Source organism: Mesorhizobium sp. LNHC229A00 (assembly GCF_000502415.1).
Classification (GTDB): Bacteria; Pseudomonadota; Alphaproteobacteria; order Rhizobiales; family Rhizobiaceae; genus Mesorhizobium.
In genome coordinates, this window is the sequence record NZ_AYWQ01000031.1 from 1 (window position 1) to 47,637 (window position 47,637).

Sequence of the window (47,637 nt, forward strand, 5' to 3'; positions counted from 1 at the left end):
GCCGGTCCAGCCGAGGGCTGCCTGCGCCCGCCCTTCCTCGGCCTTCCTGTTGAACTGCTGGCTCGCCACATAGGTGTTTTCGACCACAAGGCCGGTCCAGCTTGTGTTGGCGAGCGTCGCCATCGTCAGATTGACCGCGATGACCACGCCGAAAAAGGCGGGGATGATGGCCAACATGTGCCTGCCGGTGAATTCGCGGGGTTTTCGCGTGGTGGTGCTCATCTGGCGATCTCCGGCGCGTTGAAGGTGGCGGTGTATTCGTTGGACTCGAAACTCGCCTTGTCCTCGACCCGGAGTGTGAAGGTCTGCGCTTCGCCATGGATCTGGTCAGCAGGCAGGCGCACGAAAACCTTCAACATCTTCAGCCGGTCGGGTTCGACCTGGATCGCAAAAGAGCGATCGGCGGGGAGGTCGACGCCAACGATGCTCATCTCTGCGCCGGGCAAGCCCCCAAGGGTGACAATGATCGTTCTTAGTTCGGGGATCATGTTCAGCAGCTTGACGGTGTAGCCATTGCGGATGGAGCCGTCGGACAGCGTCACGAATTGCGGATTGCGATCGTGCAGGACATTGATCTCGAGCCGGTCGCGCGTCAGCAGCGAATAGAGCAGGCCCATGCCGATCAGCGACCACATACCCATGTAGACGTAAGTGCGGGGCCGAAAGATCTTGCGGATATGGAAGTGAGCCACCTTGTCGGAGAACAGGCCATCAGCCGGCCTGACCAGCGACGGTTCGACTGAACTGGAGCCGCCGGCGGTCGCCAGCATGATGTTGGCGTTGTAGTCGGAGAGCGTGGCGTAGGAGATCAGTCCATGCTCCCTGCCTAGCTTGTCCATGACGCCGTCGCAGGCGTCGATGCAAAGCGCGCAGGTGATGCATTCGAGCTGTTGGCCGTCGCGAATGTCGATCCCCATCGGACAAACCGCAACGCAGGCATTGCAGTCGACGCAGTCGCCGACGGGCTGACCTGCGGCGAGTACCTTCTTGGCGTGACGCGATCGCGGTTCGCCGCGCCAGTCGTTGTAGGTGACGGTGAGCGAACTTTCGTCGAGCATGGCTGCCTGGATGCGCGGCCACGGGCACATATAGGTGCAAACCTGCTCGCGCATCAGCCCGCCGAACGTATAGGTCGTCGCCGTCAGCACGGCGACGGTAATGTAGGCGACAGGTGCCGCAGTACCGGTGAAGAGCTCGCCGATCAGGGTCGGCGCATCGGCGAAATAGAAGATCCAGGCGCCGCCGGTCGCTGCACCTATGATCAGCCAAATGGCGTGTTTCAATACCCGTAATGCGAGCTTGCGAGGGCTCCAGGAGGCGGCATCGAGCTTGATGCGCGCATTCCGATCGCCCTCGATGGCCCGCTCGACTACCAGAAACAGATCGACCCATACGGTCTGCGGGCATGTATAGCCGCACCAGGCACGGCCGACAGTCGACGTGATGAGGAAAAGACCGACGCCGGCCATCACCAGAAGGCCGGCGACATAGTAGAATTCCTGCGGCCATATCTCGATGAAGAAGAAATAGAAACGCCGGTTGGCGACATCGAGCAGCACGGCCTGGTTCGGGCTAAACGAGCCCCGATCCCAGCGCAGCCACGGCGTCAGATAGTAGATGCCGAGCGTGACCGCCATCACCAGCCATTTGAACTGGCGAAAGCTGCCCGAGGCCCGCTTCGGGAAGATCTTCTTGCGCGCGACGTACATTGGCTGACGCACCTTGGCGGAGTTGACCGGCGTGGGTTCGATCCTTTCTATTTGCGAGTTATCAAGCACGAGAAGCTCCAGTCACCAGCGACGATTTCGCCGGAAGCCGACTCATCGGTTCTGGATGATGCCGAGGCCCGGCTTGCGCCGGGCCTCGTCGCTTGGCGGGAGGGGGAGGACGAGAATAGGCTTCTGCTCCTATTCTCCGCCGCCAAGCGAATGGATGTAGACCGCCAGTTCCTTGACCTTGGTCTCGCCGAGGCGCGCGCCCCAGGCCGGCATCACGCCCTGTTTCGGCGCGGTGACCTGGGCGGCGATGGCCGCTTCGCCTGACCCGTAGAGCCAGATGGCGTCGGTCAGATCTGGAGCGCCGAGTTCCTTGTTGCCTTTTGCATTGTCGCCGTGACAGGCCACGCAATTTTCGGCGAAGACCTTGGCGCCGGGCGCGACCAACGATTGATCGCCGACAGTGCCGGACAGGCTGGCAACGTAGGTGCTGACCTGTTTGATCTGATCGGCGGTGATGATGTCGCCAAAGGCCGGCATTTCCGACAGGCGCGTAGCCGGGTCGGAGGCGAAGCGGATGCCATGAGCGATCGTCTGCTGGATCTGGTCCACCTCGCCGCCCCACAGCCAGTCGTCGTCATTTAGGTTCGGAAAGCCCTTGGACCCCTGGGCGCCGGAACCGTGGCACTGCACGCAATTGAGCTTGAACGCGGCGGCGCCGGCAGCGACGGCGAATTTGCGCAGCGTGTCATCCGCAGCAATCTCCGAAACACTTTTCGACTCTATTGCGGCGACATATTTGCCCTTTGCCGCTTCGGCCGCGGACAACTCGTTCTTGACTTCGTTGCGGCTGGAATAGCCAAGTACGCCCTTTGTCGCGGAGTGCGACAGCGGCCATGCCGGGTAGGCAATTGTGTAACCGATCGCCCAGACTATGGTCATGTAGAAGGTGATGACCCACCAGCGCGGGAGCGGGTTGTTGAGCTCGCGAATGCCGTCCCACTCATGACCGGTCGTCGAGATGCCGGAAACCTCGTCAATGTGATCGCTGCTCATGATCAGTCCTCCTTCAGAGGAATTTGAGCTGCTTCGCGGGCTTGCCTGCGGCTGCCGGGACGAAGTGCAAAGGCAACGGATCCGATGAAGAAAAGAGCCATGGCAAGCAGGCCCCAGCTGTCGGCAAACTCCCGCATGAAATTGTACGTCATCGCCATTGTCCTCAGCGGTAGCCCGCGGCCTCGTCGTAATTCTTGAAATCGACCAGCGTGCCGAGCATCTGCAGATAGGCGACTAGGGCGTCCATTTCTGTGACCTGTTGCGGGTTGCCGTCGAAGTCGCCGATCTTGGCCTTGGGGTAGCGGGCCTCGAGGCCGGATGTGTCGGCGTTGGGATCAGCCTGCGTCATCAAATCGGCATTGGCGTTAGCGATCATGTCATCGGTGTAAGGGGCACCGACACGCCTGTTTGCGACCAGATGCGTCGAGAAGTCCTTCACCGCGATCGGCGTATCCTTCAGAAAGCCATAGCTCGGCATGATCGATTCCGGCACCACGGAACGTGGGTCCGTGAGGTGCTCGACATGCCAAAGATTGGAGTAGCGATCGCCAACCCGGGCGAGGTCCGGGCCGGTACGCTTCGATCCCCACTGGAAGGGATGATCATACATCGACTCGGCCGCCAGGCTGTAGTGGCCGTAGCGCTCGACCTCGTCACGGAAAGGCCTGATCATCTGGCTGTGGCAGAGGTAGCAACCCTCGCGCACATAGATGTTGCGCCCGGCAAGTTCGAGCGGCGAGTAAGGCCGCATGCCTTCGACCTTCTCGATCGTGTTGTCGAGATAGAAGAGCGGCGCGATCTCGACGATGCCACCAACGGTGACCACGAGAAGCGATCCAACGAGCAGAAGTGTAGCGTTCTTCTCGATCAGCGCGTGTCTGTTCATCAACCTCATTTTCTGTCTCATCATCGCGCAAGCTGGAGGGCGGGAACGGAGCCTGGCATCGGATCCTCCTCGCGCCGGTAGCCAAGGATGGTCATGGCGACGTTCCAGGCCATGATCAGGGCGCCGGAGAGGTACATGGCCCCGCCGATGGCGCGCATTACATAGTAGGGGTGCATGGCGGCGACCGTTTCGGCGAAGGAGTAGACCAGGAAGCCTTGCTCGTCGTATTCGCGCCACATTAGGCCCTGCATGATGCCGGACACCCACATGACCGACGCGTAGACGACGATGCCAAGAGTCGCCAGCCAGAAGTGCCAGGTAACGAGGCGCAGCGAATAGAGTCGTTCACGGTCCCACAGCTTCGGCACCATAAAGTAGATCGCGCCGAACGAGATCATGCCGACCCAGCCGAGTGCGCCGGAATGGACGTGTCCTATGGTCCAGTCGGTGTAGTGCGACAGCGAGTTGACCGTCTTGATCGACATCATCGGACCCTCGAAGGTGGACATGCCGTAGAAGGCGATGGCCATCACCATCATGCGGATGATCGGATCGGTGCGGAGCTTGTCCCAGGCGCCCGACAGCGTCATCAGGCCATTGATCATGCCGCCCCAGGACGGCATCCACAGCATGATCGAGAACACCATGCCGAGCGTCTGCGCCCAATCGGGCAGGGCGGTGTAGTGCAAATGATGGGGTCCAGCCCAGATGTAGAGAAAGATGATTGCCCAGAAATGGACGATCGACAGCCGGTAGGAATAGACCGGCCGGTTCGCCTGCTTGGGTACGAAATAGTACATCATGCCGAGAAAGCCGGCGGTCAGAAAGAAGCCCACGGCGTTGTGGCCATACCACCATTGCGTCAGAGCGTCCTGGACCCCGGAGAAAGCCGAATAGCTCTTCGAGCCCAGGAAGGAGGCGGGCATGGAGAGGTTGTTGACCACATGCAGCATCGCGATGGTGACGATGAAGGACAGGTAGAACCAGTTGGCGACGTAGATGTGGGGTTCCTTGCGCTTCAGGATCGTGCCGAGGAACAGGATGAGATAGGCGACCCAGACAATGGTCAGCCAGATGTCCACATACCATTCCGGTTCCGCGTATTCGCGGCTCTCGGTTATGCCGAGCAGGTAGCCAGTCGCTGCCATGACGATGAAGAGCTGGTAGCCCCAGAACACGAACCAGCCGAGATCGCCGCCGAACAGCCGGGCGCGGCAGGTGCGTTGCACGACATAGAGAGACGTGCAAAGCAGCGCGTTGCCGCCGAAGGCGAAGACGACTCCCGACGTGTGCAACGGCCGCAAACGGCCAAAGTTGAACCAGGGCTGGATGTTGAGATCGGGATAGGCGAGCTGCAGCGCGATGACCACGCCGACAAGCATGCCGATGACACCCCAGAACATGGTGGCGATGGCGCCATAGCGGATTGGCCCGTCCATGTAAGCGGACGGGTCGATCGGCGCGGCAGGCTTGAACTCAGTGTTGCGCAACAGGATCGCAGTGAAGCCAGCCAAGGCGAAGAATAAGACCCACATATGCTGGCGAAAGGGTTCATCCACCCCAGCGCCAGCGGCCACCAAAGCCGCGAATGCGAACAGNAGGATCGCAGTGAAGCCAGCCAAGGCGAAGAACAAGACCCACATATGCTGGCGAAAGGGTTCATCCACCCCAGCGCCAGCGGCCACCAAAGCCGCGAATGCGAACAGGCTTAGAAGCACGATTTCTTTGCCGAATTTCATCGCAAGCCCCGATTTCCAATTCCGGCGGATGCCAAACCGCGGTGCCTTATCGCGCAGCCGTCGCCTGCTCGCCCTGATCCATGTCAGAGCCGCACCATTTTGCTTCGAGCAGCATCGAGTTCGGTGCGATCAGACTCGAATGTAAAAGTGCAGCAGCGGCCGCCGGTTTATGGACAGGCCCGGCGTCCCCAGTTGGGGCCCGGGTATGGAGGCGATCGCGGGCGTGTGGGCAAGCGCACCTTCTGTGACGCTGGTAAGCAGGCCGATGCCTTACCGAACGTCGATCGTTTCAATGCCTTGGAACAGCCAGCGCGAGCGTTGCGCTGCCTTCGTGACATTTATGGTTTGGACGGCGATTTTCGCCTGCGTATGAGGCATATTGACTTCGGCCAAGTGTGGATGCTTCGCCGACGAGCCCAACCGCAACTGGCGTATACGATCGGATGGAGAACGGGCTGTCGCTACGCGATGTCTCCTGAGCCCAACGCGAGCATGCCCTGCCCCGAATGAAGTAAGTGGCGTGGGCCATGCAGCTTCGTGTCATTCAAACGGCTATTGCGCCTCGGCCGCCGCAGCGCCGTTCCAGCCGGCTCATGCTGTCCACGGTGACGCGGCGGTTGTTCTCGATCCGAATCACGCCGTCCATTCTCAGGCTGGTCAGCTGACGGCTCACGGTCTCGTTTGTGATTCCAAGGAAATCAGAGATGTCGGCACGCGTCATCGGCAGCTCGAAGCACGCCGACCTGGCCGCCGGGTCAACATTGGAGTCGATGTTCCGGGCAATCATGAGGAGAAAGCTCGCCACCTTCTCTGGTGCGGTCTTGCGCCCCAGAGTCACCATCCATTCGCGGGCCTCGTCAAGTTCGTTCAGCGCCTGCTTGAGCAGGCGATGCACAAATTCGGGTGAATGCTTCATCATCCGTTCGATGGCCGCTCTCGGAAACGAGCATAGCGAGACAGCTGTTGCCGCTTCCGCATTGATCGCACTTTTCATCTCGAAGGGCCGTCCCAGAAAATCCGGCGCGAACTGGAGACCGACGATCTGCTGGCGGCCGTCCGAGAGGCTCTTCGTGAGCTTCACCACGCCTGAAAGCACGTTTGAATAACAGTCGACCGCCTCGGCGTCGCCGATCAGTTCGACCCCCGGCTCGATATTGTGCCGCGACGACGTCTTGGCGAGCTGAGCCAAATCGTCTGGCTCGAGCGCGCCACAGACACCGCGGCGCCGTGCCTCGCAAGGCAGGCAAAGAACGGGAATGCCGGAACTGTGAATATCCTGCCGTAATGTCATTCGATCGCTCTACCGGTCCAGTGCGGGCAGGATAGCAATCCACGGTAGAAAAATCCTTGCGGCAGTTTGTCCGTGCTGAAGGTTGATCGAAATCAGGGCTTAGGCTCATCCAAGCATCCACAGTTCGGGCGACGCAAACACGGTGGACCACGACATGCGACAAAAGCTAGCTGCCAGACTTGGCGAGAACGTCCCGCGCTATACCAGTTATCCGACTGCGCCCCATTTCCATGCGGGCGTCGATGCCGTCGTTTACCGAGGCTGGTTGGAGGCGCTCGAAGGTGGTGACGAGATATCGCTTTACCTGCATATTCCCTATTGCGACAGGCTCTGCTGGTTCTGCGCGTGCCATACCAAACAGACCCGCCACTACGAGCCGGTGGCCGCTTATCTGCGCTCGCTGTATGCGGAGATCGCCACGGTTGGCGGCCTTGTTACCGGCAAGGGCCGAGTTCGCGCGGTTCATTTCGGCGGCGGTTCCCCGACGATGCTGGAACCTGAGGATATAGTGGCGGTGGGAAGCGTCCTGCGCAACAGCTTCGCCTTTCTTCCCGGCGCCAAGATCAGCGTTGAAATCGAACCCAATGATATGGACGATGCCCGCCTCGATGCGCTTGCCGAAATCGGCACGACCCGTGCGAGCCTCGGCGTCCAGGACTTCGATCCGAAGGTTCAGAAGGCAATCAACCGCGAGCAGAGCTTTTTGCAGACCAAAGCGGTAGTCGACGGTGTTCGTTCGCGCGGCGTCGAATCGGTCAATCTAGACCTGCTCTACGGCTTGCCGCACCAGACGAGGGAGAGCGTCTCCTCCACCGTCGCGCAGGCGCTGACCTTGGAACCCGACAGGATAGCGCTTTTTGGCTACGCCCATGTGCCGTGGTTCAAGAAACATCAGACCATGATAGACGAGGCATGGCTGCCCGGTCCCGCGGAGAGATTTGCTCAATTGCAACTGGCGGCGCGGGCGATCGTGGACCAGGGGTACGAAGCAATCGGCCTCGACCATTTCGCCAAACCCGGCGATGCCCTGGCCCTTGCCGCCCGCGCCGGAACACTGCACCGGAACTTTCAGGGTTACACCGACGATTGCTGCGAAACCTTGATTGGGCTAGGCCCATCGTCCATCAGCCAGTTTCGGCAGGGCTATGCGCAGAACATGCCTTCGACCAGCGAATATCGATGCACGGTTGATGACGGCGGGCTGGCCGCTGTTCGGGGTATCGCACTTTCCAACGACGACCGCGTTCGCGGCTGGATCATCGAACGTTTGATGTGCGACTTCGCCTTCTCGGCCATCGATCTGGTGGAACGCTTCGGCGAGGCCGGCCAGAGGCTCCTCCTTCAGTCAAGTTCCATGGCCCTCCACGATCCGGTTCGATTGCTTGAACTTGATGGCGACAGATTCGTTGTGCCGGCTGAAAGTCGCCCTTTCGTCCGAAGCATCGCGGCCAGGTTCGACAAATATTTCGAAACTGGAACGGCCAGGCACTCGGCGGCAGTCTGAGCACCGCAGAGGAACGGTCATGGCTCTCACTCGATCGTGAACCGATTGCGATCGTTTTCCACTGTTGACCGGCGACCGTCGGCCGAGACGGTTCGAACCGGACCAGACGCGTCTTGGCATGGCGACGATATCGCCCGCTCATGCCCTGCCTGTCAGATCATGGTTGTCGGCGACACTCCCTTCGACCTTGCAAGGAGAATGCAAGGTGCCGTGCAAGCGGCTGACAACACTTGGGCCGGTGGCAGAAGTCCGCAAGCACCCCGGCAGCGAGGTCAACGTTGAACACCCGTTCACCCGAATATGCCGGTGCAGTTCCGGTGGAAAGGGCCTGGCCTAGACGGCTCTCTTGTTACCCCAGAGCATAACGTGCAGCTGCGGTAGCACGCGGGCTTCGAACCATTTGTCGCGGGTCACGCTGTCAACCAGCCACTCCATGCGCTTCAATATTCCGTCAAGGTCGACGGGCGCGTCATCATTTGCCGGGTGTGGCGGCGTGTGATTGCCGGGTTGCAGATAGATCGGAAGTTGCGGAAATTGCGCAGCGGCGTCTTTCGCGTAGGCGTAGTCCCTTTCGTCGAAAACAATGAGCTTGAGCACGATTTGGGGCTTGCCTTGTGCCGCCTGGAGGCACGCCTCGACAGCGGCCCAATCTGTCGTCATTTGGCTTGACGGCGGCTTTGGGCTGAGGATCAGCACGTCAAGGTGCGCAAACCAGTCCCTGGCAAGCGAACCTTGGGTTTCCAGCGCAAAACGGTAACCGTCACCATGGCCTCGGTCGATGAGCGCGCCGAGCGGCTGGATGGCCGGATTGCCGCCTGACAGCGACACCATAAGCGGGCGGCCACCGGAAAGCGCAAGCACATTTTTCCACACCACGCCGACGGACATCATCTCCCATTCATGGCGGAATTGATTGTCCACAGCATGCAGGCTGTCGCACCAGGAACAGCGAAAGTCACACCCGCCGGTTCTGACGAAGATCGTCGGCAAACCTATGAGCACGCCCTCGCCCTGGATCGTCGGCCCGAAAATCTCGCTAACGCGGATTGCGGGATGAGTATTGGTCATGGCCGGTATTCCGCCCAGGTTTTCGGCGTTTCGCTCACCCGCACGGCCGCGGTTTCGCTCAGGCGTGCCTTGCACCAGTCGTAGAAATGTCTGGCCAGATATTCGGCCGTGACTTGCTCGTGTCCCAGCACGTCGTTGAGATGTCGGTGGTCGAAGCTCTCGTCGATGTAGCGTTTGAATGGCGCCAAATCGTGGTAGTCGCGNACGAAGCCGTGATCGTCCAGTCCATCCGCTGAAAGCTCCACTTCGACGATGTAGTTATGTCCGTGCAGGCGCGCGCATTGGTGATCGGATGGCAATGAGGTGAGCTGATGCGAGGCTGAGAAGTGGAATTCCTTGGTGATGCGGAACATTACGCGGTGGTCCTTCGCAGCGCTCCGAGCCAGAAGTCGGAGTCCTCGTACTCGGTTGGGTCCGGGTGGCCAGCGATGTGAAACGCCTCACGCCGCTCGACGCAGGTCCCGCACCTCCCGCAATGACGCTCGGCGCCCTTGTAACAGGACCAGGTCTGCGCAAACGGCGTGCCGTATGTGGCTCCATCCCTAACAATGTCCGCCTTCGTCAGGTTCACATAGGGTGCATAAAGGCGAATCTGCGCGTAGCCGTCGAGCGCGTGGTCCTGCATCATCTGGAAAGCATCGATGAAGCCCGGACGGCAATCGGGATAGACAATATGATCCCCACCATGCACGGCCGTCGCCACCGCGTCAGCGTCTTGTGCTGCGGCGAGGCCGAAGGAAATCGCCAACATGATGGCGTTCCGGTTAGGCACCACCGTTACCTTCATCGTATCTTCGGCATAGTGCCCGTCGGGCACGTCCACATTGTCGGTCAGCGCGGAGCCGGAAAGGCCGCCGCCGATCTCGTGGATATCGATGATTCGCTGCGGGACGCTCAGGCGCTCCGCGCAAAGGGTGGCGAAGCCCAATTCCTTCCTATGCCGTTGGCCGTAATCGAACGATAGCAGGCCGGTAAGCTGGTGCTCCGCTGCCACCTTGTGAGCAAGAGTAACGGAATCCAATCCGCCGGAGCAGACGACGAGAGTCTTCATCGTGGGGTCCTTGTTTTAACCGGGTAGGCTGCGACCGGAGATTTCTCTGCGCTCCAGTACTTCAGGAAAACCATTTTGTGAAGTGAACGGAGACCAGTTTCGTGCGCTTGCGTGCGGTGCGCAAAACGCCCTCGCGGTGAGCTGCAAGGACACGGACTGGTGAGACGTCACGCTTCAGCGGAATGCTCAAGCAAACGCTGCTCGCGGACAAAGTTCTCGACGAGCAGAGCCTGGCGGTTCCGAGCGCCGAGGGACGCCACTGCAACGGTTGCAGGGTACAAGGAGCCCGGATGGCTTGCCGCAAAGATGACCGGCAAACCCTGAATAACCGGTGATGAGCCGACACCTGTGAACAAGCGGTGTGGTCGATTGCAATCACCCATGTCTTGCGCACAGGTACCTTATGTCAGTGGATGAACTGAACTTGATGGTTTTACAGATGGCAGTCGAAAGCGTCCGCTCGCTCTCGTTGAGCTTCGCTGAAAAAGCCGCCGAGATAGCCACCAGGAGCCGCGGCATCCTGCTTTTCGACGTGCGGATCGACCGTGACGCGCAGGTCCAGCGGGTCGCAGCCATCCGATATCACGGCGGCCAATTCGGCGTGCTGGCGTTGGATGTACACGGCCTAGTTACCCACTATTGCATCGTTAACGGTATGTTCTCACATTACATTGCGTCCTTGGAGAGCTGGCACAGGATGCCCCTGTCAATGCAGGCCAAGATGGATGCCAACGGCAATGCCCGTCTCTTCGTAGCCGCGTTGCGGGATGCCGGACATATGCTGGGCACCTAGCATTGGGCGAGAATGCATTTGTGAATTTTGCATGTGCGTCACTGCGATGGCGCCGGCATGATCGTCATGCTCCAAAACGGCTGCGGCCCCCGCGAAGCGGTCGCCGCGATGATGGTGATCAACGGCGTTGCATCGATGCGAGCGTTTAGACAGAGGTCTCCTCCTGGCATCGAGCGCATGCAAGGAGCTACGCAAGCGCAACTGCATCAAGTATTTTGAAGGGACGACCTCATGCATGGAGCTTGCGCTGCATACGGGCGGCGCGAGCCGCGTTGCCATCCAGCAGAGAGGGTGCTTGCGGTACTCTCAATGACCCGAGATCGCAAATGGACGTGGGTAAGCACCAGAAGTGGCACCACCCATGGTGGTCCGCTGGACTCGCTGGAGGAAGCACAAGGTGTCGGCGGGCAGAGCGCAGCGAGTGCCTACCTCGATCTTTCTAGAAGCGCGCCGGCAGCCTGGGCGGGGGGCTTGGGGTTAGACTGCCGGCGCACGCCACTCACGAAGAGCGGCCCCTTTTCGTGGTTCGAACACCCATAGTCAACCCGGAAACGTCAGGATGCCCGCCATGTTATTTTCAGAGCGGCGCGATGCCGGCCATGTTGGCCGATTCAGCCTAGGAGTAGCCACTCTCGTAGGCCGAGTTGATGCTCAAGCGCCAGCATCGCCTCGCCGAACTACCAAGAGTTCGCCGTTACAATCCTTCGTCGCGAGCCGATGCCCTCGTGCACGTTTCGTAGCACTTCGGGCGGCTATATCGCCTTGTTGTTCGCGAGCCCATGTGAAGGGTTCCTGCATCGGAAAGTTGACGAGATTCTCTTGGCGGTACTGCGCCAGAGGCATCCCAACGGAATCAGCGTCTACAATCAGCCGCAAGCTTCACATCACAAGAGCGGTAGTCCACCCATTGCGGATCATCCGACTGATCAGGCGGCGTCCGAAATGTGCGACTCTGCCTCAAGGATTCCCACAGGTATGGAAAGCGATCTCGCTATCCGATCCCGATATCCCTTGTTGTACCTCAGACCTCGCTCGATGTTTTGAATTTCCTCAGCGGCAAGCCCGCTCGCGACCGTCAGGTCCTCGATCGAATACCCAAGGTGCTCACGATAAGCGCGGACGATGTGGGTCCCCTGCGACATAGCCGTCAAGACTGGTTCGGGAATGCGCGAATCGTTCATAAACATCTCCAAGAACATGGGAGCTCCCTCGGGAGATACCCCCCGGCGGCGCAGACCAAGCAAATCAAAAAATGGACGTCCATTCAGCCGGACCGGCCTCATCCATGGAATGGGCCGCCTGAATTAGGAGCTGGGTCGGAATATGGCGGCTCACCTCCTTCTAATCAAGAAAGCCAACGGCGAGAATTATTCGCGAAGGATCGCAGGTCCGATGCGCTACAGCCGATCAGGCCATCTCAGGAGGGGGCCCTGGAACTCTGAACACCAACTCGAACTCCCGGTACGGACACTGCTTCCTTCGGCCAATCTCCACCGGCGGCGGAGCGAAAGACCCACCCTTGAAAGCCCCCGGCTGCGTGCTGACGTCGGCTCTAGGAAGCTCGATCGCCCTGTGCCCCGATCGACCGGCCGAAAAAAGGGATTCCAAATTCCAGCAAACACTGGTCATCTGGTTTTCATCCGGATCCAGACAAAGGGTAGCTTTCCATCGAGAGCTTCGCCATCTGTACAGGTTCACAATCATTCGACCGTGACCGATTTTGCGAGATTGCGCGGCTGGTCTACATCTGTCCCCATGAAGAGCGCCGTGTGGTAGGCAAGAAGCTGTATCGGCAGCGAGAAGATCATTGGCGCGATAATCTCGTCGACTACCGGCAGCACGAGCGTGTGCATGGTGTCGAGTTTCGATGCGGCTGCCCCATTTTTATCGGTGATGAGGATAATCCGCCCTCCACGGGCAGCCACTTCCTGCATGTTGGAGACGGTCTTGTCGAAAAAGCGGTCATGGGGCGCGATGACGATCACCGGCATGTTCTCGTCTATCAATGCGATTGGCCCGTGCTTCAATTCACCCGCTGCATAGCCTTCGGCATGGATGTAGGAAATCTCCTTGAGCTTCAGCGCTCCTTCCATCGCTAGCGGGAAACTGGTGCCACGGCCGAGATACAGGACGTCACGACACTTTGACAGTTCGCGCGACAAGAACTCGATCTCCGGCTGGATGCTGTTGAGTACCTGGCCCATGACGCGCGGCAATTCGGCGAGGCTCCTGACGAGTGCCTGCAGCTCGCCTTCGGGGACGGTCCCGCGGGCTGTGGCGGCGCTGATGGCGAGTGCGGCTAGAACGGCAAGCTGGCACGTAAAAGCCTTGGTAGAGGCGACGCCGATCTCCGGTCCGGCAAGGATCGGGAAGACCGTATCGGCCTCCCGAGCGATGGTCGATTCGCAGGCATTGACGATAGCGCCAATTTTCAGCCCACGCTCCTTGCAGTACCTCAACGACGCAAGCGTATCGGCGGTTTCGCCGGACTGCGAAATGAAAAGAGCGGCCGATTGCGGCGGCAACGGGATGTCGCGGTAACGGAATTCGGACGCAACGTCGATTTCAACCGTCAGGCGCGCATAGCGCTCGAACCAGTATTTTCCGATCAGTCCGGCGAAATAGGCGGTCCCGCAGGCAGAGATCGCCAAGCTCGGAACCTTGGCGAAATCGATGCCAGGAACCATGTCGCAATTCTCTATGTTCGTGTAATGACGGAGAGTATGGGAGATAACCTCGGGCTGCTCGTAAATCTCCTTCTCCATGAAGTGGCGATGGCTGCCCTTGTTGGCCAGATCGGCTGCGGCCGTGGAGATATGGCGCGGACGCTCGACGGGATGGCCGTCGATATCGAAGATATGGGCGCCCGAATTGCCGACAACGGCCCAGTCGCCGTCTATGAGATAGGTAATTTCGTTGGTGAAGGGAGCAAGCGCGATCGCGTCGGAGCCCAGGAACATCTCACCGTCGCCGTGACCAATCGCCAGCGGTGGTCCGTTGCGCGCCGCCGTGATGGTCGACGGTTCATCTTCGAAGAGCACGGCAAGCGCATAAGCTCCCCGTACGCGTTTCAGCATGGCACGCGTCGCTTCTTGCGGCCTCATGCCCTCCCGTCGGTATCTTGCCAAGAGATGCGCGACGACCTCGGTGTCGGTGTCGGTCTGGAACTTGGCGCCCACCGCCGCCAATTCGTCCTTCAGCTCGGTGAAATTCTCGATGATGCCGTTATGGACGACGGCGACACCGTCGGTAAAGTGCGGGTGCGCATTGCGTTCCGTCGAGGCCCCGTGGGTTGCCCAACGCGTGTGGCCGATGCCGATATTGCCGCTCAGCGGCTCTTCCTTCAGTCTCCTCTCGAGATTGACGAGCTTGCCCTCGGCGCGCCGGCGATGCAAGGCGCCCTCAATGATCGTCGCAACGCCGGCGGAATCATAGCCGCGATATTCCAAACCCTTCAACGCGCCAACCAACCTATCCGACACCGGCTGTTGCCCAACGATGCCAACAATCCCGCACATGTTCGTCTCCGCATTCTTTCGGGCAGCTTCAGAGGCGAGACGGATACCCACCGGCCGCTTTATGACGGACCTTGTAGTAGTATTCCGTAATATTGGTACAATTGATTGTAGTGATAGCTACCATCCACCTCATGGATAAGGTCGCGTCTTGGGCCCTGACCTAACTTCCATTCGTGCCTGACGCTCTTATGACGATCGCAAACTCACACACGCGGCAGGATCACGCCGTGAACGGTGAATCCTCAGAGAGGCCAGCAGGCCTTGGACAGCGGACGTACGACGCCGCGCCCCGCCGATCTGGCAGCCGATGTTGAGCAAGGCGTCATCCCACAAGGTGACATGCTCGGCCCTTCGGCGGTCTAGCTTCGCCTCGTCAGGGCGCACGGCGAAACTGTATCGTGGGGCCCAACGCCAACGACCGCTTTGCACTACAACGTCTGGTGAGGGCGAAGGCGACTGGAACCGGGCTCGCCTCGGGACGCTATTCGGACAGGAGAAGGCCTACCGCATCATTGCCATTCTTGACCGCGAGCGCGCACGTTTGCAGACACGAGCGGAATCGTCACGCGCAACTCCGAGACGGCAGCCCGCGCGGCGGCCATGTAGGACATCGCGCAAAAGCCGGCCCTGGCATTTTCCGCTCGGCACTCAATGTTCGATTAGCGTACTCAGCAGATGCGGTGGACAGGATTATCGGTGTCGCAAAGTGCGCATCTCAGCGTACATCAAACTCGGAGCTGGCGCGTCTGCTTGCGTCCATCGATCCGGCCATGGGTCTCGCGAAATGTGCAACTCATCCAAGTCGCGTTACGCAGGTGGGATAAGCCATCTAACCTCGATTCAAACAGGCACTCATGCGCTGGCTGGAGTAATGACGAGACTCATTGCACCAGCCCAGTTCAAAGCATGTGTAGACAATCGCTTTGGGCGCCGAACAGATCGATTGGCGGCATAGCCTTATCTTGCCTCACAAGACTGCGGTCCGGGAAGGCTGTTTCGGGACTTTCGAAATCAGCGGATCACAGGCTCGCCATGGAAGCGGCGACGCGATGGAGGAGAAACGCCGAAGCCAACTTCCATCATCAGCCGTGGCCTGTGCGCCGGCACGGTGCCCATATGGAACCCGAACGGATCCTCGACGAAACCGAAACCGGCCTCGCCGGTCAGCGTGACCGGGCTCTGCTTGCCGTACACGTCCAGAATCTCTTGGGCGGGATGGCCGACGACAAGCGTAAGTTGGTGCTTGAGGGCGCGGCGATCATGGCTGCCGCGAACATAGACATGCGGGCCGGTCCCCTCGTCGACGGGCACCAGATAGAAAAAGAACTTCAGCATCCGCCAGTCGTCCAGGTCAAAGTGGTATTTGCCGAGCGAAGCCAGGTTCTTGTCGGCATCGGAGGCCTGGCCGGTCGGGAAACTCCACCAGACGCGCGTTGTGATCAGCGTCGCCTGGCCGCCGAGATAGTGCGCGGCGATATCCATGAGCAGCGGATCGTTTTGGATGGCAACGGCCGAGTTACAGCCCAGAATGCGCTCGAAATAATGGCCGCTGAGCAACGGACGGCCAAACCGCGCCTCAGCCTCCACATGCTCCGCCGGCATGAATTCGAGTCGGCGATCGAAATTGCCGAAACAAGGTGTGCACCTGGCGAATGCGGCTACATCTTCAGCCACCATTGTTGGCAGGACGAGGCCGGGAAAAAGCCCATCCATCCGCAGCGCGTCGACAACGTCGTGGCAATTGACACCGGCAAACATCGTGTCCAGGGCTCTTTGCGACCTTCGGACCGGCTTTGCACCACGCCAGTGCATTCTCCGTGCCGGCATGGTGCGCGCCAACATGAACATGGGAAGCCACGCCGGGTTCTCGCGAACATCCGACAGGTAGGTCGGAATGCGTACGGCTATGCGACGCAGCTTGCTGCCGTTTCGCGCGATTGTCTCAAGGCTTGCAGCGCCGGCTTTGTCGGGGTTCATAACGGTCATCGGGATCCTCAGGGCATGAATGCACTTATCGACGAAGCGTTGGGTCCCAGTGCTTCGCCGAAACCCGATTCGCCGCGGAAGAACTAGGCGCTTGCCACGTTTTGTGCAACGCACAATTGCAGTGAGCAATGGAGGTTGCGCGTTCGAATAAGACAATCACAACCACCCCAATTACCTCAGGAACTGTCTGTAGCCGCCGCCCATCAGGTAGCGGCCACGTTGGATGGCGCGACGTACCTGATCGCGAAGATGGCCACCTGGATGACGCCAATCTTCTTCGACACGGCATCTCCCGAACAAAGCAATGGCGACCTCCTGATGAGATGCTCCCGCAAGCGAGCCATCCAAGGCCTGGAGTACGATACCCAGGCGCGCTCCGCGGTGTTCCGGCGGAAAGCGTGCAACTGACAGGCGGCCGCAACCGTTGACGTCATTCAGGAACTGAAGGGCAGCGACATGGAACTTGAAGTGCTGCGGCTGAACGATTGCGTCGACATATAGCCGCAACGGGCCGAGGACGGACGCACCGGAAACGGCGATCTGCAGACTCCGACAGTTCTCTCTCAGCAGCACGTGCTGCACGCCCGCAGCTGTCAGCAGGATGTCCTTGCAGCATGAGAGCGAAGAAAGATGAAGCGGTTCAAAATCGTGGTCGAGCCCAAGCGGCTCCGCGGCCGCTCGTAGAATACAGGCGCAATCGCGCGGATCCCAAAAAACCCTTGCCGATGTAGCGTCCGACTGTGGCGCGTCCGCGAAAAAGAAGGCTCCATTGTCTTAGGAAAGCTGATCCTGTCGTCAACTCGATTATCTGCATGTCGCCTTGGGGTCCGACAATGCAGGCGGACGGTGCCATTTTGGCGTGGTCGCGCTGGAATTGTGGATTGCGCCGAAGAAACTCCCAGGCCCAGCCAGTGCGTGGCAATCGTCTGGCGTAGTGGTAAGCGTCCTGGCGCCGCCAGTCCGGCCAGCATACAAGACCGACCGTCGCTTCCTTGGACAGACCAGCATCCTTCATGGCTCAGGTGTCCACTATGGCGCTATGCTGACGGGCCCAGAACCGGTTGCCACAGTACCGGTCCGCTCAGACGTCCCCTGCTGCGGATGCGCAAAAGGCTCGCGTGAGAAATCTCGAGAAATCCAGCCACCGCCTCCGTTTTGCCGACGGACTTGGGTTGTCCGATGCGTGACAATGGCCACGTAGCCAGGCGGAGGATCCGCTCCATGCGCGTGTCCGTCACCGTTACTATTCGGGTCAGATCCTTGGCCAAGCCGAACTCGATCATGGCCGCGAAGAGCTCGTAGNTTCAGAGCATCAAACGAATCGGATTCCATCTGGTCTTCGGTATCAACTTCCCAATCGAGCCTTTCCTTGAACACCCGAAACCTGAGCCCGTGCATCTCTTTGAGTTCGCCTGCAAACTCGTTGTAAAAGCCTGGTGTTATCAGTTGCATCATGGTCGCCTCCATGTGGGATGTGTTCCCGCCATCGAAGGGCAAAGCTGACAGCGATGCAGCCTGTAGAGGTTTACAGGTATCGTGGCTGAAGAATCAGGATCTCGTCTGGCCGGAGGCAGCCATGCGTGCAACGGCCTGGTTGATCGTTCGAACGCCAAACTTTGCCTTGGCGTTTTCCAAGTGAAAAGTCACGGTGCGCTTTGAGACGCCGAGAAGCTGGCTGATATCCCAAGCCGACTTGCCGCGCGCCGCCCATTTCAGGCACTCGAACTCCCGCGGGGTGAGCGTTACACCATCCACCACGCGATCGTCGGCGAGCCTGCGCCGGACGTGGATATGAAAGTTGATGGCCACCAGCTGCAATGCTTTTTCGTAACGTGCCAGTGACCGTAAAAGAGGCGGACGGGACTCGTCGGAAGCAAAGGTCAGGGCAGCAAACCGGCCGAGATGATCATGCATGGACATCGTCAGGCCGCCGCAGATGCCAAACTCAGCCGCACTCTCCAGAATTTGTTGCTGCGAATTCGGCAGACAGTGTCGAGCGCGATCCACACCCCAATCGAATGTATCCCAGCCTTGGAGCCCGCGCAGGATGACCGGATCAAGACTGTGGTACCGCTGTTGCAGATAACGTGATGTCCAGCATGAAGGATAGTTTGAAATCAATTGGGGGGCGTCGCCGGAGGCCGACGGGTAAGTGAAATAGGCGAATAGCGGGAAGTCGAAGCCGGCTGCAGCGGAGGCCATTGCCTCACAGAGATCGGCAGCATCAACACTTGCAGACAGTTGCTCGACGAAGTTCTCAAACACGCGATGCATTTGCCCTGTGCGTAACCTCCGTTCGCTCAATGCCAGGCAGAGACCTTGTTTTTAGATCATCCCGGACGGATACAGCGCGTGCCGAGAACGTGGCTAATCTGTTGAACCAATCCGAAATAGTCTGACGTTATCTATGAGACGTGTGCCGCCGAGCCAGGCCGCGGCAAGCAACCGTGCCGGTCGATCAAGGCTTGTCATCGGGTGCAGATCTGCCTCTTCGCGAAGTTCCAGGTATTCGACCTCGCGATAGCCTGCAGCCAGAATTGCTGCGCGAGATTCTGCAAGCGTTGGCAGGACGGGTGAGCCGCGCCCAAGCCGCTCAGCCGTCTTGAGCAGGACCGATGATAGCTTGGGAGCAACAGCGCGTTGCGCTGGCGAGAGCCGCACATTGCGCGATGATAGCGCAAGACCGTCGGCTTCACGGACTGTCGGACAGGCAACAATGGTGATTGGAATATCCAGATCCCGGGCCATGCGCCTGACCAGGTGACTTTGCTGAAAGTCCTTTTCGCCAAAGAAGCCGAAGTCAGCGCTAGTCTGCAGGAAGAGCTTGGCGACGACGGTCGCCACGCCATCGAAATGTCCCGGCCGGAAGGCACCGCACAGGCCCTCGCTGACACCGGACACCGAAACGGTGGTGGCGAAGCCCGCCGGATACATCTCCTCTGCATCTGGCGCATAAAGCAGGTGCGCGCCAACCGGTGCCAGCTTGGCGGCATCCTCGTCCTCAGTGCGCGGATACGCGGCAAGATCGGCCTGGCTATTGAATTGCTTCGGGTTGACGAAGAGCGTCACGATCACACGGTCTGCCTTCTCGAGTGCAGCGCGCACCAGGCTGAGATGGCCCTCATGCAGGACGCCCATCGTTGGCACCACGGCAATCCTCACGCCCTCGCGGCGCCATGCGGCGACGATTTCGCGAAGCTGGTCAACGCTCCTGACGATCGGCACGCTCACGCTGCTTCTCCGCTCTTCGTGGCGTCCGTGTCGGCGGGCTTGGGCGCATCGGCAAACACGTGCTTGGCGGCCGGAAACTGGCGCTCCTTCACCTCGTGCGCATAGGAAGCGATCGCAGCCGCAGCCGCCTCCCCCAGTTCGGCATAGCGCTTGACGAATTTGGGTCGGAAGTCGCCGAAGAGGCCCAGCATGTCGTCGACGACGAGAATCTGGCCGTCACAGGCTGCCGAGGCACCGATGCCAATGGTCGGGGCCGCCACCTCCCCGGTGATCCGGCGGGCGAGCGCTTCAGGAACCTTTTCCAGGACGACCGCAAAGGCGCCCGCTTCGCTCACCGCAATTGCGTCGCGCCTGATGCGCTCGGCATCCCCGCCCCTGCCCTGCACGCGGTAGCCACCGATGGCGTTGATGGCCTGCGGCGTCAAGCCGACATGAGCCATGACGGGCACGCCGCGTGCGGCGAGGAAGCCGATCGTCTCTGCCATCGTTTCGCCGCCTTCGAGCTTGACGGCCGTGCAGCCGGTCTCCGACATGACGTGCGCAGCATTTCGGAAAGCCTGCTCTGGGCTTTCCTCGTAGGAACCGAACGGCAGGTCGACCACCATCAGCGCCTGCTTGATGCCACGGCGCACCGCCTGGCCGTGCGTGATCATCATCTCCAGCGTGACACCGAGCGTCGAGGGCAGGCCGTGGAGAACCATGCCGACGCTGTCGCCGACGAGCACCACATCACAATGGGGATCGACAAGCCGGGCGACTGGGGTGGTGTAGGCGGTAAGGCAGACGAGCGGCGTCCCACCTTTGCGCGAACGAATATCCGGCGGTGTGATCGCCTTGGTGTCACCAAACGCGCTCAATGGATCCTCCTTCCCCTACGTTACCAACCGCGGGTGTCGCCTTTGGCACATTTTTGTGCAGGTGCGAAGAGCTAAAAATGCCCGCGCAGCTGTGGGGTGTTGACGTGCCGACAGGCGCGCTTACACTAAATCGATTAAGGTCCCCCGAGCTGGCCAAGTAATTCGCGAACATGGACGATCAGGCAATACGACTCAGGAAAGACAGAGCCGCCGTCAAGGCCGACGACGTCAAAGTGGACCTGATCGCCCTTGTCGTCGCCGTAAACGACAGTGAACCCTGTGTCCTCACCATCGGCCAGTCAGACACCTTGCCCTCTGGACCCTTTGCGCTTGAGCACCGATCGCTGCAATCCGGCTTGAGGGGGTGGGTCGAGCAGCAGACCGGCCATCGGCTGGGGTACATTGAGCAACTTTACACGTTCGCTGATCGGGATCGCATCGGCGCCGAGCGCCAGCAGCGCGTCATCTCCATCAGCTATCTTGCATTGACCCGCAAGGAACAGGCAGCGGGCTCGCCCAAGCGCGGATGGCAGAGTTGGTATGAATATTTTCCATGGGAGGACCACCGCTCCGGCACGCCTCCGGTCGTGCTGGACGTTCTGCGACCACGCCTGATTGAATGGGCAAACGGCGTCCGCGATGCGGCCACGCGACGTGAACGCTGGCAGCGGGCGACGATAGCCTTCGGCTTCGACGACCGCCTTTGGAACGAGGAACTCACGCTTCAACGCTATGAGTTAGTCTACGAAGCAGGCCTGGTCCAAGAGGCCGTAAGAGGGCGGGACGCGGCGCCCCCTCCGCTGGTGCCCAGCAAGTCCATGGTCGCCGATCATCGCCGCATCGTGGCGACCGGCATTGCGCGGCTGCGCTCCAAGATCAAATACCGGCCGGTCGTCTTTGAGCTGATGCCGCCGGTCTTCACGCTTTTGCAGCTGCAGCGAACCGTCGAGGCGCTCGCCGGCAGGCTCATCCACAAGCCGAACTTTCGCCGACTGATCGAACAGCAGGAGCTGGTCGAGGAGACCGGAGAGGCCACCGCTGAGACCGGCGGCCGGCCAGCGAAGCTTTTCCGTTTCCGCCACGCCGTTCTCGACGATAGGCTCATCTCCGGGACAAAATTGCCGCTGGCGCGGGGTTGACATCCCTTATACTCACAGCAAGTATATGCTGGTTATTTTCAATTAGAGTATAAGCGGGAGGGGGTCGATGAGCGCCATGCTGCCTACGGCCGCGTTGCTCTACGAGCACGTCCGACGAGTGATCCCGCCGATCGAATGGCCGGCTTTCGCCGAGGATATCGAGGCGATCCTTGCACTGAAGCGCGAGCGCAACGCCATCATCCTGGCGCACAACTATCAGACGCCCGAGATCTTCCATTGCGTGGCCGACATCGTCGGCGACAGCTTGGCATTAGCCCGCACGGCTGCGACGATCGAGGCGCAAGTCATCGTGCTGGCCGGCGTCCATTTCATGGCCGAAACGGCCAAGCTCCTTAATCCGGACAAGACCGTGCTCATTCCGGATCTCAGCGCCGGTTGCTCGTTGGCGGAATCAATCACGGCAGAAGACGTGCGCTTGATGCGCCAGCGTTATCCCGGGGTTCCGATCATCACTTATGTAAACACGTCGGCCGAAGTGAAAGCCGAGTCGGATATCTGCTGTACATCCGGCAACGCCAAGGCGGTCGTCGAATCCCTTGGGGTTCTCCGGGTGATCATGCTGCCGGACGAATATCTGGCCCAGAATATCGCCGCCCAGACCGATGTGCAGATCATCGCCTGGAAAGGGCGTTGCGAGGTGCATGAGCGCTTTACACCGGCCGACATCCGCGAGTTGCGCGAAAGCCATGCCGGCGTGGTCGTGCTCGCCCATCCCGAATGCCCGCCCGACGTCGTGGCTGAAGCAGATTTTTCCGGCTCGACGGCTGCCATGTCCGACTATGTCGAAAGGCAAAGGCCGCCACGTGTCGTGCTGATGACGGAATGCTCGATGAGCGACAACGTCGCGTTAGCGCACCCAGAGGTCGAGTTCATCCGGCCCTGCAATTTGTGCCCGCACATGAAGCGGATCACGCTTGCCAACATCCGCACGGCGCTCGAGCAGAACCAACATGTCGTAACCATCGAACCCGGGATCGCCGGGCGCGCGCGGCTTGCGGTCGAACGGATGCTGGCAGTTTGAGCGCCGACCTCCGCAGCTTCTTCGGGCGGCCGATCATCATCGGCGGCGGCATCGCCGGACTGATGACCGCGCTTCAACTGTCGCCGGAGCCGGTGCTTCTTCTGTCAAGGTCGCTGCTGGGAGCTGACAATTCGAGCACCTGGGCACAGGGGGGTCTGGCTGCAAGTTTCGGCGAAGACGACGATCCGGCAATGCACCTGGCCGATACGCTTGCCGCCGGGGATGGTCTCTGCGACAGAGACGTGGCGAGCCGCATCCTCCAAGCCGCGCCCAAGGCGATAGAGGGGCTTGCGGGCTTTGGGGTTCCCTTTGACCGCACGCCGAAAGGATCACTGTGCCTCGGATTGGAGGCCGCACACAGCCGACGTCGCATCGTTCATGCGCATGGGGACGGCACCGGGCGTGAGATCATGCGTGCCCTGATCGCGGCTGTGCGTTCCACTCCGTCGATAGTTGTCGTGGAGGGCGTGGAAGCGCGCCGGCTGGCCGTGCGAGAGAATGCGATCCGGGGCGTCTGGGCGAGCTGTTCGATCGGACCTTTCTTCTTCGGCTCACGGCGGGTCGTCCTCGCCACCGGTGGCATCGGGGGACTGTTTCTCGACACCACGAACCCTTGGGGCAGTTGCGGACAAGGCCTTGCACTTGCGGCCCGCGCTGGAGCTGTCCTAGCCGACCTCGAATTCATCCAGTTCCACCCGACCGCGCTTGACGGCCCAGAACGCCCTATGGCGCTGGTCAGCGAGGCTGTCCGAGGCGAAGGTGCTGCCCTGATCGATGAAACCGGCCAGGCTTTTCTTCAAAGCGTGCCAGGGGCGGAACTTGCGCCTCGCGATGTCTTGGCCCGCGCCGTTTGGAACCATCTTGCGAACGGCCACCGTGTTTTTCTCGACGCCCGACAACGGCCTGGCCCGGCATTCGCTCGGCATTTCCCGACAATCGCATCAGCCTGTCGTGGAGCGGGCATCAATCCCGCGCGCGATCTCATCCCCATTCGTCCGGCCCAACACTACCATATGGGTGGCGTTGCCGTGGACAGCTTTGGCAGGACCTCCGTCGAGGGGCTGTGGGCCTGCGGCGAAGTCGCTTCGACAGGACTGCATGGCGCCAACAGGCTCGCCAGCAATTCCTTGACCGAGGCAATCGTGTGCGCCCGCTGGGTCGCTGAAAGTGTCGCCGGAACGCCTGCTCGCAGAACAAGACCTGCGTTTGCGAACGTTTACCCACCGCCCGCTCCGATACCCGTGCGTGTTTTCCTGTCGCGCGCACTCGGCATCGTCCGGGACGGTGAAGGGTTGAAAGCAGCCGCGCGTGCCTTATTGCCGCTCGCCGAAAGCAAGGATGCGGTCTCGGATCCGGCGGCTGTCGGGCTAATGATCGCGGTTGCCGCCTTGTTGCGCGAAGAAAGCCGCGGCGCTCATTACCGGACAGATTTTCCTCATCATGCGACTGCCGCCCGACGGTCCGAAATCACGCTCGAAGCCGCCTTGGGCGCTGCGCGCGAACTCGGACACTCGCCAAACTTGGAAGGGGCAAAGTGATGAGGCTCTCACCGCTTCCCACGGTCATGCTTGAGCCGCTTGTACGGGCATCGCTTCTTGAAGACCTTGGCAGAGCCGGCGACTTGACCACGGATGCCATCGTCCCGAAGGAATACCAAGCGGGAACCGTGTTGGTGGCGCGACAGTCCGGAGTTGTCGCCGGCCTCGATCTGGCGATGCTCGCTTTCCACTTGATTGATCCTGATGTCGAAATCTCGGCGGAGCGGGCAGACGGCTGCAATGTCGTGGATGGAGAGATCATTGCATCAGTGGTTGGCCCGGCCCGGGCCATTCTCACAGCCGAAAGGACGGCACTCAATTTTTTGTGCCATCTGAGCGGCATCGCCACAGCAACGGCATCGATCGTCGCTGCTGTTCGTGGATATGGCGCGAAGATCGTCTGCACACGCAAGACGACGCCTGGATTGCGGGCAGTCGAAAAATATGCCGTGCGCGCAGGTGGCGGGTCCAATCACCGCTTCGGCCTGGACGACGCAATTTTGATCAAGGACAACCACATCGCCATCGCAGGCGGCGTCCGCCCAGCGCTCGAGCGAGCACGAAGAGCGGCCGGTCATCTCGTCAAGATCGAAGTCGAGGTCGATACTCTGGCCCAGTTGGAGGAGGTACTTGGCTTCGCTCCCGATGCGGTTCTGCTCGACAACATGTCCCTCCCCGATCTTCGCCGCGCCGTCGCAATCGTCGGTGGCCGCGCTATCACCGAGGCTTCTGGCGGGATCACGTCCCATACAGCGCGAGCGGTTGCCGCGACCGGCGTTGATCTGATTTCGATCGGCCGACTCATCCACAGCGCGCCGGTCCTGGATATCGGCCTCGACCATCGGGGCTCATGATTGTCTGAGTAACGAACAGGATTTGGTCAACTGTCCTCTCCGATCGTCGACAGTCAGATAGCAAAGACCCCGCAAGACAGACCGGAGGAACAGCATGGACATGCAAACGGCAAGTTCAACGCAGACATCGCCACAGGCTCAATCCCCTGACGCTGGAGCGTGGACCCTGGAAAAGGCTCAGGCACTTTACCATGCCCCCTTCAACAATCTCCTCTTCCTGGCGCAGACCGTGCACCGCCAGAATTTCGATCCAAACAAGGTCCAGCTCAGCCGGCTGATCAGCATCAAGACGGGCGGATGCCCGGAGGATTGCGGCTATTGCAGCCAGTCGGCGCATCACGAGACCGGCCTGAAGGCGTCGAAGCTGATGGAGGTCAGGCGCGTCGTCGCCGAGGCGAAGAAAGCGCGTGACGCCGGCGCCACGCGTTATTGCATGGGAGCCGCCTGGCGGAACCCCAAAGCGCGCGACATGGATGCGATGGTGGCTATGGTCGAGGGCGTCAAGGCGCTGGGCATGGAGACCTGCATGACGCTGGGCATGCTCGATCTTGAGCAAGCCGCTCGTCTGAAGCAGGCGGGTCTCGACTATTACAACCACAACATCGATACGTCGGAACGCTACTACAGGGAGGTCATCAGCACGCGGAGTTTCGCCGAGCGGCTCGAGACACTCGAGCACGTTCGCCAATCTGGCATCAAGGTCTGCTGCGGCGGCATTATCGGCATGGGCGAGGAGCCGGTGGACCGGATCGACATGCTGGTGACGCTGGCCAATCTGCCGGAACATCCGCAAAGCGTTCCGATCAACATGCTGATTCCGATCGCCGGCACGCCGCTTGCCGATGCCAAGCCCATTGAGCCCATCGAATTCGTGCGCGTGATCGCGTTGGCGCGCATCATGATGCCGAAATCGCATATCCGTCTCTCCGCCGGCCGTATGGCCATGACCGACGAGATGCAGGCGCTGTGCTTTTTTGCCGGCGCCAACTCGATTTTCGTTGGCGACACGCTGCTGACGGCGGACAATCCCGGTGAGGACAAGGATACCCTGCTGTTCCGGCGCCTTGGCATCGAGCCGATGGAACTCGAAGCGCAATGAACGGGGCGCCGCTTGCCAGCTATGACGCGACCTTGCAGGGACTGGCCCGCAAGGACCGGCTGCGGACGCTTTCGCCCCGCGCCGGGCTGGATTTCTCGTCGAACGACTATCTCGGGCTGGCCTCGTCCAGGAGACTTGGCGATGCTGTTGTGGCGGCGATTGCGCGGGGCACGCCGGTTGGCGCCACCGGGTCGCGGCTGTTGCGCGGCAATGCACCGGAACACGAGCAGCTCGAGGCGGACGCGGCGGCATTCTTTGGAGCCGACCGCGCGCTGTTCTTCGGCAGCGGCTACATCGCCAACTTCGCTCTGCTGAGTGCCCTGCCGCAGAAGGGCGATCTTTTGGTTCTCGATGAGCTCGCCCATGCCAGCATGCATGAGGGTGCGCAGGCCGGGCGCGCACAGTTCGTGCTGGCCGCGCACAACGATGCCACCGCTGTTGAGGATGCGATCACACGTTGGCGCGCCGCAGGCGGCGTGGGATGCGTCTGGATCGCGGTGGAAAGCCTTTACAGCATGGATGGCGACTGCGCGCCTTTGGAGAGCCTGGTCGCGCTTGCCGATCGGCACGGCGCATTCATCGTCATTGACGAGGCGCATTCGACCGGCGTCTGGGGACCGGACGGCCGGGGGCTTGCCGCCGCTTTCGAGGGCCGCGACAACATCGTCGCGCTCCACACCTGCGGCAAGGCGCTCGGCGCATCTGGTGGGCTCGTGACCGGGCCGAGGACACTGTGCGAGTATCTGATCAACCGTTGCCGGCCATTCATCTACGCCACCGCGCCATCGCCGCTGATGGCAGTGGCAGTGCGCGAAGCACTCGCAATGCTCGCCGACGAGCCTATGCGGCGTGTTCAGCTGCATGAACGCGTTGCCCTCGCCGGCCGCCAGCTGGCCGAGCGCTGCGGCGTGATACCCAGCGGCTCGCAGATCCAGCCCCTCGTAATCGGCGATGTCAGGCGCACCATGGCAGTGGCGGCGCGCCTGCAGGCCCGCGGCTTCGACATACGCGGTATTCGTCCTCCGACCGTGCGCACGTCGCGGCTGCGCATCTCACTGACGCTCAATATCGGCGAAGCCGACATTTCCGCCATGGTCGAGGCGCTGGTCGAGGTGTTGGCCCAAACATTGCCGGAGGCGATATGACCCAACGCATCGTCATCACCGGAACCGACACGGGAGTTGGCAAGACCGTGTTTGCGGCTGGGCTCGCCGGCCTGCTCGACGGCTTTTACTGGAAACCGGTGCAATCGGGCCTCGACGGCGAGACCGACAGCGAGGTGGTCGCGCGGCTTGCCGGCTTGCCCTCAGAGCGCGTGCTGCCGGAAGCCTACCGCTTGCGGAGCCCGCTGTCGCCGCATCGTTCGGCCGAGATCGACAGCGTCGCGATCAAGGCTGACGATCTTAACTTTCCCGTCCTACCGACGCCGCTCGTCATCGAAGGCTCCGGCGGCCTGATGGTGCCGCTCAACCGGCGCACAAGGTTCATCGACATCTTCGCTGAATGGCGGCTGCCCGTTATTCTGTGCGCCCGCACCACGCTCGGCACCATCAACCACACCTTGCTCTCGGTCGAGGCGCTCCGCGCCCGCTCCATCCCGTTGGCGGGCATCGCTTTCATCGGCGATGAGATGGCCGATACGCAACGGACCATCGTGGAATTCAGCGGTGCGCCGCAGCTCGGCAGGCTGCCGCACCTCGATGTGCTGACGGGCAAAACACTGAGGGACGCAATGATTGCCGGCTTCGCCTTCGCCTCGATTACTGGAGGTGACTGATGTCGCAGTCCCATGTCTGGCATCCCTTCACCCAGCACGCGCTCGAGCCTGCGATCCCAGAAATCGTCCGGACTGAAGGCGCCTATCTCCACCAAGCCAATGGCGCGCGCATTCTGGACGCCATTTCGTCTTGGTGGGTCGTCACTCATGGCCACCGCCATCCCCGCATCATGAAGGCAATCGAGACAACCGCGTCGAGCCTCGACCAGATTATCTTCGCGGGCTTCACGCACGAGCCGGCCGAACGCCTGGCAGAGGCGCTGGTCGACCTCGCTCCTCCAGGTCTCGACCGCGTGTTCTATTCCGACAGCGGCTCGACCTGCGTCGAAGTTGCGCTGAAGATGGCGCTCGGTTATTTCCGCAACATCGGCGCGGCGCGCTCTCGCATCGTCGTCATGGAGCACAGCTATCATGGCGACACGATCGGCACGATGAGCGTCGGTGCGCGTGGCGTGTTCAACGCCGCCTACGAACCGCTGCTGTTCGAGGTCGACATCATCCCCTTTCCGGCAGCGGGGCGCGAGCAGGAGACCCTGGATCGTTTAGAGGCTGTGACCCGCGATCGACGAGCCGCAGCCTTAATCGTCGAGCCGCTGGTGCTGGGCGCCGGCGGCATGCTGATGTATCCGGCTTCAGTTCTGGCCGAATTGAAGAAGATCACTGAGGCCTCCGGCACGCTGCTGATCGCCGACGAAGTGATGACCTGCTGGGGGCGGACCGGAACCATGTTCGCCTGCGAGCAGGCATCGATCTCTCCAGATATCCTGTGCACCTCGAAGGGCCTGACCGGCGGCGCCATCCCGCTGGCCGTAACGCTTGCCACCGATGCCATCTTCCAGGCTCATTATTCCGAGGACCGGAAGAAGACGTTTTTCCATTCGAGCTCCTACACTGCCAACCCGATTGCCTGCGCGGCAGCACTTGCCAATGTCGAGATCTGGCGGGACGAGCCGGTGGCCGAGCGCATTGCGGCCTTGAGCGCAATGCAGGCCACCGGGCTTCGACGCTTTCGCGACAACAGCTTCTTCACCGACTGCCGGGCGACCGGCACGATCGCGGCGCTCGACCTGCGAACCGGTTCCGCAGGTTATCTCGCCGAGATCGGACCGAAACTGCGCGCTTTCTTCCTCGAGCGAGGGCTACTTGTGCGCCCGCTCGGCAATGTCCTCTACCTTCTGCCACCCTATTGCATCACCGGCGATGAGCTCGAGCGACTCTATGACGCCATTGAGGAGGCGGGCGAACGCTTCGGGTCCAGGCCATGAGCAAGTCGTCGCGCATTCTCGGGTTTGGCCATCATGCGCCTGGGCGNGTTCAGACGTGTGCTCTTCCGATCTCTTCATCTATGCGCTGATGTTTGCGGACGGATTTACCCGCCTGCACGGCAAAGCGAGCCTTGTTATCGCCGCCAACATCCTCAGCCGCCGCATCAATCCAGCCGAGCGCGCAAGCTCGGTCCTGTTTGCCGATGCCGCCGGCGCCCTGGTGATCGGTCAGTGCGATGATGCTGATCGGGGCATTCTCGGTGCCTCGGTGGCTTCGGACGGCTCTCGATACGGGCTGATCCAGATTCCCGCAGGAGGAAGCAACAAGCCGTTCCACGGTGACCTCGATCTCGCGCAAACCCGAATGAGGATGACGGACGGCCGCGAAGTGTTCGCAAAGGCCGTCGAGATGATGACCGATTGCTCGATAAGCGCGCTAGCCGCTGCCGGAGTGCGGCCACACGATCTCGGCCGGTTCGTGCCGCATCAGGCCAATACTCGGATTTTCGATGCGGTCGGAAGGAACCTCGGCATCGCGGNCAAAGGCCGTCGAGATGATGACCGATTGCTCGATAAGCGCGCTAGCCGCTGCCGGAGTGCGGCCACACGATGTCGGCCGGTTCGTGCCGCATCAGGCCAATACTCGGATTTTCGATGCGGTCGGAAGGAACCTCGGCATCGCGGACCAGGCAATTGTCAAGACGATTGCCGAATACGGCAACTCTTCGGCCGCGACGATCCCGCTGTCGCTCTCGCTCGCCAACCAGGCGGACCCATTCCAGCCTGGAGAGAAAATCCTTCTGGCGGCGGCGGGTGCGGGTCTCAGCGGCGGCGCTCTCGTGGTTGGAATCTAGCCGGCCGGCTCACGCGCGCAGGACTGGTCATGAATGGCGATAGGGCAACAGAACCAATGCCAAAATGGCCTTCTGAAGCTCGACATGAGCGAGCTGACGCAGCACGACGGGTGCGAGCCTCTGGATGAGTTCAAATGCATCACCCGTTGCACCAATCGTGCCATCTGAATAAAGCTCAATTACTAGGGGTGAGCCGCCCCATATATGTCCGATACCCGACATTGTTCACATAAAAGGCTCGATGCTTACACGCTCTTTGCTCTCTTCTCTTTGGTGTCTGCTCTTTTCTCTTTGCTCTTTTGCTCTTCCGTCTTGACTAGCAGGAGCCTGCGGCTTATCTCATTGCCGCGTTAGCACTCGCTTCGGCTGAGTGCTAAGCACGCTCCGGCAACGGAGAACCGTTCAACATCCGCACCAAGGAAATCCAAAAATGGCAAAGTCGAATTTCCGGCCGCTGCATGACCGCGTGGTCGTTCGCAGGGTCGAATCCGAATCCAAGACCGCCGGCGGGATCATCATCCCGGACACGGCGAAGGAAAAGCCGCAGGAAGGCGAGATNATCGCCGTCGGCTCCGGCGCTCGTGACGAAGCTGGCAAGCTGGTCCCGCTGGACGTCAAGGCCGGCGACCGCATCCTGTTCGGCAAGTGGTCGGGTACCGAAGTCAAGCTCAATGGCGAAGACCTTCTGATCATGAAGGAATCCGACATCATGGGCATCATCGGCTGACACGCTGCCGCCTTTCCTTCGCACCATCAAATCTGAATTTCGGGCGAAATGCCCAGGAGTAAAAAAATGGCTGCCAAAGACGTAAAATTCTCCCGCGATGCCCGTGAGCGCATGCTTCACGGCATCAACATCCTCGCCGACGCGGTGAAGGTGACCCTCGGTCCCAAGGGCCGCAACGTCGTCATCGACAAGTCGTTCGGCGCACCGCGCATCACCAAGGACGGGGTCACCGTCGCCAAGGAAATCGAACTTTCCGACAAGTTCGAAAACATGGGCGCGCAGATGATCCGCGAAGTTGCTTCGAAGACCAACGACATCGCCGGTGACGGCACCACAACCGCGACCGTTCTGGCGCAGTCGATCGTCCAGGAAGGCAACAAGGCCGTTGCCGCCGGCATGAACCCGATGGACCTGAAGCGCGGCATCGATCTGGCCGTGACCGAAGTCGTCGCGGCGCTCGGCAAGGCCGCCAAGAAGATCAAGACTTCCGAGGAAGTCGCCCAGGTCGGCACGATCGCCGGCAATGGCGACGAGTCGGTCGGCAAGATGATCGCGGAAGCGATGCAGAAGGTCGGCAACGAAGGCGTCATCACGGTTGAGGAAGCCAAGACCGCCGAGACTGAACTCGAGGTCGTCGAAGGCATGCAGTTCGACCGCGGCTATCTCTCGCCGTACTTCGTCACCAACGCCGACAAGATGGTTGCCGAGCTCGAGGACGTCTACATCCTCCTGCACGAGAAGAAGCTCTCCAACCTGCAGGCGATGCTGCCGGTCCTCGAAGCCGTCGTGCAGNGTCTACATCCTCCTGCACGAGAAGAAGCTCTCCAACCTGCAGGCGATGCTGCCGGTCCTCGAAGCCGTCGTGCAGACCTCGAAGCCGCTGCTCATCATCTCGGAAGACGTCGAAGGCGAGGCGCTCGCCACGCTGGTCGTCAACAAGCTGCGTGGTGGCCTGAAGATCGCCGCCGTCAAGGCGCCGGGCTTCGGTGATCGCCGCAAGGCCATGCTGGAAGACATCGCCATCCTCACCGGTGGCCAGGTCATCTCCGAAGACCTCGGCATCAAGCTCGAGAANGTCGGCCTCAACATGCTCGGCCGCGCCAAGAAGGTGTCGATCTCCAAGGAGAACACCACCATCGTCGACGGCGCCGGCAAGAAGGCCGAGATCCAGGGCCGCGTCGCCCAGATCAAGCAGCAGATCGAGGAGACCACGTCGGACTACGACAAGGAGAAGCTGCAGGAACGTCTGGCCAAGCTCGCCGGCGGCGTTGCGGTGATCCGCGTCGGCGGTGCGACGGAAGTCGAAGTCAAGGAAAAGAAGGACCGCGTCGATGACGCCCTCAACGCGACCCGCGCGGCCGTGGAAGAAGGCATCGTTGCAGGCGGCGGCGTCGCTCTCCTGCGCGCTTCGGCCGACATCAAGGTCACCGGCGTCAATGCCGACCAGGCCGCCGGCATCAACATCGTTCGTCGTGCGCTGCAGGCTCCGGCCCGCCAGATCGCGGCCAACGCCGGTGCGGAAGCATCGATCGTTGCCGGCAAGATCCTTGAGAACAAGGGCTTGACCTTCGGCTACAACGCCCAGACCGGCGAATATGGCGACATGATCGCCATGGGTATCGTCGATCCGGTCAAGGTCGTGCGCACGGCCCTCCAGGACGCGGCCTCGGTCGCCGGCCTCCTCGTCACCACCGAAGCCATGATCGCCGAAGCTCCGAAGAAGGACTCTGGCGCCGGCGNTCGCGGAGGCTCCGAAGAAGGAGTCGGCTGGCGGCGGCATGCCTGGCGGCATGGGCGGCGGCGGCATGGGCGGCATGGGCGGCATGGGCGGCATGGATTTCTAATCCAGCCCCTATCAACCTACAGCGGAAAGGGCGGCAGCAATGCCGCCCTTTCCTTGTGTGCCGAACATGATCGACAACTTGGAGTGCGTCCCGAGGATCTCGTTCGAGCCTCACCGCATGGTCGAGAATTAGGATCTTGTCCGATCGAGCAATTCGCGGGCTTAAGCTGGTCAAACCGGCGCCCCCTACGAACTGCCCGATCCTTGAGGATTCCGCTGCGCGACAATCACGATGATTCATTCAGTTGGTAGCTATAGGCGGTGAATCATGAGGGCATTGAGGAGCGTGGCAAGGCGCCCATCTCGGCATTTAACCACATCGAGCGTGATATCAGGGACTTTCTCTCATCGGACCGGCGGCTGGCGTTGAAGGACCCGGTGAATCATCCTGTTCTATAGTGGAGCAGACGCGCTCTGAGCCTCAAGATCAAGCGTTTCCTCCTCTGAGTATCCTTGATCTGCCGCTGGACATTCTCGTTGATATTGTTGAGCGGCTCAGCCCGATGGATCTGCTGAGGATGTCGCACACAAATCAAGAGCTGCGTGTCGCCGCCATGATAGTCGCAACGCCTCAAGAAAGGCGGATCCAGGTTCAGGCCATCTGTGGCAGCCCTTGCAACCGGGCTTCCAGCAGCGTCTCGTCGTCGTGGCCGAGGGGCCTCGTGACCCCGACGACTGCGCTTCGGCCTTGTGGGGCCTCGGAGCGGGCGTGGCAGCGCTTGCACCTGAGCTCCAGCGGTGTCTCATCCTCCTCGCCGAAGGGGTTGAGCCCAGGTCTCAGACCATTGCCCTGGAGGGCCTCGGAGCAGGCGTGGGTGGCGTACATAGCAAGGCCTGTCCCATACCTATGAATACGTTTGGCTGAAGCAGACCGATGGCTGCGCGTCGAAGCCGAAGCCGTCGAGTTCGCGGACAAACGGGAACTGCGCGATCTTGCTCGACATGAGCGTGTCGAGCTGGTCGCGGATCGCCGTCAACTTCAGCCGATCCAGGACGGCGATCAGCAGGTCATGATCTAGGGTCGTCATGACCAGCTCCCTCCGGCCACCGCTTCGTACTCGGCGAGTGGCCGCAGCAAGGTGGCCGGGGGTGATCTTGATGCGCTCGGCGCGCACCGGCCCTTCGAAGCCGGCAACGCCGACAAAAGGCTCTGTCGCAAACCTGGAAATGGGGTTGTGAACGGCCATTTCGGCCTGTCCGTCAGGCAGCGAGCATATCGAAACAGCGATCGACTGACTTGTAGGCATACCTCGCCTGTCGCTTGCCCATCATGTGGATCATCTCGATGCCGGAGAGGATCACCACGTCGCTCGCCTACGACTTGAAGCCGAGCATGGATCGAATGCGGCGCTTGATACGCCGGTGATCCTGTTCGATCCGATTGTTGAGATGCCGGCTATTGCGGATGCGGATCGGCTTCAGCGGTCGCCCGCGATCGCTGCCGCAGCCGGCTTTCAGCGTCGCAGGAAAGGATTGCTTCGTATTTGGTCTGGCTGCCGTCGATGACGATACGCTCCGGCCGGCCATGGCACGTCAGCGCCTTGCGGAGGAAGCGTTGGTCCGCCACCAGGTCCCGGTTTTCGCTAAAGAAGAACTCGACCGTGTCGCCGAGGATGTCGATAGCGCGGTAGAGATACATCCATGGCCGCGGACCTTGATGTACGTCTCGTCCATATGCCACTTGCTGCCGACCACACGCTTGCGCCGGTTGAAGCGCTCCAGCAGCTGCGGCGAGAAGTGGGCGACCCAGCGATGCACGGTCGACCTTCAACGCGTTCGGCCATCATCTCTTCCAGATCGCGCAGGCTCAGAGTGTAGGCCAGGTACCAGCGCACGACAGCAGGATCACCGACTGGTCGAAATGGCGGCCCTTGAACATCACGTGCTCCTCCACAGCTGAGGCGTTTTTCTTGCCATGCTCGCTTACAAAAAGGTTTGCGACAGAGCCGTTCGAACCGCATGCCGACACCATCGTCAAGGGCGGCCGCGATGTCCATTATGGCCACAAGCTCAACCTGACGACGGGCAGGCAGTCTGTTCTTTCAATTTAGACCAACTATGCGGATGCCGCCTCAGTCAATTCAAGAATGTAACCAATGCCGCGCACGGTCGTGATACGTGGCGTTGCACCTGACCTACTCAGGTGTCCACGTAAGCGATAGATTCCGACTTCAAGCGCGTTGGCAGATACCTCGTCGTTGAACGAATAGAGGTGATCTTCCAACTGCGCACGAGGCACGATGCGGCCTGCACGGATAAGCAGATGCTCTAAAATACATAGTTCGCGGCGTGCGATCTTCAGAGGATGACCCGAGACGGAAACCTGTCGGCCGATCGGATCGAAATTGAGATTGCCAAATACAACGATGGGGTCGGTCACCTGTGTCGACCGGCGCAGAATGGCTCTCATTCTGGCGATGAGCTCATCNAATACAACGATGGGGTCGGTCACCTGTGTCGACCGGCGCAGAATGGCTCTCATTCTGGCGATGAGCTCATCTAAAGAGACGGGCTTGAGCAGAAAGTCGTCCGCGCCACCGTTGAAAATAGCAATTCGCTTCTCGAGATCGTTGATGCTACTCATAATGAGGGTTGGAACTGAATGCCCGTCGGTCCTTAGCTGTCTCAGCCAGCCCAAGCCATCGCCATCTGGCAGAGCCAACTCCAGCAGGAGAATTTCATAGGTTGCGCAACAAAATGCCCTCGACGCCTGTTCCAGGTTGCCAACTACATCAACGGCAAAACCGCTATCCCCGAGCGCAGCTCGCACGGCGCGCGTAAGATCCACATGATGATCAATGAGCAGCGTTCGCATTTCACGTCCTATCAAGGTAGGACAGGTCACCGTCCGCTGTAAGACCGGGGCGACAGCAGAAGTCGCGCAACTCGTCGTAGTGTTCGTAACGCTCTTTCCGATGGGTGATCGCGGGAGCATGCAAGCCGCACGCCTGCAATAGTCGGGGATGGAACACGTGAAGACCTGTTGACGGGCTGAAACCGTCGGTCGGCCAGCCCACAATGCCACCGACTCTGCGTGCGATTTCTCTGCGCATCGATCCTCCTATATGGGTTGCGTCGCAAACTCCAGCTGAGGTCGCAAGGGCAGGTTGCGGCTTTGTTCATTGAGAGGACCCCCTGGAGGCAATACCAGGAGGATTCCCTGTATGGCACTTCCCTATTTACCAACCGGTCATTCCGAACCACGTTCGGCGGCTTTGAACACGCTCATTGAGCGCGGCTAGGTAAATCAAGGGTACGACCTGCCGGGTGTCGATGCCGCTTTTGAAGCAGGCATCGGCACCAGCTCGCTGAGCGTCGCCCGCGCAATTCAGCGGACGCGCTCGATACACCCAGTCGAATCGTGCCGCAGCTTGCCGCGCCGACAGGGCGCCCGAAGACTTCAGACTTGTGACCGAAGGTCTACGCCCAGTCCTCCTCCCATTATCCACCTCCGTCAAATCAAAGTGGACGTTCAATCTGAACAAATTACGCCATCGTATCACAAACCACTTACCGATCCCCGACATGCTCTAGCCTTAGTGCTTGTTAAGAAGGTCGGCTACTGTCTCTCCGCGTCGCCGGGCATCGGCGGCGAGCCACACCTCCCCCACCTCATACACGTCGCCGTGGGTACGGAACGGCACAATGACGTCAATGGCAGCCGACAGCAGGTCAAGAAGCGTGTGGTCTTCCACAGCAGCTCCTTGCGGGCTGCTCTTGACGAGTGAAAAGAGCTTTTTAAAGCCTTGGACCGGATCCGCCCCATGAATCGTTGATATTGATCCCGCATGGCCGGAGACGACTTCGCTAAGGTAGGCCCAAGCAGCATCATCGCGCATCTCGCCAAGCAATATTCGATCAGGGCGCATGCGCAAGCTGGCTTGCAACAGTTGCTCGGCTGTCACCGCACCTACGCCTGCTCGGTCCTTCGGATAGAGTAACCGGACATGGTTCTCGTGCGGGATTGCAAGTTCGAGCGTGTCCTCGATACTTATCAGCCTCTCTTGCGGGGGTATAGCGTTGATCAAAGTCTTGCTCATTGTCGTTTTGCCGCTTCCAGTAGGTCCGCAAAGCAGCATCGTGAGCCGCCCGCAAACGCACGCTCGCAAAAATTGCTCCAAGTCACCATGGTCGTAGTGCTGAAGAATCGTTTCGTCCTGCCGCTCTTGGCGCTCCTTTCGTGACCGCCATTGATTCCAACGCGAGTATTCGTAGCGAGAAGAAACTTCCTTGAGTTCGGTCACACGACTTGAGGGACGCCGTATCGTCAGGCTTATTGTTCCTGAGGGAACAGCGGGTGGCAAACAGATCTGCAGCCGCTCTCCGTTCGGCAGCTCAGTCGCACAGAGGGGGCTTTGCGGTCCGACATCTTGCTTGCGCAGCGCTCCAGCGAGGATGGCGATGTCCTCCAGATCGTCATAAGATAGCGGTAGCGGATGTTTCGTGAAAACGCCGGCCTGTCGGACAAAGGCTTCCCCAGGCCGGTTGATAGCGACCTCTTCGGTCCTTGGCTCCTCAAGCCATTTCAGAACAGGGTTGAGAAGCAAACGCAATTGAGGGTCAGCCTCCGGTCGCATTGTTGTCTCTCCGGCGTTCACGATGTTGGGGGGCTGGCGCCACGGCGGTCGCTCTAAGATCGTATACATCTGAGAAATCGAGATCCCGAGCCACAAAGATGGATACAGCATCTCCCTGGTTTTTCTTCAGAGTTGGCGGAACGTTGATCGTTGCTCTAAGGGTCGTGTCAACGGCTTGTCCGGCGTTGCTCTGGAAGCTGTTGATGCCGCTTCCTCCACCTGAGCTGCCAGCGTATTGACCGGCGGCCTGAAACGCGCCTTGAATGACGCTCATGAGCATTGCTCCGCCAAAGCGCTGCCAGAAGTGATTATCCACCGTGCCAGGCATTCCGGAGCGGCCGAGCTCGTCAGCGCCCGGCGATGCTAGCGAAACGAGGGCATGGTCAGGCGTTTCGATGCGCGTCCACAGCACGAAGACACGCGCATCCCCCTGTTGGAGACCACGCTGGATCTCGCCAATCACGGTCGTCCCGCGATCCAAAAGCACCACGTTGTTGGTGGCGCCGCGGACGTCTTTAGGTAAGACGCACTTCACGTAACCCGGTAAGTTTGTGTCGACTGCCGTTTGCAAAATGCAGGGAATTATCGTTCCTTGAGTAATCACGAGATCAGGGTGCGGCAAAAGTGTGGCCCGGCTCGGCTCCTGTATATCTGGCTTCAATCGCCCCGACAGATCGCCAGCGTCTGAAATCTCATCAGAGGTTGCGGGAGCATCCCTATGGTCGTCTTCGCTCCGCTGACCGTCGTTGGGCATTTGACCGCTGCCACTGTAGGCGAAAATTGGTGATTCCTCCGGCGGCGAATCAGCTGGCGCCGGAGGCGGCGTGGATGGCGCAGGATCTCCTGCCTGCGCCACCTGTACGGGTGCTGGAGGTTCGGGAGCAATCTCAATCGGCACGGGGCGGAATGGCTCGGCGTCGGCGACAGTTGGAGGTTTTGGCTGAGTTGGCTCGTCTTGTGTGCTGGGACGACCTCCGAGCCAGATGAGCGATAGAGATGAGATGAGAACAAGAGCAGCGACAGCCAACTTCTGCAATCCCGAAACATGCCGGCGGGCCGGCTCAGAGACCATCGATCCGGAGGCATGGACATCATGTCCCGACTGTGGGCCGGTTTCATTCATCGGCCGAGCCTTTCAAAACGCGCCACACGTCGGGTGTCACTGTACCGGTCCCTGGCGCTCGTCCCACAGGGTCATAAGCCCTGTTGAAAATGGACAAGACCGTATTGCCATCTCTCAGACGCCATTCCCGGGCGACTGCGGATACTTCAACATAGTCCCCTTTGACCGTGTAATTGGCAGCGGCTTCCTTGCCGTCGGGATTGATAATGTAGAGAGAGGGTATGCGGGAATTGCTTGCGAAGCCAAATACGGTGGTAAAGCCATTATCGAAAACTTGCAGCGGCGACAGCGATCGATCGCCCTTTGCGACGTAGTGAAAATTGCTTTCCTCCGGACTGGTAGTTGCGGCGGGCCGATTCAACAAATCCTGAACTCTCTCGTCGTGCAGCACTTTCGCCCGGCCCTGACCAAGAATCGAGCGCCTTTCTGCGTCCTTTCTCCGAGCAGCAGCCTCATCAGCAGGATAGGTGAACTGCACGCTGTAGTATAGGTCAGGTTGCTGCTCATCGAGTTTTGGCATCGCTCTCGTTGAAATACTGAAGACGTATCTCCGTGTACCGGACTCACTCTCCGCCAGCACGATGACCGGCTGCGGCGGGAGCATCCGGCTAGCCTTAAAAAAGAGATAGTTGGCGCGCGGGAGCGCAGCCAGGTCTTTGCTATTGGAAACGGCCACGGCTGCGACTGTCTCGTTGGCCGCGAATGTGACAACCAGCGTTGCCCCCACTGCGGTAGACAGGCGCACCACTTCGTCGGGACGGTAAGCCAGGTAGCGCATGCGCGCATCATGCTTGCCGGCAAGTGGTGTGTCTTCCGCGGACGCTTCCATCGTTAAGAAGAGTGAACAGACCAGCGCGAGAAACGCTCTTTTTGTCATGGCTGCACATAGCCCAGGTTCGATACGCTATCTTCCGAGCCTTGATAAGAAGTGACGAGTAGACCTCCCGGATTGGTGAGCCTCGATTGCCCAGGCAGACCCGTCAAGCGCTCGTAGCGGATGGTAGCTGTCCAGGTGGTCACTATCGGCATCTGCCCATCGACAACAAGCGTACGTTTGTAACGGATCTGTTGAACGTCCGGACTGATGTCGTTTGAAGAAATATGCCCGACCTCGAGCTTGCCGCGCTTGCCGACCGTGACTTGCGGCGAGGTGGGATTCGGATAGTTGAAGAAATCTTGATATTGCTGTCGCACAGCCGGCGCGCTGAAACTGGATACGAGGTCATAGGCGTATTGGGCTGTATCTGCTGTGTACCCCTCGCGCAGGCGTACATATTCCCACAGCGAAGCATTTATGACGGCTCGGTCTTGGGTTGCCGGCAGTCGAGAGACTGACACTTCGCTGTCGACGGTCCCATCCGGCCGGACCCAGAGGAACACAGGTACGAGCTTGGCCAACGGGACCATGGCAGCGATGGTAAATGCCTGGGCAACATTTCCTAGGACCGCCGCTGCGGCAAAGGCGATCAGGGCCTTTGACAGGCGCCGCGCAGACTTCGCTCGTGACGTTTGAAACGCTTCCACCTTCTTATAGTGGGCGGCTAGCGTTTCTCTCTCCACCAGAAGGGCATGTTCAGGAAATTTCACTTTGGCTCTTCCGCGCATTCGACCTGAAGATCCTCAGGGGTGGTTTCCCATTGTCCCACGTTCAGTTGGAATGGGGCACCCGCGCACGTCGCAAGCCCATGGCTCGTCTTGCAGGCGGCCAAAGCGAGGATTGACAGAAGTAGGCAATATTTCATGTTTTTGGCACCGAGCTTGTCGATTGATTAACCACCCGCCGTTTTGGCAAAGTGGCGATTGAGGCTGTTAAGAGGTCGGTTCGCACCTCCCCAAGAGCCGCCGGCGATGCTGCTGGCGATCGTCGGAAGCGCGACGATCAGAGCGTCACCAGCTAGGAAAAGCATGTCGAGCTCGTAAAGCCCGATGATCTTGGCTGCTGTCGTGCCCGAGAATTTGATCATCAAAAGCATGGCTGCCAGCGAGACTGCTTCGGCAGCGATTACTATCGTTGCAACGATGTTGAGGAGGAGAAGCAGCAGCCCGTACGAGAGCAGTTGGCCGATCCATCTGGTGGCTATGTCTCGAGTGTGATCAAAAAGGTAGCCTACAAGGACCAGGGGGCCGATCGTCAAGAGCACCTTCGTCAGAATTCCAACGGCATCGTAGATCTCGAACGCTGTCCACAGCGCGCCGTAGAAAATCCATTGCGCTCCCTCGAAAGCAAGTATGTCCTGGCCGTTCATAGGCCCAATTTCGGAAGCAATCAGCTGAAAGACATACTGGCTTGAAGCAAACATGAGATCGAGCTTCTGGGGGATTCCGATGAAGGGCAAGTCGCTGCCACTGATGTCGTGAGCCAACCTCGGAATCGTGTCGTCGAAGAGCGCTTCAATGTACTGCTGATAGTTGGCCTGCCCTAAGATAAGGGCGACGACAATCGACACCATGATTACGCGCGAGATACCCCCGCGCGCATCGACTTGACCACGCATGACCAGACAGCCTTGGATTATTATCCAGAGCGTGACACACGCAACCAGAGGCGCACTGACCGCCGCTTGGACGTTTTCAAGCACTTTGTGCAGCCCGGACGTGAAGGCCCCATGAAAGATCGTGTGTATAGTCGTGAATGGCGCGGGAATTTTGAAATTCATGGCGTGAGCCTGATGTGTCCCTGATCAGCGCAGCTGAGCCTGATGAACTCTGTGTGGTTTACGGGAGGATGCTAAACATATTAGCGGTGTCCTGATGTTCGCGACGCTGCGTGGCGGCCTCCTCCACGGCGTGAAGGCTCCCTTGTGCAGTGGCCATTGTCAGCAGACTCGTGGCCTGGACATTTTGGATCATCGCATCGTGAATCTGCTTGAGGACCAGACCGTTGGTCACGGTGGCCTGCATAATATTTCCCGAGCGGGAAAGCTGACCAAGCGTGCCGGCGTTATCCTTAAGGCGCTTGTCCATCATGCCCAAAGTGTCGGCTGCAATAGCTGCGGCATTGGCGGCCCCGGCGATTTGTCCCTGTAACAGTTTCGCTTCTGAATCGGTGCCGTTGACTATCCGATTTGGGTCCTTCGCAATGTTACGGGCCATAATCGAAGCTGGCGCCCGAGCATCAAACATCTGCTCCTCCAGCTTATTGCCCGACGGGTAATGATTTCCTTGGTTCAGTGAGCTTAGCAGTCCCGTGACAGCGAATGACGACGTTAGCATTGTCACCATTTCGATCGTGGTAGCGAGCGTCTCGATTGACCTCTCAAGGATCGCCGCATTGGAAATCGCTGTTAAGGTCGATTGTGTTTCTGTTACAGGGTCGGTGACGATCCATTGCGACCGGGCCTGTCCGTGAAGCAGAAGGGAAGCAGCAAGGGTCGTTACTGCAAGTTTGGCAAGTTTCATGAATATTCCTCCGTCAGTCTTGAACTTCATGGTACCGGGCCATGAACTTGTCGAGCCACCCACTTGGNCGATCCATTGCGACCGGGCCTGTCCGTGAAGCAGAAGGGAAGCAGCAAGGGTCGTTACTGCAAGTTTGGCGAGTTTCATGAATATTCCTCCGTCAGTCTTGAACTTCATGGTACCGGGCCATGAACTTGTCGAGCCACCCACTTGGGGCGTCTCCGTGCTGGTTACGAAGCTGGTCGGCAAAGCGCACTGTGTTGGCCCGCCCCGAGAGTACGGCTACGTACTCGCGCATCTGCCCAAGATCGAATTCGCAAACAATACTCCCGCTATCGCGCTTGAGCAAAAACTTGCGGCTGCCGATTGCCATTCCCTGGCGGATTGCCTCGAACTCCTGCGCAGTGCACTTCAAGCCATCGACATACGCAGAGCGGTCCGCCGTCGGTGATGGGTAGAAAATTTTCGTCATACATTGCGCAACGAGACTAGCTCCGAGAGGCGATTCCAGAACGTGTTCAGGCTGCTGCGTTGCGAGTATCAACATGCCGTTGTTTTTGCGGACCGTGAGCAAGAACTTGTCGATAACGGCCGAGAATTGGGGGTTCAGTAGATAGAATCGAAATTCGTCGCAGCTCATGACGAACCGACGACCATCGACGATAGCGCCCACTCGATGCAGAAGGTATGCGGCGGCCGGTGCACAGACCTCCTCATATTCCAGGAGCTGCGTCATGTCGAAGCCCGTAATGGAGGCATCCAGCCTTACTTCGTCCACGTCGCCGTCAAAGGCCCATCCAAGCGCCCCCCCTCTACACCACCGCTGCAGCCGTGCTCCTGCGCCCTCGGAGGGGCTGTGCAATAGGAACTCGCGCAGGCCCGCAAGTGAGCGCATAGGGGGTTCGAACGAAAGCTGACGAACAATGCCGCGTTCCAGCCGACGGCTTTCCTCCGGCGAGATCGGACCACGGCCGTCACTCTCGATCAGGGCCATCAACCACTCGCGCAGAAAGTCCCGAGAGGCGGAGGTGTTGTCCAGTCCACGCAGAGGGGCCAAGCCGCTCGGAGCGCCTCTGCGCAACGCAAGATATGTCCCTCCCGTGGCTCGCACCAGCAGTTCACCACCCCGATCCTTGTCGAAGAAGACGATCGCACCATTGCGATCGACCAAGCTTTGCTCAAGCATCGCGAGGACAAAGGTCATCAGCGTCGTCTTGCCTTTGCCAACGGGCCCGAATATTGCCGTCATGCCGACGTCATTCTCATGGGGGATGTAGTCGAAAGAAGTTCCACCGTTTGTGCGAAAGCGCGCAACAGCATTGCCCCAGTGGCCGGAACTGGAACCGCTTGGGAAGTTCTCAAATGAGACGAGCCCGGCAAAATTGTGTGAGGTGATCGCCCCCGGGCGCGTGCGCCACCTGTTGTTCCCCGGGAGTTGGGACCAATATGCGGCCTCCATGCCGATGCCCTCTTGGACGATAACGGCGCCCGCGTCGGCCAGCCGTGCGCGGGCACTTGCTGCGCGATCTGCAAGGCTATTGAGGCTGTCGGCATAGACGCACAGGCTCAGATGATGCGAACCCATCACGAATTCGTTGCTTGCCAGTGCGTCCTCTGCCTCGGCAAGTTCATTGATTTGGGTGAGAGCCTTGTCGCCGGCACTCGTCATCTGGCTGGACTTAAGGCTTAGTTTGGCATGAGCTTGTGGGCGAGTGAGGAAGGAAAAGCTCTGGCTCAGGACAAGCGGGAAGTTCGCGGACAGCAAGGAATTTAGCATGCCCGGCCGCGTCGTCGCCGGATATTCACGGAACGAAAACAATGATCCGACGGAGCTATCCACCGGCCTTCGAATCTCAAGCGCCCGCTTCCCGCAGATGACCTGGTCAGTGTAGATCGAGGCGCCAAGTGAGCCGGTAACCATCGGAACCGGAAGAAACCGGCAAGTCATCATGAGCCGAAGCGCCTCGCCGATTTCCGTGAAGAGCACGTTGCCTTTCTCACGAATGCCCAACCGGCGCAGACCGTAACCGCCGAGTGCGCCAGCAGTGATGTGCCAGAGGTCTTCCAGGCTCCGCATTTGGGTGGCTAGATCGTGCTCATTCCGTCTGCGGGACTTGGCAATCCGCAAGCCGATCTTGCCGATTGCGGTGCGGGGGGACACGATCAAAGTGAGGAAGTGATCGTTGCGAAAGAGCTTTCCCGACAGCACACGACGCTCGTAGGCCTCGCTCAGACTGCCAGCGAAGGCACTTTGAAACTGGCGCGGCGCCGGCGCCGGCACATCGTTGTGTCTCACAAGATGAGCGTATATCGAGATATTGTCATCGGCGATGTTGCGCAAGAGAGTGTTGAACGCGCGGCAGCGCGAGTTGCGCATCTCAGCGTCTTCCAAATCAAAGGGCACACCGTTCACATGTGCCATGGCCATGATCGATCCGTCTTCCAGAAGGACAACCTGATCGCTTACGTGACCAACATACGGAAGGTAGATCTCGCCAGACCTCTCGGTCCGGCCGCTGGCGCCGAACATTACACCATTCCTCTTCCGCGTTTCGGCACTCTGATCGGATTGGCGCTGACGCTTGCGCCTCCCCAGACCGGCCCGTCCACGCTTCTGCCGGCCGTCTGCAAATAGAGCAGCACGACGCTTGCCGCGTTATAGTCACGCTCAACAACCAGCCGTGCTCCGAACCAGAGTGGCGCGAGAACGATTTCGTAGAGCGGGTTCTGAAGGATAATGATAACAAGCCCAGCCAACATCATGAGCAATCCGGCCAGCGTCAGCGGCACCCCCAGAAACAGTGCGGGGCGCGTCGCCGCCACATAGAGGGTGCTCACTTCCAACCGGTCGCTCATCAGCCACCGCCTATGAGCGCCTTGCCCAGGAAGCTGGCCCCGAACATGATGACGATCCCTCCAACGACACCCGCAACCAGGCCAAGTGAAGCACGACCGAACATCCAAGAGATACCGATGGCCACGAGCCCGAGCACGGCCAGTGATTGTCCAAAGGGGCCAAGTATGAACGTGCAGATATTCTGGACCATCTTGGCAGGATCCGTCCCTCCGGTCACCTGAGCCGCGGCTGGCCCGCTGTAGAAGACCGTCCACGCCGCGCCTGCAGCAGCGGCCGGTACATATTCAGCCGCCATGCGCAGCATGGAAAAAGGCGAAGGAACACGCGTTTTAAGCGCACGAAGTATCTTGAGTGGCGTCATCATTGCATCTCCATGTTTCAATCGAATACGAGTTTGTTCGGGTTCGCGGGTTCCCGTGCTTTCGCAGCCTGGCTGCCTGTCGGACCGGAGGGATCGGCCCCGGAGCGGTCTGGCTGATACGAGCCCCAAATGTCCCAAGAATCTTGGTTGGGCTGCTTCTTTCTATTGGCCTGTTGGCTCTGCTGGAGCAGAGGCGGCACGGCTTTCCGACCGGGTGCCTCAAGGTGCGGCACATCTCGAGCAGTCGGCTCCAGCGTTCGCTCAAGGAGACTTGAGATGTCCTTTGCGGCCGACTCGACCTTGCGTACATAACCGTTGGCGAAGCCACGCGTGACGTCGCCCGTGTTATAGGCCGAGATGGCACGGCGAAGCGCCAGTTGCTGTGCCACAGCAGTGGTGCCGCCGGCATACCGGCTTTCAAGCAAGTGGGCGGCAGCCGAAAGCGAGGCGCAGGGCTCGAAAGCCCTTTCCGGCGTAAGATTGAGCATGGCAAAGTTCTTGCTGTTTATCTGCATCAATCCAACATCGACAGAATGTTGTGCTTCGAGGCGTTCCTTGATGCCCCGCGTGGCTTCCAGGTGGTCTATCCAGCGAAGCTGCTCACCTGTGGTGTTGTCATGAGCCACCAGCGTGTCAAAGCCACTTTCAATCTTGGCAATCGCGGCCAGGGTGGACGGCGCAACCCAGGGAGCGCATTTGCGCGACAGGCTGCGGAACTCACGCGGAGAAAGTGGCGCGGGCTCGGCTGGGAGTGACATGGATGTCAACAGGACGATGGCCAGCGGCCAAGCTGCAATAAACATTCCCTATCACCTACCTTTCCAAGCCGCCGGACGGGTTCTGGCCCTGTCCGGCACGCGCTTATCGGGGAGGTTTGTTACTGTGTGATGTTCAAGTTCAGCTTTTCGGTTTCAATTGAAGCAAAGACCGTGTTCGTATCAGCGTGGGTGAGCATCTTGCGCATGCGTGGGTGGCGCGGGCCCGATCAGCCAGCGACATCCGGAGCATCTTGGTACAATGACTCCTGTACAGGATTTTGCTCGTCCCGGCCGTCCGTTGCTCCTGGAGTGTGGGCCACGACTTTGGCGTCATGGATGGTACTTCTGTCAGCGCCAAGCCAAGGACAAAATGGGGAGCTTGGCGGGCTTGTTCAGGCTCGGGATCACCGTGGGGAATCGACTAAGGCGATAAAGCGGCCCAACTTTGCCGGTATGCTGCCGGTCCTTAAAGAGCAGCCATGCGCAGCCCTGCACACTCAGATCATTGCTTGAGACGCGAGCTCGTCCGCGAAGCTGGCTCGAAGGCGCAAATCCGCGCGGCGGCGAGGGTCAACTGGGAAGACGTGGCGGCGCAGCCCATCCTGGTGCGAGCCTCGTTCAGCTGTTCGGCCGCCGCCGCCAAAGGGTGGATCATGCACAGTCCAATCGGCAGATAACCGCACGTCATTGACGGAGTCCGACGGCGCAATGGACAAGCATAGTGACACGCTCAAGATGGAGGAGTTGCAGTAACTGAGAAATGTTAGCCCGGACGTTCACCGCAACCGGCGACCTGCCGGTCGCGAACAGCATTTGAGGCCGCCGGCCACCTTGGACGAAGCCGGCTTGGCAGGAGACACACTATTTTGCACAAAGGCCGCTGCAGCGAATCACGGCTTCTTCCGCCGACGGCCTCTCCGATCAAGCCAAACGCCGCGCTGCTCAACCATGTCCGAGCTGGATCCACGAGCCGGAGGATATCGAGATGATCCAGGTCCGCAAACTCAGGATGACCAGGATGCAAGGGCATAGCAGGAAACTTGGCATCCATGAGNAAGATGGAGGAGTTGCAGTAACTGAGAAATGTTAGCCCGGACGTTCACCGCAACCGGCGACCTGCCGTTCGCCCGAACAGCATTTGAGGCCGCCGGCCACCTTGGACGAAGCCGGCTTGGCAGGAGACATACTATTTGGCACAAGGCCGCTGCAGCGAATCACGGTCTTCTTCCGCCGACCGCCTCTCCGATCAAGCCAAACGCCGCGCTGCTCAACCATGTCCGAGCTGGATCCACGAGCCGGAGGATATCGAGATGATCCAGGTCCGCAAACTGCAGGATGACCAGGATGCAAGGGCATAGCAGGAAACTTGGCATCCATGAGGTCGAACTTGAGTGATATTGGCAGGCCTGCACCAACGGGGGAGCTCGAAGCGAAAAAGCGAAGGACCACACGGCAGGGTCATGTCGGCGCTTGGACCTGTCTGGTGGCCACGGGCTGCCTTGGTGCGGTCAATTCGCTGGGGATGAAAAGAACAGGACGAGCACGGCCTCACATTGGCCGCACGCAACGGCGAGTGGTATCAAGGAGCAGCTGTTCTGGGTCGGTGCCCCAGGGTTGCTCGGCAACAGGTTTAGACAAGGGGATTCAAGATTGAAGGTGTGCCGTTGAAACATGTTCTTGTCATTGACGATGATGCCGCAATGCGGCGCCTCATCGCCGAGTATCTCAC

The 47,637-nt window shown here is 60.0% G+C and carries 42 protein-coding genes and 5 pseudogenes; 14 read left to right on the plus strand and 33 right to left on the minus strand.

The features are described from left to right. From X742_RS141625 to X742_RS141595, 7 genes are all read right to left on the minus strand, one after another. Positions 1-222: FixH family protein (locus tag X742_RS141625; protein WP_023775305.1), on the minus strand; the 222-nt coding region annotated here is incomplete at its 3' end. Continuing rightward, a complete protein-coding gene (gene ccoG / locus X742_RS141620; RefSeq protein ID WP_031248697.1) occupies positions 219-1,778 on the minus strand; it encodes a cytochrome c oxidase accessory protein CcoG in 1,560 nt (519 codons plus the stop codon). The genes ccoG and X742_RS141625, both read right to left, overlap by 4 nt. 129 nt (positions 1,779-1,907) lie before the next feature. Next, positions 1,908-2,771: a cytochrome-c oxidase, cbb3-type subunit III gene (gene ccoP / locus X742_RS141615; RefSeq protein ID WP_023775307.1), complete on the minus strand. Its 864-nt coding sequence runs from the start codon at positions 2,769-2,771 to the stop codon at positions 1,908-1,910. Between the two features lie 2 nt (positions 2,772-2,773). After that, positions 2,774-2,923: a cbb3-type cytochrome c oxidase subunit 3 gene (locus tag X742_RS141610; RefSeq protein ID WP_031248699.1), complete on the minus strand. Its 150-nt coding sequence runs from the start codon at positions 2,921-2,923 to the stop codon at positions 2,774-2,776. Positions 2,924-2,934: 11 nt separating this feature from the next. Beyond that, on the minus strand, positions 2,935-3,666 hold the full coding sequence (ccoO, locus tag X742_RS141605) for a cytochrome-c oxidase, cbb3-type subunit II (RefSeq protein WP_031248700.1): 732 nt from the start codon (positions 3,664-3,666) through the stop codon (positions 2,935-2,937). 11 nt (positions 3,667-3,677) lie between these two features. Beyond that, positions 3,678-5,300, minus strand: coding sequence for a cytochrome-c oxidase, cbb3-type subunit I (gene ccoN / locus X742_RS141600; RefSeq protein ID WP_051407799.1), 1,623 nt, complete (start codon positions 5,298-5,300; stop codon positions 3,678-3,680). Between the two features lie 640 nt (positions 5,301-5,940). Beyond that, positions 5,941-6,687 carry a Crp/Fnr family transcriptional regulator gene (locus tag X742_RS141595; protein ID WP_023775312.1) on the minus strand — a complete coding sequence of 249 codons (747 nt, stop codon included), beginning with the start codon at positions 6,685-6,687 and terminating at the stop codon, positions 5,941-5,943. Positions 6,688-6,841: 154 nt separating this feature from the next. On the opposite strand from X742_RS141595, the gene hemN reads away from it, so the two are divergent. Continuing rightward, entirely contained in the window at positions 6,842-8,191 is a 1,350-nt protein-coding gene (gene hemN, locus X742_RS141590; protein WP_023775313.1) for an oxygen-independent coproporphyrinogen III oxidase, read from the plus strand. A 333-nt stretch (positions 8,192-8,524) separates the two neighbouring features. On the opposite strand, the gene queE is transcribed toward hemN, so the two are convergent. From queE to queC, 3 genes are all read right to left on the minus strand, one after another. Further along, on the minus strand, positions 8,525-9,259 hold the full coding sequence (gene queE, locus X742_RS141585) for a 7-carboxy-7-deazaguanine synthase QueE (RefSeq protein WP_023775314.1): 735 nt from the start codon (positions 9,257-9,259) through the stop codon (positions 8,525-8,527). Next, positions 9,256-9,612: a 6-carboxytetrahydropterin synthase QueD gene (gene queD, locus X742_RS141580; RefSeq protein ID WP_023775315.1), complete on the minus strand. Its 357-nt coding sequence runs from the start codon at positions 9,610-9,612 to the stop codon at positions 9,256-9,258. The genes queE and queD overlap by 4 nt, the downstream gene beginning before the upstream one ends. Next, the gene (gene queC / locus X742_RS141575; RefSeq protein ID WP_031248702.1) at positions 9,612-10,310 is read right to left on the minus strand and encodes a 7-cyano-7-deazaguanine synthase QueC; all 699 of its coding nucleotides are present in this window, start codon (positions 10,308-10,310) and stop codon (positions 9,612-9,614) included. Before queC ends, queD begins: the two co-directional genes overlap by 1 nt. Positions 10,311-10,713: 403 nt before the next feature. On the opposite strand from queC, the gene X742_RS141570 reads away from it, so the two are divergent. Continuing rightward, complete coding sequence (locus X742_RS141570; RefSeq protein ID WP_023775317.1) at positions 10,714-11,103, plus strand: hypothetical protein; 390 nt, start codon at positions 10,714-10,716, stop codon at positions 11,101-11,103. Positions 11,104-12,029: 926 nt separating this feature from the next. On the opposite strand, the gene X742_RS141565 is transcribed toward X742_RS141570, so the two are convergent. The 8 genes and pseudogenes from X742_RS141565 to panB form a co-directional block, all read right to left on the minus strand. Then, positions 12,030-12,284: a helix-turn-helix domain-containing protein gene (locus X742_RS141565; protein WP_023735822.1), complete on the minus strand. Its 255-nt coding sequence runs from the start codon at positions 12,282-12,284 to the stop codon at positions 12,030-12,032. Between the two features lie 519 nt (positions 12,285-12,803). Continuing rightward, the gene (gene glmS, locus X742_RS141560) at positions 12,804-14,621 is read right to left on the minus strand and encodes a glutamine--fructose-6-phosphate transaminase (isomerizing) (RefSeq protein WP_031248705.1); all 1,818 of its coding nucleotides are present in this window, start codon (positions 14,619-14,621) and stop codon (positions 12,804-12,806) included. Positions 14,622-15,632: 1,011 nt separating this feature from the next. Continuing rightward, entirely contained in the window at positions 15,633-16,607 is a 975-nt protein-coding gene (locus tag X742_RS141555; RefSeq protein WP_031248707.1) for a hypothetical protein, read from the minus strand. Between the two features lie 171 nt (positions 16,608-16,778). Continuing rightward, entirely contained in the window at positions 16,779-17,180 is a 402-nt protein-coding gene (locus X742_RS1000000173435; protein WP_245275652.1) for a DUF2285 domain-containing protein, read from the minus strand. 464 nt (positions 17,181-17,644) lie between these two features. Further along, positions 17,645-18,062, minus strand: a pseudogene (locus X742_RS01000000170965) (acyl-homoserine-lactone synthase). Positions 18,063-18,155: 93 nt separating this feature from the next. Next, positions 18,156-18,881, minus strand: a complete 726-nt coding sequence (locus X742_RS141550) for a LuxR family transcriptional regulator (protein ID WP_023775322.1) — start codon at positions 18,879-18,881, stop codon at positions 18,156-18,158. 93 nt (positions 18,882-18,974) lie between these two features. Continuing rightward, entirely contained in the window at positions 18,975-19,838 is an 864-nt protein-coding gene (panC, locus tag X742_RS141545) for a pantoate--beta-alanine ligase (RefSeq protein ID WP_031248709.1), read from the minus strand. Next, entirely contained in the window at positions 19,835-20,695 is an 861-nt protein-coding gene (gene panB, locus X742_RS141540) for a 3-methyl-2-oxobutanoate hydroxymethyltransferase (RefSeq protein ID WP_023775324.1), read from the minus strand. The genes panC and panB overlap by 4 nt, the downstream gene beginning before the upstream one ends. A gap of 170 nt (positions 20,696-20,865) precedes the next feature. Here panB and X742_RS141535 point away from each other — a divergent pair, with 170 nt between their 5' ends. The 12 genes and pseudogenes from X742_RS141535 to X742_RS01000000170970 all read left to right on the plus strand — a co-directional run bounded on the left by X742_RS141535 (position 20,866) and on the right by X742_RS01000000170970 (position 32,834). After that, a complete protein-coding gene (locus X742_RS141535; RefSeq protein WP_023775325.1) occupies positions 20,866-21,834 on the plus strand; it encodes a membrane protein in 969 nt (322 codons plus the stop codon). Between the two features lie 67 nt (positions 21,835-21,901). Further along, positions 21,902-22,876: a quinolinate synthase NadA gene (gene nadA / locus X742_RS141530; protein WP_023775326.1), complete on the plus strand. Its 975-nt coding sequence runs from the start codon at positions 21,902-21,904 to the stop codon at positions 22,874-22,876. Further along, positions 22,873-24,414, plus strand: a complete 1,542-nt coding sequence (locus X742_RS141525) for an L-aspartate oxidase (RefSeq protein WP_023775327.1) — start codon at positions 22,873-22,875, stop codon at positions 24,412-24,414. The genes nadA and X742_RS141525 overlap by 4 nt, the downstream gene beginning before the upstream one ends. Then, positions 24,414-25,268 carry a carboxylating nicotinate-nucleotide diphosphorylase gene (gene nadC / locus X742_RS141520; protein ID WP_023775328.1) on the plus strand — a complete coding sequence of 285 codons (855 nt, stop codon included), beginning with the start codon at positions 24,414-24,416 and terminating at the stop codon, positions 25,266-25,268. The genes X742_RS141525 and nadC overlap by 1 nt, the downstream gene beginning before the upstream one ends. Positions 25,269-25,368: 100 nt before the next feature. After that, complete coding sequence (gene bioB, locus X742_RS141515; RefSeq protein ID WP_051407800.1) at positions 25,369-26,367, plus strand: biotin synthase BioB; 999 nt, start codon at positions 25,369-25,371, stop codon at positions 26,365-26,367. Then, on the plus strand, positions 26,364-27,512 hold the full coding sequence (locus X742_RS141510) for an 8-amino-7-oxononanoate synthase (protein WP_023775330.1): 1,149 nt from the start codon (positions 26,364-26,366) through the stop codon (positions 27,510-27,512). Before bioB ends, X742_RS141510 begins: the two co-directional genes overlap by 4 nt. Continuing rightward, positions 27,509-28,144, plus strand: a complete 636-nt coding sequence (bioD, locus tag X742_RS141505; protein ID WP_023762822.1) for a dethiobiotin synthase — start codon at positions 27,509-27,511, stop codon at positions 28,142-28,144. Before X742_RS141510 ends, bioD begins: the two co-directional genes overlap by 4 nt. Next, complete coding sequence (locus X742_RS141500) at positions 28,144-29,409, plus strand: adenosylmethionine--8-amino-7-oxononanoate transaminase (RefSeq protein ID WP_023775331.1); 1,266 nt, start codon at positions 28,144-28,146, stop codon at positions 29,407-29,409. The genes bioD and X742_RS141500 overlap by 1 nt, the downstream gene beginning before the upstream one ends. An 88-nt stretch (positions 29,410-29,497) precedes the next feature. Continuing rightward, positions 29,498-29,632 (plus strand): annotated as a pseudogene (locus tag X742_RS1000000176250) (3-oxoacyl-ACP synthase); the annotation flags it as partial. A gap of 241 nt (positions 29,633-29,873) precedes the next feature. Next, positions 29,874-30,263 (plus strand): 3-oxoacyl-[acyl-carrier-protein] synthase III C-terminal domain-containing protein, encoded by a 390-nt coding sequence (locus X742_RS1000000173440; protein WP_245275653.1) that lies wholly within the window; start codon positions 29,874-29,876, stop codon positions 30,261-30,263. 430 nt (positions 30,264-30,693) lie between these two features. Then, positions 30,694-30,990: a co-chaperone GroES gene (gene groES, locus X742_RS141495; RefSeq protein ID WP_023775335.1), complete on the plus strand. Its 297-nt coding sequence runs from the start codon at positions 30,694-30,696 to the stop codon at positions 30,988-30,990. A gap of 66 nt (positions 30,991-31,056) precedes the next feature. Further along, positions 31,057-32,834: pseudogene (locus tag X742_RS01000000170970) on the plus strand (chaperonin GroEL). 868 nt (positions 32,835-33,702) lie between these two features. Here the strand turns inward: X742_RS01000000170970 and X742_RS1000000173450 are convergent. The 15 genes and pseudogenes from X742_RS1000000173450 to X742_RS1000000176650 form a co-directional block, all read right to left on the minus strand. Then, a pseudogene (locus X742_RS1000000173450) lies at positions 33,703-33,861 on the minus strand (ATP-binding protein); the annotation flags it as partial. A 172-nt stretch (positions 33,862-34,033) separates the two neighbouring features. Then, positions 34,034-34,712 (minus strand): annotated as a pseudogene (locus tag X742_RS01000000170975) (IS6 family transposase). A 177-nt stretch (positions 34,713-34,889) separates the two neighbouring features. Beyond that, complete coding sequence (locus X742_RS141480; RefSeq protein ID WP_023775343.1) at positions 34,890-35,648, minus strand: response regulator transcription factor; 759 nt, start codon at positions 35,646-35,648, stop codon at positions 34,890-34,892. 721 nt (positions 35,649-36,369) lie between these two features. Then, positions 36,370-37,410 (minus strand): P-type DNA transfer ATPase VirB11, encoded by a 1,041-nt coding sequence (gene virB11 / locus X742_RS141475; RefSeq protein ID WP_023737143.1) that lies wholly within the window; start codon positions 37,408-37,410, stop codon positions 36,370-36,372. Then, complete coding sequence (virB10, locus tag X742_RS0139000; protein WP_031248713.1) at positions 37,394-38,533, minus strand: type IV secretion system protein VirB10; 1,140 nt, start codon at positions 38,531-38,533, stop codon at positions 37,394-37,396. The genes virB11 and virB10 overlap by 17 nt, the downstream gene beginning before the upstream one ends. Next, positions 38,526-39,410 carry a TrbG/VirB9 family P-type conjugative transfer protein gene (locus X742_RS141470; RefSeq protein WP_023775345.1) on the minus strand — a complete coding sequence of 295 codons (885 nt, stop codon included), beginning with the start codon at positions 39,408-39,410 and terminating at the stop codon, positions 38,526-38,528. Before X742_RS141470 ends, virB10 begins: the two co-directional genes overlap by 8 nt. Next, positions 39,407-40,120, minus strand: coding sequence for a type IV secretion system protein VirB8 (locus tag X742_RS141465; protein ID WP_023785251.1), 714 nt, complete (start codon positions 40,118-40,120; stop codon positions 39,407-39,409). The genes X742_RS141470 and X742_RS141465 overlap by 4 nt, the downstream gene beginning before the upstream one ends. Then, positions 40,117-40,275 carry a type IV secretion system lipoprotein VirB7 gene (locus X742_RS1000000173455; RefSeq protein ID WP_081731114.1) on the minus strand — a complete coding sequence of 53 codons (159 nt, stop codon included), beginning with the start codon at positions 40,273-40,275 and terminating at the stop codon, positions 40,117-40,119. Before X742_RS1000000173455 ends, X742_RS141465 begins: the two co-directional genes overlap by 4 nt. Positions 40,276-40,302: 27 nt before the next feature. Further along, complete coding sequence (locus X742_RS141460) at positions 40,303-41,190, minus strand: type IV secretion system protein (RefSeq protein ID WP_023762840.1); 888 nt, start codon at positions 41,188-41,190, stop codon at positions 40,303-40,305. 58 nt (positions 41,191-41,248) lie between these two features. Continuing rightward, a complete protein-coding gene (locus tag X742_RS0139005; RefSeq protein ID WP_023785252.1) occupies positions 41,249-41,932 on the minus strand; it encodes a type VI secretion protein in 684 nt (227 codons plus the stop codon). 160 nt (positions 41,933-42,092) lie between these two features. After that, positions 42,093-44,462, minus strand: a complete 2,370-nt coding sequence (locus X742_RS141455; RefSeq protein ID WP_023775347.1) for a VirB4 family type IV secretion/conjugal transfer ATPase — start codon at positions 44,460-44,462, stop codon at positions 42,093-42,095. Continuing rightward, on the minus strand, positions 44,462-44,788 hold the full coding sequence (locus tag X742_RS141450) for a type IV secretion system protein VirB3 (protein WP_023679584.1): 327 nt from the start codon (positions 44,786-44,788) through the stop codon (positions 44,462-44,464). The genes X742_RS141455 and X742_RS141450 overlap by 1 nt, the downstream gene beginning before the upstream one ends. Continuing rightward, entirely contained in the window at positions 44,788-45,093 is a 306-nt protein-coding gene (gene virB2 / locus X742_RS141445; protein WP_023673707.1) for a pilin major subunit VirB2, read from the minus strand. Before virB2 ends, X742_RS141450 begins: the two co-directional genes overlap by 1 nt. A 74-nt stretch (positions 45,094-45,167) precedes the next feature. After that, the gene (locus X742_RS141440) at positions 45,168-45,953 is read right to left on the minus strand and encodes a type IV secretion system lytic transglycosylase VirB1 (RefSeq protein ID WP_023775348.1); all 786 of its coding nucleotides are present in this window, start codon (positions 45,951-45,953) and stop codon (positions 45,168-45,170) included. 1,463 nt (positions 45,954-47,416) lie between these two features. Continuing rightward, a partial coding sequence (locus X742_RS1000000176650) for a hypothetical protein (RefSeq protein ID WP_280800206.1) occupies positions 47,417-47,637 on the minus strand: 221 nt, incomplete at its 5' end.

Excerpts from the sequence above, each read along its gene's own strand:
- nadC (WP_023775328.1), top strand. The coding sequence starts at position 24,414 with ATGAGGCTCTCACCGCTTCCCACGGTCATGCTTGAGCCGCTTGTACGG.
- X742_RS141570 (WP_023775317.1), top strand. The coding sequence starts at position 10,714 with ATGTCAGTGGATGAACTGAACTTGATGGTTTTACAGATGGCAGTCGAA.
- queE (WP_023775314.1), bottom strand. The coding sequence starts at position 9,259 with ATGACCAATACTCATCCCGCAATCCGCGTTAGCGAGATTTTCGGGCCG.
- X742_RS141455 (WP_023775347.1), bottom strand. The coding sequence starts at position 44,462 with ATGTTCGGCGCCAGCGGCCGGACCGAGAGGTCTGGCGAGATCTACCTT.
- ccoO (WP_031248700.1), bottom strand. The coding sequence starts at position 3,666 with ATGAGGTTGATGAACAGACACGCGCTGATCGAGAAGAACGCTACACTT.
- virB10 (WP_031248713.1), bottom strand. The coding sequence starts at position 38,533 with ATGAATGAAACCGGCCCACAGTCGGGACATGATGTCCATGCCTCCGGA.
- X742_RS141450 (WP_023679584.1), bottom strand. The coding sequence starts at position 44,788 with ATGAGCGACCGGTTGGAAGTGAGCACCCTCTATGTGGCGGCGACGCGC.
- X742_RS0139005 (WP_023785252.1), bottom strand. The coding sequence starts at position 41,932 with ATGAAACTTGCCAAACTTGCAGTAACGACCCTTGCTGCTTCCCTTCTG.
- X742_RS141460 (WP_023762840.1), bottom strand. The coding sequence starts at position 41,190 with ATGAATTTCAAAATTCCCGCGCCATTCACGACTATACACACGATCTTT.
- bioB (WP_051407800.1), top strand. The coding sequence starts at position 25,369 with ATGCAAACGGCAAGTTCAACGCAGACATCGCCACAGGCTCAATCCCCT.
- X742_RS141470 (WP_023775345.1), bottom strand. The coding sequence starts at position 39,410 with ATGACAAAAAGAGCGTTTCTCGCGCTGGTCTGTTCACTCTTCTTAACG.
- nadA (WP_023775326.1), top strand. The coding sequence starts at position 21,902 with ATGAGCGCCATGCTGCCTACGGCCGCGTTGCTCTACGAGCACGTCCGA.
- X742_RS141550 (WP_023775322.1), bottom strand. The coding sequence starts at position 18,881 with ATGCATCGCGTGTTTGAGAACTTCGTCGAGCAACTGTCTGCAAGTGTT.
- X742_RS141555 (WP_031248707.1), bottom strand. The coding sequence starts at position 16,607 with ATGACCGTTATGAACCCCGACAAAGCCGGCGCTGCAAGCCTTGAGACA.
- X742_RS141595 (WP_023775312.1), bottom strand. The coding sequence starts at position 6,687 with ATGACATTACGGCAGGATATTCACAGTTCCGGCATTCCCGTTCTTTGC.
- X742_RS141610 (WP_031248699.1), bottom strand. The coding sequence starts at position 2,923 with ATGACGTACAATTTCATGCGGGAGTTTGCCGACAGCTGGGGCCTGCTT.
- virB11 (WP_023737143.1), bottom strand. The coding sequence starts at position 37,410 with ATGCGACCGGAGGCTGACCCTCAATTGCGTTTGCTTCTCAACCCTGTT.
- bioD (WP_023762822.1), top strand. The coding sequence starts at position 27,509 with ATGACCCAACGCATCGTCATCACCGGAACCGACACGGGAGTTGGCAAG.
- X742_RS141440 (WP_023775348.1), bottom strand. The coding sequence starts at position 45,953 with ATGTTTATTGCAGCTTGGCCGCTGGCCATCGTCCTGTTGACATCCATG.
- X742_RS141510 (WP_023775330.1), top strand. The coding sequence starts at position 26,364 with ATGAACGGGGCGCCGCTTGCCAGCTATGACGCGACCTTGCAGGGACTG.
- X742_RS141535 (WP_023775325.1), top strand. The coding sequence starts at position 20,866 with ATGGACGATCAGGCAATACGACTCAGGAAAGACAGAGCCGCCGTCAAG.
- queC (WP_031248702.1), bottom strand. The coding sequence starts at position 10,310 with ATGAAGACTCTCGTCGTCTGCTCCGGCGGATTGGATTCCGTTACTCTT.
- X742_RS141500 (WP_023775331.1), top strand. The coding sequence starts at position 28,144 with ATGTCGCAGTCCCATGTCTGGCATCCCTTCACCCAGCACGCGCTCGAG.
- ccoP (WP_023775307.1), bottom strand. The coding sequence starts at position 2,771 with ATGAGCAGCGATCACATTGACGAGGTTTCCGGCATCTCGACGACCGGT.
- X742_RS1000000173455 (WP_081731114.1), bottom strand. The coding sequence starts at position 40,275 with ATGAAATATTGCCTACTTCTGTCAATCCTCGCTTTGGCCGCCTGCAAG.
- glmS (WP_031248705.1), bottom strand. The coding sequence starts at position 14,621 with ATGTGCGGGATTGTTGGCATCGTTGGGCAACAGCCGGTGTCGGATAGG.
- hemN (WP_023775313.1), top strand. The coding sequence starts at position 6,842 with ATGCGACAAAAGCTAGCTGCCAGACTTGGCGAGAACGTCCCGCGCTAT.
- virB2 (WP_023673707.1), bottom strand. The coding sequence starts at position 45,093 with ATGCTGCGCATGGCGGCTGAATATGTACCGGCCGCTGCTGCAGGCGCG.
- X742_RS141565 (WP_023735822.1), bottom strand. The coding sequence starts at position 12,284 with ATGAACGATTCGCGCATTCCCGAACCAGTCTTGACGGCTATGTCGCAG.